Source organism: Brevundimonas phoenicis (assembly GCF_047237745.1).
In the GTDB taxonomy this organism is placed as follows: Bacteria; Pseudomonadota; Alphaproteobacteria; order Caulobacterales; family Caulobacteraceae; genus Brevundimonas.
Window position 1 is genome coordinate 520,001 of sequence record NZ_JBDFLN010000001.1, and the last position, 55,481, is coordinate 575,481.

The window sequence follows — 55,481 nt, forward strand, 5'->3', positions numbered from 1 at the left end:
GGCGGGACACGTGAAATCCTGTCTGAACATGGGGGGACCACCCTCCAAGCCTAAGTACTCCTCTACGACCGATAGTGAACAAGTACCGTGAGGGAAAGGTGAAAAGCACCCCGACAAGGGGAGTGAAACAGATCCTGAAATCGGAAGCCTACAAGCAGTCGGAGCCGCCAAGCGCGGTGACGGCGTACCTTTTGTATAATGGGTCAGCGACTTCATGTGTCGAGCAAGCTTAAGCCGTTAGGTGTAGGCGCAGCGAAAGCGAGTCTGAATAGGGCGCTAAGTTCGACGTATGACGACCCGAAACCAGGTGATCTATCCATGAGCAGGATGAAGGTAAGGTAACACTTACTGGAGGTCCGAACCCGTGAATGTTGAAAAATTCTGGGATGACTTGTGGATAGGGGTGAAAGGCCAATCAAACCTGGACATAGCTGGTTCTCCGCGAAATCTATTTAGGTAGAGCGTCCGACGAATACCCTGGGGGGTAGAGCACTGGATGGTTGCGGGCTGCGCGAGCGGTACCAATACTAACCAAACTCCGAATACCCAGGAGTACTATCGGGCAGACACACGGCGGGTGCTAACGTCCGTCGTGAAAAGGGAAACAACCCTAACCATCATCTAAGGCCCCCAAGTCATGGCTAAGTGGGAAACGATGTGGGATTGCTTTGACAATCAGGAGGTTGGCTTAGAAGCAGCCATCCTTTAAAGAAAGCGTAACAGCTCACTGATCAAGCGATCCTGCGCGGAAAATGTAACGGGGCTAAAGCCATGCGCCGAAGATATGGGTTTGCAGTTTACTGCAAGCGGTAGCGGAGCGTTCCGTAAGCCTGTGAAGGTCAACTGTGAGGTTGGCTGGAGGTATCGGAAGTGAGAATGCTGACATGAGTAACGATAAACAGTGTGAGAAACACTGTCGCCGAAAGACCAAGGGTTCCTGCGTAAAGCTAATCTGCGCAGGGTTAGTCGGCCCCTAAGGCGAGGCTGAAAAGCGTAGTCGATGGGAAGCAGGTAAATATTCCTGCACCAGCTAGAAGTGACGGATGGCATAAGTCGTCGGGGCTTATTGGATTGTTCCCGGCGGTGGCGTTGTCCCTGGAAATAACTCTAGCAGAGACCGTACCCGAAACCGACACAGGTGGTCAGGTAGAGCATACCAAGGCGCTTGAGAGAACTGTGCTGAAGGAACTCGGCAAATTGCACGCGTAACTTCGGAATAAGCGTGACTCACCCTGGGCAACCAGGACTGAGTGGCACAAGCCAGGGGGTAGCGACTGTTTAGCAAAAACATAGGGCTCTGCGAAGCATCAATGCGACGTATAGGGTCTGACGCCTGCCCGGTGCCTGAAGGTTAAAGGGAGGAGTGAAAGCTCCGAACTGAAGCCCAGGTAAACGGCGGCCGTAACTATAACGGTCCTAAGGTAGCGAAATTCCTTGTCGGGTAAGTTCCGACCTGCACGAATGGCGTAACGACTTCCCCACTGTCTCCAGCACAGGCTCAGTGAAATTGAATTCCCCGTGAAGATGCGGGGTTCCCGCGGTCAGACGGAAAGACCCTATGAACCTTTACTATAGCTTCGCCTTGGCGTTAGCGACCGTATGTGTAGGATAGGTGGGAGGCTATGAAGCCGGGGCGCCAGCTCTGGTGGAGCCATCCTTGAAATACCACCCTTACTGTCGTTGACGTCTAACCGAGGGCCGTTATCCGGTCCCGGGACATGGCGTGGTGGGTAGTTTGACTGGGGCGGTCGCCTCCCAAAGTGTAACGGAGGCGCGCGATGGTTAGCTCAGACCGGTCGGAAATCGGTCGTCGAGTGCAATGGCATAAGCTAGCCTGACTGCGAGACTGACAAGTCGAGCAGAGACGAAAGTCGGCCATAGTGATCCGGTGGTCCCGCGTGGAAGGGCCATCGCTCAACGGATAAAAGGTACTCTAGGGATAACAGGCTGATTTTGCCCAAGAGTCCATATCGACGGCAAAGTTTGGCACCTCGATGTCGGCTCATCACATCCTGGGGCTGGAGCAGGTCCCAAGGGTATGGCTGTTCGCCATTTAAAGTGGTACGTGAGCTGGGTTCAGAACGTCGTGAGACAGTTTGGTCCCTATCTGCCGTGGGTGTTCGAAGCTTGAGAGGATCTGTCCCTAGTACGAGAGGACCGGGATGGACATACCTCTGGTGGACCTGTCATGGCGCCAGCCGTGCAGCAGGGTAGCTAAGTATGGAATAGATAACCGCTGAAAGCATCTAAGCGGGAAACTAACCTCAAAACAAGGCTTCGCTGAGGATCGTGGAAGACTACCACGTTGATAGGCCAGGTGTGGAAGCGCGGTGACGTGTGAAGCTTACTGGTACTAATAATCCGATCGGCTTGATCGTTTCTCAGCAAAACTCATTCGATCTTACTTGTCGAAATCATAGACAATATCTTCTCATTCATGTGTGTCGGGTTGACCTGGTGGCTCTGTCGGAGGTTCCCCACCCGATCCCATTCCGAACTCGGTCGTTAAGACCTCCAGAGCCGATGGTACTTCGTCTTAAGGCGCGGGAGAGTAGGTCGCCGCCGGGTCTACCCGACACACATGAATGACTTCTCGATCCTTCTTCCTTTACTCACCGCCTTGCCGCGGGATGGAGCAGCCCGGTAGCTCGTCAGGCTCATAACCTGAAGGTCGTAGGTTCAAATCCTACTCCCGCACCCAAGCTTACAAAGCCCCGATGGCATACGCCACGGGGCTTTCTGCTGTCTGGGACACTGCGGGCCTTGCTCTGGAAAGAGGACTGGCTGCTCGAGCCGCAGACGTAGATCGTCTATCAGCATGTTTCGGTGGAATGAGCGCAGGACCAGTGCTCGAGAATAGGAAGTCGTCGCCGTGTTGATGGGTCTGGTCGGCTCAGGCGGGAAGATCCGCCAGACTCGACAACTCATCGTAGATCGCATCGCCTGTCCGGCTTTCGGCATTTCGCCAACTGGTTGCTGTCGTGGGGTTCACCAGAACTCCGTCGTTCGTAAGCACCAGGACGTTCGGCAGGCCGGGTAACTCCGGCAGCCCGAAACGACGCGCGATGCGCAGATTGTGGCCGTCACCGCTACGCGGCATCCCGATGTTCACAAAGACCAGTTCGTATTTGCGTTCGATGAGATTGGCGAAACGGCTGGTCTCCAGCCAACCGGCAAGCGCGCGGCTATCGCTGCACCAGTTGGCGCCCATCACCAGTAGAACCCGCTTTCCTGATTGCCTGGCGCGCGCCAGCGCGAGATCCACGTCGGCCGATGCATCGTCGCTCACATGATAGGAGCGGGCCTCCGGCTTCGTCGCCGCCACGAGCACAGGCGCGGGCGGGGGTGCAGAAGCGCAGGCCGTCACGGCGAGCGCCGCAGAGACGATCAGCATAAATTGTTTCACTAGGCGATCTCCCATGGACGGCGCGACCAGCGATGATCATCCATGCGATGTCCCCGGCGCCGAACCACGCTTCGCCACGAATTCGGCGCCCGGTCAAGCTGACAGCGCCTGCTGGCGCCGCCTGTCTTAGGCGGCAACGGCCAGATGTTGGAACCCGCCGCGGGGCTGGTTTTTGGCTTGTATGGCTTCCGGCGCCTCGTTTGGCCCTGTACCTGCAAAAACGTCCATTTATGCGTGGGCATAAGGACTATTCGCAGAGTGCCACGCCGTGGATGCGGCGCGTCCTGCCGGGCGTCTGAAGCATATCTTCGTCGCTGCGCCGGCGAAGCTTCAGGCAGCCTCTCTCCAGGGCGCAGCGGGCGGGCCAGGCTGTCGGCCTCCATCTCGCGCAATTGCTGGATCAGTATTTTCTCGCTGATGTCGGGAATGAGTCGCTTCAATGCGCCCAAGACGGCTCCTGACGGACCGAGGCGTGAACGCGCTGTGCGCCTGGCGGCGCGAGCTTATGGATGAGCCAGGCCCGCCGTCGCGTGCAAGGCGGCGCCGACAAGGAAGGCTATGGTCAACACGATGGACACGCGGTTCCTGGCGGAAAACAGGACGGGTTGCAGGACGGCCCTGAGCAACCAGAAGCCCGCGCCCGCCAAGGCCAGCACGCCCATGTTCTCGTCTGCTCTCAACCAGAACAGAGCGGCGCCATAGGCGAAGAAGCAATAGGTCAGCATCACATTGAGCGTTTGAGTGACGGCGATGTTGATCGTGCCGGATGACGCAAGCGTCGAGGGCCAGCCGAACAGCCGCCAGAACATCAAGTGAAAGAGACCGAAACCGATATCAAAAATCGACGCCACGACGGCATATGTCAAAATCGGCTCTCCGATTTTCGAGTGAGCGAGCGCCGGTCGATGACTATCTGATCCGTTGAGCGGAGGAAATGCGCAACGTCAGCGCAGGCGTCAGGTGCGGGGACATGATCGCGCTGTTGAACGATGCGCTTAGCGAGGGGGCTATACGACGCGGCGTCGAGGTCGATCAGGTTGCTTTCGATCTCATCGCCCCCATTCTTTGAGCGACAGGCCCGAGCCATGCCGCCGGGACGATCCGTTCTGAAGCTTCCCGACGTCGGATGACCTGACGAGGCCTGACGCCGCGTGTGGAGCCAACAGGTGAGCAGGCCTCCATTTACGATCAGTTGGCGGGGCTTCATCTTTGAGGGCTTCAAAGGAGGTGGCGCATGAGATTACGATCTCAGCTCAAAGGGCTGTTTGGGGTAGCGGAAGCTGAGAGGGGCTGAAAATGAAGACCTTCTATTTGCTGATGGCGCTGATCGGGACGATCATTCCCTGGGCGCTGTTTGGATCTTTCTTTGCGTTGAACGGAATTGATGTTCCGCTCTTTCTGCGCTCGTTGTTTGTGAATGGAGCGGCAGGCGGCTTTTCGGCCGATGTGCTGATTTCCATCCTGGTGTTCTTGACGTGGTCATGGCGAGACGCCGCCAAGCAAGGGGTGGCGCGATGGTGGCTGGTGCTTCCCGCTAGCGCCTTCGTGGGGCTGTCGCTGGCGCTGCCGCTCTACCTCTATTTGCGAGAGCGAGACTGAAAGCCGCGCTTGGTTCTGTACGGATGGGTTGGGCCGCTTACCTGGAGAGTCAGCCGAGCGCAGGCTCTTTCATCCATTTCCAATCACGCCGCGCGGACTGGTGATGCTGTTGCGGGAACCGAGTGTTGCGGGCTCAGCGCGGTCGCAGGCCCGGACAGGTCTGTGAGTTCGATCCTAAGGAGTTCGGCGGCCATGGGCGGGTCGCGGTTCGCGAGCACGGCCCCGACCACGACCACGACGGCGTCATACCGAGGGAAGGCGACCGCTTCGGAATTGACCCCGAGCGTGCCGCCGCTGTGGCCAAACCAGGGATGCTCCTCGAAGCTGCCGGTACTGAAGCAGAAGCCGTAACCCAGGTCTGGAAGGTTTCCGCGGGCGGGGCCCGACACGATCTATTTCTGCTGAAGCAGGCGGGCTGTTTCCGGTTTGACGAGACGGCCGGACTGAAGCGCGGAGAAGAACCGTTCCAGATATTCAACCGTGCTGAAGGCGCCGCGACGCAGGCGCGCGAGGCTTCGGTCTGTGCGCTGTGGTCTTGTGCTTGCGCTGCGACCGGCGACAGGAGCAGCAAGGCGGTGCAGAAAGCCGTCAGGGTTCGACGAGGCGATATTCTTTTGTTCTTGTTGGGGCGGTCAGGCGGCGTGCCCGGTTGTGTTGATAATGTGACAGCGCTAATATATTGAGTCGAACATGGCTAACAGCATCACTCTCGGCGCCCAATTGCGGCGTCTCCTCGAATTGCTCGACGGCGACGTCGAGACGGCCTACCGCCGGGCCGGCCTGAACTTTCGTCCGCGATACACGCCGATATTCCGGGCGCTCCTCAGGGAGGGCGCTTTGAGCATCAAGGATGTTGCGAACCTGGCCTGCGTCACTCACTCCGCAGCGAGCCAGACGATCGCGCAGATGACCCGGGAGGATCTGGTTCAAATCGAAATGGGGGGCGATCGTCGTGAACGCCTGGTCGGCCTGACGCCGCGCGCCCTGGCTATGACGCCGGACCTTGAGCGCTGCTGGGCGGCGACAGCGCGCGCCGCCGCGTCGCTGGACGAGGATCTGTCCTTTGAGCTGGAGCCCGTCCTACGCGAGGCTGTCGCCGCCCTGACGGCTAAGCCGTTTCTGGATCGAATGGTCGGTCCGCAGGACGCTTACAAGAAGGATTGAAGCGGCCTTGCGTGGGCCTTTGGTTCCGGCCGGGGCGGCGTCGTTGCTTCTGCATCCGGCGCCCTTGATGATCGCGGGTGGCTTCTGGGCCGCTCGTCCCGATGTCGTCCATATCCCGCGATCCGGTCTTCGAGGTCGAACTGGTCGAGGAAGGCTTCGACCTGGCCATCCGGGTTAACCCCGCCCCGGACGACAGTCTGATCGGACGGTGTTTCGCCCACGACGACATGCTGCTCGTAGCGTGCCCGACTGTGTTCGACAGGGTGGAGAATGAGGCCCCGAACAGCCGCTATGCCAAAGGCGGCTCTCCAGTGATCGAGCGATAGATCATGTGGCTCGCACGGGTGGCGGCGTCCTGCGTCAGATTCCTGTTTCGATCACCAGGCGTCGGGTTCGCGGACCATGTGCACGATGTTGGCGGGGTTCATGATCCAGCCGCCGCGAAACGCTTCGCCCAGCGGTTCGATCGGGTCGCAGCGTACGGCGCCGCCGTCCTCCAGCCGTCGCAGGGCGGCGCGGTGGTCCGGAGCGAACAGTTCGAGCCAGACCTCGGCCTGGGTCAGGGTCTGCGACTCGTCGATCCAGAGCTGGTTCGGGCCGAGCTTGAAGCCGACCGCCGGCGCCTTTTCGGGGATGCTCTCCAGCCCGACGACGTCGCGATAGAAGGCGACGACGGCCTGATGCTGGTGGCTCGGCGCCTTCATGGCGATGTTGACGCCGCCCTCGATCTTGATGGTCATGCGTGGTCCTCACTTGCGGTTGTTGCTGGTGGGCAGGACGCCGCGCATCTCTGAGGGATAGAAGCCCTCGCGCAGGTTGATCCCGTGTTCGAGCCAGGCCTTCATCGCCGACAGCATGGCTGTCCAGCCTTCGCAGTTGGCGAAGGAGGCCTTCTTCCCCGCCGCGTCGTCGGCCCATCCAGACTCCGCGATGGTGACGAAGGTCGAGCCGTCGTCCAGAGGCTCGAAATCCATCACGATACGGGTCTTGAAGGCGGGCTGTCCGTCAGCCGTTTCCGCATCCCAGCGCAGCACGATGCGCTGGTCGGGCGTGATCTCCTCGACGTCTACGGCAACGGAGCCCCACCAGATGACGACGGCTCCTGGCGTCAACGGCGCGCCGGCGCCGCCCAGAGTGGTGAAATAGCCGCTCAGCTTGGTCGGGTTGACCACTGCGTCGAACACCTCGTGAGGCGGCTTGGCGATGCGCCCCGAAACCGTGAAACCCAAGGACATGTCCGAACCCTTCGTGCTTGCAGGAGGTCAGTTTATGTTATAAAAAAATAACATGTCAAACGAGATGGAAGATGATCGTGTTTTCAAGGCGTTGGCTCACTCTCGTCGTCGACAGATGCTGGACTGCCTGAAGGATGGTCCCGTCACGACCGGCGGGCTGTGCGAGCGTTTCGACGACATGGACCGCTGCACGGTGATGCAGCATCTGAAGGTGCTCGAAGGCGCCGGTCTGGTGGTGGCGCGAAGGGAAGGGCGCGAGCGCTGGAACCATCTCGACGCCCTGCCGATCAAGCGCATCCATGACCGCTGGATCAGCGAATACGCCGGACACGCCCTGTCTCTGATTGACCGACTGAAAGGCGATCTGGAGGGGCGGGCCTGAAAGGATCGGGCTGATCCTGCAGTTCCGCCCGCGCGACGCCCAGCGCCGCCGTCCACCATGCGAGTTCGTCGAACAGGGCCGTCGCTGAGGTGTTCAGGTGGTCGAAATCCTCGAACCCTCGTCGGCCCGCGGCGATGTCCAGATAAGCCTCCATGCCGACATGGACGGCTGAGCGCAGGGGCGCGAGCTGCAGCTCGATGCAGATCAGTCTCAGGTGCTCGATGGCGCGTGCGGCGCCCACGCCGCCATAGCCGAGGAAGGCGGCGGGCTTGCGGTTGAACTGAACATAGGCGTGGTCGAGCGCGTTCTTCAGCGCGGCGGGAATGCTGCGATTGTACTCGGCCGTGAGGAAGATGAAGGCGTCCATCTCGCCGACCCTGTCCGCCCAACGTCGCGCATGGACGCATTGCGGCGGCGAATAGGCGGGGGCGGCGGCTTCATCGAAGAGAGACATGGGATAGTCCCTCAGATCGATCGTTTCGGCTGCGAATTCGGGGCGATCTGCCAGACGACGCAGAAGCCATTGCGTCGGCTTGTCGGCGAAACGGCCGGTGCGCGTGGTGCTGATGATGAGGCCGAGGCGAAACGGTTTCATGGCGAGGCGTCCTTCCGGGGTTCTGATCATCGGCGCGGGCGAGCGGATGAGATGAACAGGCTTGAGGCGACGACGGCGAGGCAGGTCGCGGCGGCCGCCAGCGACACGCCGACGAATATGTTTCCCGCCAGATGTTCGGCGGCTTCGGCGCTGAGCGGAGAAATGAACTGGCCTAGGAAGAGGCTGGCGGCGGCGACACCTGTGAAGCGTCCGCGCCTGTGCGCCCGGGGCCGAGGCGAGCACGAGGCCGCTGACCGTGGGCAGAAGGAGGCCGGCCGAACAGCCGGCGATCGCCATGCCCAGCAGAACCAGCTGATAGTCGCCGAAAGCCGCGCACATCTGGCCCGCAGCGATCGCCGCAAAGGCCGCCGCGATGATGGCGGACGGCGCGTGGCGACTGCGGATCCTGCTGTAGAACGCCGCGGTTACGCCGCCGGAAAAGGTGCACAGGGACAGGGCGTATCCCGCCAGCCGGGGATCGACCGCGCCGTTCGACGCCAGGTGGAAGGGCAACTGCACCGGGATGACGTAGAACAACGCCATGCCCAGGAAGGCTGAGGCATAGGCGAGAATCAGCGGCCGCCATCGGGTCGTCTCGGCTTGTTCGCCTGAGAGCGACGCGGCGACGGGCGACGACGAGCGGGGCAGATGCCGCAGCGCTATGGGGATCAGCGCCAGGGCCAACAGATAGACGGCGAACGGCAGCCGCCATCCCCAGGCGGCGAGCAGGCCGCCCAGAAGCAGGAAGAGCATGCCTCCGAAAGACGCGGCCGAGCCTTGCAGGCCGATGACGCGCTGTCGTTGCTCATTGGCGTAGAGCGCGCCGACCAGGGTGAGGCTGGCGGTGCTCATGCCGGCGATGGCCGCTCCGAGCGCCGCACGGGAGACGAGGAGCGTAGCGAGGTCGGGCGCGTAGAGGCCGACGGAGCCAGAGATGGCGAAGGTCAGGGCGGAAACGACCAGGATCCCGCCGGCGCCGAGTCGGTCGACCAGCGCCCCGATGAAAGGCGCCAGCAACGCGATGATCAGCGCCGGAAGCGTCAGCGCGATCTTGACCAGAAACGCCCCGTTGGGCGTGTCGGCGAAGGCTTCCGCCATGCCGGGCAGGGCGGGCGTGATCGCCGTCGCCGCCATGGCGGTGAGGCAGCTGGCGCCGACCAGGGCGGTCAGGGCGCCGTTGCGCGCCGGGGCGGAGGCGTTCCGACGTCTCTGTCTGAAAACGATGGAGAGAGGGGGCATGCAACGTCGCTTTCTCGTTTTTGCGCGTGCATCAGGAATGATTGCCAGGCCAATATCGCGGTAGTCTCTGGAATATGGACTGATTGTCTATAAATATGGACAGTGAGGAAACGTGAAGCTGAACGACCTCTTCTTCTTTGTTCATGTGGTGGAAAGCCGGGGATTTGCGGCGGCGTCCAGATCTTTGGGCGTCCCAAAATCGACGCTCAGCAAGCGCGTGGCTGAACTTGAGATTGATCTAGGGGCGCGACTGCTTCACCGCACCACGCGACAGGTCGCCCTGACGGACGTCGGCGAGAGCTTCTTTCGCCATGCGAAAGCCGCCTTGCTGGAAGCCGAGGCCGCCGGCGACGCCGTACGGCGTCGGCTGTCGGAACCGCAGGGCCTGGTTCGCATCTCGGCGTCGTCCACGACGGTTCAGACGAATCTCGCCGATCTGTTGCCGGAGCTGGCGCGCCGCTATCCGAAAATTCAGGTCGGGGTCGTCGTCACCAGCCGATATGTCGATCTTGTTCAGGAAGGGATCGATGTCGCGATCCGCGTTCATCGGGGCGTGCTTCCGAACTCGGATCTGGTCCAGCGCCGGCTCGGCTATGCTCCCAACTACCTCGTGGCGTCGCCGTCCTATCTGGCCGAGCATGGAAATCCGGCGCGGCCCGAGGCGCTGGCCGCGCACGCCTGCGTCGCGCCGGAGACGTCGGCCGCCCCATTCACCTGGACCTTGCTGGGGCCGGAAGGCGCGGTTGTGAGCGTTCAGCCCGCTGTGAAGCTTTTTGCGGACGACCCAGTCCTGATCGTGAAGGCGGCGCTGGCGGGCATGACCGTGGCAAGCCTGCCTCATCGCCTGGTCCGTCCCCACATTGAAAGCGGCGGCTTGGTGCGTCTTTTGCCGCTGTGGGAAATGAAGGGGGCGACGACGACGCTTCTCATGCCTCATCGCAGGGGGCAGCTGCCTTCCGTTCGCGCGGTCGTCGACTTCCTCGCGGAGCAAATGGCGGCGTGACGCGCCGTCTTGACCCTGACGTGGCGTGAGGGCGCAAACCGCCAATTGCGGAGGCATGGCGAGATGAAGGCCTATACGGTCAATGCGGTGGCGAGAATGGCGGGCGTGTCGGTGCGCGCCCTGCACCACTATGACGCGATCGGTCTGCTGAAACCCGCCTTCATCGGGGCGAACGGCTATCGCTACTACAGCGAAGACGAGCTTCTGCGATTGCAGCAGATCCTCATTCATCGCGAGCTGGGAATCCCGTTGGCTGAGGTAGGGGCCATTCTGGATGCATCTGGTTTTGATCGTCTGGAAGCTTTGCGGAAGCAGAGAGGCAGGCTGCAAGAACAGGCCGCGCGCTATGCCGAAATGGTGAGAACGATCGACCGCACGATCTCTCGACTCAAAGGAGAACGCGCCATGAAGGACGCGAACCTGTATGCGGGATTTGTTTCGCCCGAAAAGCAGGCTGAGTATGAGGCTTGGCTGACGGACAAATACGGGCCCGAAACCGAGGCGCTGATCGCCCATAGCCGCAAGCGGGCCAAGGACATGACCCGCGACGAGCGCGAAGCCCATATGCGGGAACTGGCCGCAATCGAAGAAGGCTTGGCGGACGCCCTGCGACGCGGCGCGTCGCCCCAGGCTCCGTCGCTGGATTCCCCGAAGGCGCCACCATGCTTGGGTCGCTTCAAGTTGGGGGCGAGCGCTTTCGCCCGGCATGTACGCCGCGCTGGCCGACAACTATGAGCACCCGGACTTCAAGCTGAGATACGAAGCCGTAGAGCCAGGCTTTGCGGATTATATATGCACTGCGATGCGAAGCTGGGCTGAACGCGAGCATATCTTGGCGCGTCGCGGCTATCGGGCGCGGCGACGACCTCATCCAGGTCATGGATGAACTGGCCGACGGCTATGGCGGGCTCGAGCCGTGACCTGCTTTCCTGATCGCTGGCGATATGGCGGTGTTCCGCTGTGGCGTCTCAGAAGTCGGAGCGTCAGGTGGGGGTTAGTCGTCGCGGAGGGCGTTCACCGGTCGAGCCACGGACAATCGCCAGATTTCGGTGACCGCTGCAAGGACTGAGGCAAGGCTCAGGACGGCCGTCGCCGCCAGAATCGATGGCGGCGCGAAACTGACTTTGTCGGGATAGGCGGACAGCCACCATTGCGTACCGATGACGCCTGCAGCCGCTCCAAGGATAAACCCTGCGCCGACGGGCATGAGGATGCGGCGCGCGAGTAACCGGCCAATGTCCGAGGTCTGAGCGCCGAATGCGCGCCGCACAGCCGCTTCCTTGCGCATCTGCCTCGCCCGATCGAGGGTCATGGCCAGCACGCCTACCGCCGCTGTCGCGGTGAGCACGGCGGCGAAGGCTAGGATCAGCCCCCGGAGTCGAATGAGATCGGCGAAGGCGATATTGACCTGATCGCGTAGGGAGATGCGGTCCACGGGGGCGCTTGGGAAGGCTGTGGAGATGATGGGGTCCAAGACTTGAACAGCCTCCGCCGGCGCGATCAGAAAACCTGCAGGCCCCCCGTCGTGCACAAAGGCGACCGCGGCGTTTCCGCCTCGAATGCGCCCCATGGGCAGGTCGGCCACAACCGCCGACACGCTCCAGGTGACGCCAGGGCGGTCGGTGGACAAAAGGGCGCCGATCGCATCTGAGGGCGCCTGGAAACCGAGGCGTCGCGCCGTGGTTTCGCTGATGGCCGCAGATTGGTTGCGTGCGTCCCGGCCGGCTTGGGCGTCTTCCAGGTTTTTCGGGGGGGCGCCGGCGATCAGCGAGGCTCCCAGCATTTCCAGAGAATTGGGAAGCCAACTGGCGGTGGCGATTTCGACCGACCGGCCATCCATAATGACGATCCGCTGCGATACTGCTCCTTCCGTCGGCAGAACGCCGGCGAAGGCTACGTGTGATGCGCCCAAGACGGCGCGGGACTGAGCGAGCAGAGAGTTTCGACGAGGGTCTTCGGCTGCAAGCGTTTCGGGAAGCCGATAGGCGCTGAGACCGTCGGGAGTGAAACCGAGTGTGGCGCTTGCAAGATGAGCCAGTTGCAAGCTGACGGCGACCGCGAAGATCAGCGTGGCCGCGCTACCGGCGATCTGGGTCGCGACGAGAGAGGAGCGGATCCATTTCATTCCGGGCAGACTGACGTCGCGTGCGCCTAGAACTTCGCGAGGCCGCATGCGTGTCGTGATCCAGGCGGCGTATCCGCCTGCGATCAGCCCGGATCCGCAGCCCGCCGCCAGCACCGCCGCCAGCGTTGTCAGGTCGGGCCAGCGCGGCAAAGGACGATTGATCAGGGTTCCGAAGGCGTCGGAAAGCAGAAAGGCGGCCGCCAGACCGATCAGGCCTGCGGCCAAACCCGAGATCACGGCCTGTCCGATGACGCCCCTGGCGATGTGGGACCGACCCGCTCCGAATGCGCGGCGTACGGCGATGGCCGGGGCGCCAACCAGGGTTTGCGACAGGTTGAGGCTGGCTGCATTGAGGCTGGCGACCAGTACGATCACCAGGGCGACGGCGACCAGCAGGAAGAGTGATCCTTGGTCCAGCCGCGAGCCGTCGGGATTGGCGCCCAGGGCGACCGCCTGTTCAAGATCCCGAAGGGGTACAAGGTGATGCGACACCTGCAGGCCGACGCCGCCGGCGCCAGGGTTGGCGGCGACGAAGCGGCCGATGGCGGCCGTGGCGTGGCGATTGGCGATGGCGGCGATCCGTGGAATCTGATCGGGGTCGCTCGCCCGGACGAAAGTCGTCGCCCCGCCGATCGAAAAGGTCAGGCCGGCAGTGACGGCGTCGGACAACCGCAGGGAGCTGGCCGCTCCCCTGCTCGAGATGAAAGCGCGATCACTCGAGAAGCTGGAGTTGCGGTCGAGATCGTCAATGACGGCGACGACCGAATAGCCCTGGCTGCCGATCATCACTGTCTGGCCTGGGTGATCGGCGCCAAACAGCTCTCTCGCGAGGCTGCGGGTTATGATCAGCCCATCCGGGCGGGCGAGGGCGCGCTGGAACGCAGAGGCGTCTTCGCCCAGATTAAAGACATCGACGATGCTCGGATCTGCTTCGGTGATGGCGACCCAGTAGGTCTTCCCGTCGATTTCGATCGGACGCGGGTCGTTGTCGCGAGCAACCCGAGCGACCACCAGGCGCTGTTCGCTCGCGGTCAGGGCAGGGGCCAGGTCTGAAAGCCCGGAGGCCATGGCGACGGCGTCCTGACCGCTCCGACCGACACGGGTGTAAATCTGATACACTTCGTTCGCGGGGTCGAAACTTGCGTTGTATCGACGCTCGTGCTGGACGGCGGCGGCCACAAGGCTGAAGGCGGTGAAGGCTACGGCCAGGGCCGCGAGTGTAAGCAGGCGAAGCGGCGAGGGGCTTCTCATTTCTAGGGACGCCTATCCAGGCCGATGACCTGACCGTCTTTCATGCTGATGCGCCGCTGAGCCCGCTCGGCCAGCTCTGGGGCGTGAGTGACGATCACTACGCCGGCCCCGGTGTCGGTCAGTTGCTCGAGCAACTCCATGATGGCGAGGCTGTTCTGACTGTCGAGATTGCCGGTCGGCTCATCTGCCACAATCAGTTTCGGTTTGGCCGCGAGGGCGCGGGCGATAGCGACGCGCTGCTGTTGGCCGCCCGATAGCTGAGAGGGGTGGTGAGACAAGCGACCGCCGAGGCCGACTTGCTCGAGCAGATCTGTCGCGCGTGAGCGTCGGTCGCCCGCTGATCGATCCACATAGTGGAGCGGCATTTCGACGTTCTGGAGAATGGTGAGGTCTTCGATTAGGTTGAAGGCTTGGAATATGAAGCCGATGTTGCCGCGTCGCAGTCGAGTCAACTGGGCTTCGTCATGATGGGTGAAGGTCGAGCCGAACGCCGTGACCGTGCCGCTGTCTGGGAAGTCCAGCAGTCCCAGCAGGTTCATGAGGGTCGATTTTCCACAGCCGGAAGGGCCAGACACGGAAACGAACTCGCCAGCCGAAATGCTGAAGTCGACATCGCGAAGCGCATGGGTGCGAATGTCGGTAGATGTATAGGCCTTCGAGACCTTTTCGAAACGGATCAATTCGCTCATGGCGTTTCTCCCGTCAGGTCAATGACCTTGGCGTCGCCGAAGTCGCGGTAGCTAGATATGATGACCCGCTCGCCGGTCTTCAGGCCGGAGATGACGGCCACGCGGTCGGGCGCGCGGATGCCTGTGCGAATGTCGCGACGTCGGGCGGTGCGCCCATCGGCGTCGATGACAAATATCCATGAACCCGACGTCTGCTCGAGGAAGGGCCCGGCCGGTATGCTGGGAAAGGCGCCGGACGCCGCGAGATCAATGCGTCCTTGCAGGGATTGGCCAGGGTTCAGCTGGACGTTCTCGCGTAGCGCCAGTTCGACACGAAAGCCGCCGTCTCGAATGTCCGGCGAGACATGGGCCACCTCAAGAGGCACGACCCGACCGCTGATCTCGATCGATCCTGGTTGACCTTTGCGAACTCGTGAAACGTAGAAGGCGTCGAGCTGGGCTACGATGAGAACTCCCTTGCCCGGATCGACCTGGGCGAGCGGATCGCCCGCCGAGACGGCTTCGCCAGTCTGGAGGTCCAGGCCGAGCACGCGTCCGGCGACGGGCGCGCGCACAACGAAGCCGTCCAGTTGCCCAAGGGTCGCCGCCTGATTTTCCCGTAGCTGGGCGAGATAGGCGCTGGCGGCCGATTCCTGGCTGCGTCGCGAGGGGCCGTTGCGCTCCATTACCACGCGCAGCTCCTCGGCTACCCGTGTGCGGAATTGCAATTGCTCTCGTTGGGGCGCGACGTAGGCCTCGTTGACCAGATCACGCTCCAGCAGGACTTCCTGACGTCTCAGCCGCTCCGCAGCCTCGTCACGCAGGTGGGCGGCTTCGAGATAGGCGCGCCGATCCTGGTTCCCGGCATCTGACAGGCCGGTCTGCGCCGTGGAGGTCGTGAACATCTCCGCCTGTATCCGCGCCAATCGGTCGCTGATGGCCAGTTCACGTTCCGGATTGGACAGGGTAACGATCGGGGCTCCCGCTTGGACCGTATCGCCGGATCGGAGGTGGATTGTGGCGATGCGACCGGTCTCTGGGGCTGTGAGTTGAACCAAATCCATGGGTACGACGCGGCCGACGAAAGCGGCCGCCTCGGTGATCTGGCGGGTTTCAACCTCGGCTGTGCGCACGCTGGCGGCGGAAACGGAGAGATCGCCGGCGCGCTGGAGGGACAGATAGACAAGCGCCGCTAGCAGGACCGCGCTGGGAACGGCGAAGATGGATAAACGCCGCCAGCGTCGCCAACGCTTCTCACGCCCTGAGAGGGGCTCATCCATTCCGGAGACTGGTGAGGTGGGAAAGGGTAGACTCATAATGGGCTGCTTCGGCAATCATTCGGGGAGGGAGCGTCGTCGGCGTCGCTGGACCACGCCTCGAAGCGTCTGTCCCAGTCCTCCGAGGTCGCCATGCCGACATCGGCGCCCAGTCGAGCGATCCACCCGAGGGGGGCGCCGCTTTGTTGGATGTCTCTGGCGATCAAGCCCAGAGCGTCGGGTTTTTCCAGGCTGTCCAGGAAATCGATAACGGCGCTCGTCTGTGCGTAGAAATCGTCAGCCGACGTCGATGTGAGGCCAAGCTCAGCCAGAGTGAACTCCAGCACGATCGGTTGATCAGGAGATGCGGCTCGGGCGCTCGCCACCTCGGCCTGCAGTCGCTGGCTGGCGAACACGGGGTGGGCTTGCGAAACGAAGGTGCTGAACGGGGTCAACCGCCCGTCGTCGACGAGCGCGGCGAAGCGTCGACGGCGATCTGCGCGAGACGAAGGGGATTCCAGAGCGACGCCGGCGGCTTCATCCAACCAATCGGGCGCGTCGCCGCCGTACTGAGGCTTGTTCACGTTTGGAAGCAGAGCGTGCAGTAGGAACAGATGGCCCAACTCATGTTGGATCGAAGATGCGGCTTCGGCTTTGGACTGCTCATGACTCCTGGCCTCGCGCGACGCCCCGGATCGATCGAAATTCCAGGGCAGCACCCAGCCGCGCCGATCTTCAGGGAGGGCTTCGAACAGCCCTACCGCGCCGGTGGTCATGACCGCGCCGGGCGGAGCCGCCGCATTGAAGCGCCGGCTGAAACAATGGCGCGCAGTGATCATGGCTTGCGCGATCTCATCAGCATCGATCGCAGTTGGGGTGACAAGATAATCTTCCCCCGTCGAGAACCAGACGGCGTCGTCGAGATCAATCGACACGGGAGAGGGAATGGGAGCGAGCCTGCTTGTCGGCTCGGCCGGCGTCGCGGGGTCGCTCACCAGTATTGCGGCCGCAAGAGACACCATGCCGAGGCTTCGATTCATGCTTAGCGGACGCGCTGGACAGAAAAGCGATTGCTTGATCCGCCGATGCGCACGGTTCCGGTTAGACGTGCGCCGTTGATCGTGCCCCGAAATTCGTGAACCGGGTTTGATGGCAAGGTGAAGGTCACGATATCGCCGCGGCGCGTCACGCTCTGGATCGGATTTCGGTCCGAGGTGAGACCGATGATTTGAAAACGGCCTGCGCGTTCGTCAGGGTCGAACCATAGATTGATGGGATGCTCAGTGTCGCCCAGCCCCATGACGCCCGTCCAGCGGCCGGCAAGAGGCGCTTGCTCATGCTTGGCTGAGATGTCCCGCGATGCATCCTGGAAGTTGGGCGGTGTTGCGAGAGCAAGAGCGACGGAAGCGATGATCGAGGCGAACATGTCGCAAGGCTCCAGATTTGCGGATTGGGGTGATGTGGCACGCCGACATCGTCGGCGCGCCGTCTCATCAATAGACGGTGGTGCCGTCCGGATAGACGATGATCCGCACGACTTCTCCGTTACGGATTTCCGCCATGGAGGGGGCGGCGAAACTGAAGCAAGCGCCGGCTAGGACGGTGATGGCGGCGATGGTGCGAAGCGTTTTCATGGTGTTTTCCTCCCAGATGGCCGAACCAACTTCGGCGGGAGAAAGTTGTCGCAAGTGTGTATCTTGAGGTTGTCTGATCCGTGATGCCTTGCGGGTCGATGGACACAATCGCGATACATTCACGGGGGACAAGATAGGATGACGTTTAGTGACGCGAGAATCCTCGTCGTCGATGACGACGCCGGCATCCGCTCGGGGATATCCGATTATCTTTCCGGCTTCGGTTTCCGTGTCGGCGTCGCCGCTGACGGAGTGCAGATGGACCAACACCTGGCGTCCGAGCCGGTGAATCTGGTTGTCCTGGATGTGATGATGCCAGGCGAGGACGGGCTATCGATCTGCCGCCGTCTCAGTGATCGCGGCATCCCCATTCTCATGCTCAGCGCTCTGGGTGATTCCGCTGATCGGGTGGTGGGGCTGGAACTTGGGGCGCTGGACTATCTTCCCAAGCCGTTTGAACCCCGGGAATTGCTGGCGAGGGTTCGTGCTCTGCTGCGCCGTCCATCCTCAGATACGATCAGCGCGATGTCGCGGACACGCCTCTATCTCGGCTGGCGGTATGACGGGGATAGCCGTCGTCTGACGCGCCCCGATGACAGCAGCGTTGTTCTGTCGTCGGGACAGGGCGCGCTGTTGAAGGTGTTTCTGGATCGCCCCGGCCGCTTGTTAAGCCGCGACCAATTGATCACATTGACGCGGGGAGGCGAGGCTGATGTCTTTGATCGCTCTATTGATCTTGCTGTCAGCCGGTTAAGGCGGTTGCTCGGCGATCATGGCGTGACGCCGCTAATCGAGACCATTCGAGGTGAAGGCTACCGCCTGAAGCCTGAACGGGAAGGCTTGTGATCGTCTGGCTGCGTTCGATTACGGGTCAGGTTTTCGGGTTGGCGCTTGTCTGCGTGCTGACAACCCTGGGCGTCGGACTGTTCGTAACAGTCATCATGCCCCCGCCTCCACAGGCCTCCATGCGGGTGCGGGATGTCGCCCAGGCGGTGAAGACCGGACAGGGGGGCGCAGAGTTGGCGATCCGGACGATGTCCATGCCTGCGGTCGCGCCGCAGACCACTGCGCAGCCCGCGCCGATCATCGCTGAGGGTCTGGCCCATGCCCTTGATCTGGACCTTGCCGATGTGCGGGTGACGATGAAGTCCGACGAAAGCCGAGGCTCCGGCACAAATCTCACTATCCTCAATCTTCCGCCAGGAACCCTGATGGCCGGCGCCCCTCCGCCCTCGGTCGCCGAACTTGTTGCGACAAGCGACATTACATTCCCGCCGTTCCAGGCGGCCGTGAGGCGTGGTTCAGAGTGGGTCGTCGTTGCGCCGACGTCGTCCTATCTTTCAGTCTGGCATATGAAGCTCGGTCTGGCCTTCCTGGCGGCGGCGACCATCCTGGCGATCCCCACGCTCTGGTTGGCGCGTATCTTCACCCGCCCTCTGCGCAAACTCGCCGCAGCGGCTGAGGCGATCGATTCCGGACCCAATGCGCCGTCCTTGCCTATCGGGGGCCCGACCGAAATCCGGACCGCTGCAACGGCCCTGCGCGCCATGCAGGAGCGTCTGAACGCCAATCTTGAGCAGCGGACCCAGATGCTCTTCGCCATTGCCCATGACCTGCGGACGCCGTTGACCAGTTTGAAGTTGAGACTGGAGGGCGCCGGTCCTGGCCTGAAGCGGGTGATGGGGCCGGAGATTCTTAGGATGCAGGCGATGATCGACCAGTTGCTGCAGTTCGCAGCGCGGCCGGCCTCAAAGAGCTTCGAGACGCTGGATCTGGCGGGGCTTGTGCGGCAAGCGGCCGATCGTCAGCCGAACTGTACGATTGTCGTGCACTCGCCCGAGGTTCTGATCTTTTCAGGAGATCCCCTCGATCTCTCTCGCCTGCTGGACAATGTGTTTTCCAACGCAGCAAAATTTGGCGGGCCTGGTCCCGTTCATGTCCATCTTGATCAGACCGGCACGCAAGCGCGCCTCGTCGTCCGGGATGCAGGGCCGGGGATGCCGGACGATCAACTCACTGATGTGCTGGAGCCCTTTGTTCGGATCGAGCGATCAAGGAGCGCCGAGACAGGCGGCGTCGGGCTGGGGTTAGCCTTGGCCAAAGCGGTGGTGGAGCGGCACGGCGGGTGGATTTCCTTATCAAATGCGAAGCCGCATGGTCTCATTGTCTCGATCCATCTGCCTCTTGGCCGCGGATGAAGCGCTTCGATATAGGCAATAGCGGTTGTGACCTGCGGCATTGAAGGAACGGCAGGTCGGTTGCGAATGCCATATCGGCAATCGGCGTCGGGACGAGGGCGCATCGGTCGTTTGAGGGTTTCATGCGAATTGCGTCATTGGCCTCGTCGCGCGTGTGAAGGTTACGCGCGGGCGTCACGTCACCCTCGTGCCGACATGAAGGCGTAACGCGGACCGCCTTGTTTGGCAGGGCCGTAACGATCTTAGCTCGAAGATGATGTCGTCGTGCGCGGCCGGGCGACCTTGTGCGGTTCGGCGGGATCAACGCTCGGGGCAATGACAGGCTGTCTGGTTTGGGCGCATTTTCTTTTGGGAAGTCGAGCGCTGTGCATGTTTTTGCTTCCGGCGTACTTGAATGAGAGTTGGTGGCGTGAATTGGATTTCAGATACTTGTTGATTTCGAGAACATGTGTTTGCTTGCGTGTTATAACTTATCGTTTTGGTGATTTTTGATGTATTGTTACTCCGTAACGTTGTAATTGGGTTGGCGGATGCTAGATGGGCTGAATGGCTCGTCGGTTCGCCCGATCTCGATGGTTTCTCGCGTTCGTCGCGATGCTCCTGTCCCTGTGCGTCTTGGCGCCGGTGGCGGATGCGGCGACGTGCGCAGTCGAGTTTGATCCGTCTCATGTCGTCGCGGTTGTGGAGACGGGCGATACGCATCAGGACGACGCTGGCGCTGCGCACGGAGCCTGCAGTCACGGCCATTGCCATCATGGCGTGAAGGCGCCGACGGACGTTTCTGTCGAGACGGCGGCCGATTTCGGCGGTCTGCGTCGTTTGCTCGAGCCTGACCAGACGTTGGCGTCCGTCTCGCTCGATGGCCTGAAGCGCCCGCCCAGAACCTGACGGGATCCCGCGCGCCCTGTCGCGCGTCTCGTGTCAGATTTTCTGGGAAAGTAAACCATGCATCCCCCATTTCGCCTGCCGCCGCGCTCTGCGGCCGGCTGGGCGCTGGCCGCGCTTGCGGCCCTCCTCGCCGGCCCCGTCTGGGCTGATCCGGCGCCGTCCTACGCCGTTCTGCTGAAGCAACTCGGCCAGACGCCGGCTGCCGTCGAAGCGGACGCCCTGAGCGACGCCGCCGAGGCGCGAGTCCGTCAGGCCCGCGTTCGGCCCAATCCCAACCTGTCCATCGACCTCGAGAACGTGATCGGGTCCGGTCCCTATTCCGGTCTCAGCGCGGGCGATCTCAGCCTGGCGTTCAGCCAGAATCTGGAGTTGTGGGGCCGCCGCCCCGCAAGGGTGAACGCCGCCCGCGCCGATGCCGGTGCGGCGGCGTTGCGCCGCGACCTGACCGTGGTCGACACGGCCGGGCGATTGGCCCTGATCTACGCCGAGGCCGAGGCGGCCCAGCGCCGCGCCGCCCTGGCCGAGGAAGCGCTGACCCTGGCCGTGGCGGACGCCCGCGCGGCCCTGGCCCTGGTCGAGGAAGGGCGCGAACCCCTGCTGCGCGGCATCCAGGCCGAAAGCGAGGCCGCCGCCGCCCGCGCGAGCCTCGATGAAGCCAAGGCCGAGCGCGACGCCGCCTTCACCCGCCTGAGCGCCGTCGCCATGCTGCCGACGCCCGCCACCTCGATCGAGGCCGGGCTGCTGGATGCGCCGACAACGCCGTCCGCGCGGTCCGAACGCGACGCGCCGACGGTGCGGGTGGCCGAGGCCGAGGCCACGGCGGCCGAGCGCCGCATCGACGTCGAGCGCATCAACGGCCGCCCTGACGTCACCGCCAGCGTCGGCGTGACCCGCTTCGGCGAGAACGATCAGACGGCCATGACCTTCGGCCTCAGCCTGCCCTTGCCGCTGTTCGACCGGAACCGGGGAAACATCGACGCCGCGCGCGCCGAGCACCGGGCCGCCGAAGCGCGCGTCATGCAGGCGCGTCAGGACGCCGGAGCCGACCGGGCCGCCGCGGGCGCGCGTCTGGCGTCTTCGGCCAGCCGGGTGTCGGCCGCCGATGCGGGCGTGACCTCGGCCGAGGAGGCCTATCGCCTGTCGCGCATCGGCGCCGAGGCCGGGCGCATCTCGCAACTGGAGCTGCGCACCGGACGCGCGGCCCTGATCAACGCCCGATCCGCCGCCGTCGACGCCCGCATGGCGCGCGTCCGCGCCGAAATCGATCTGGCGCGCCTGGAAGGCCGCGCCCCCTTTGAAGGAAGCCGCTGATGCGTAAGCCGTCATCGAACAAGAAAGTCCTGATCGCGGGCGCCGCCGCCGTCGTCCTGCTCGGCGGCGGGATGCTGGCCCTGACGCTTAGCCGATCCGATCCGCCCGTCGCCGAGAAGGCGGAGACCGAGGCGGAAGGCGAAGCCGCCGAAGCGCCCGAGGGCGTGGTCGAACTGACCGCCGAACAGCTTCAGGCGGCGGGCATCTCGGTCGTCGCCGTCTCGCGCGGCGGGGGCGGCGAGACGCGCCTGTCCGGCCGGGTCGAGGCCATGGTCGACGCGCGCGCCGCTGTCGGCGCCGTGGTCGGCGGCACGGTCGAGCGGGTGCTGGTCGCGCCGGGTCAAGCGGTCCGCGCGGGCCAGCCGCTGGTCAGCCTGGTCAGCGGCGACGGCGCCGCCCTCAGGGCCGAGATCGATGCGGCCTCGGCCGCCGCGACCGCCGCGCGTCAGGCGCATCAGCGCAACCGCAACCTGGCCGATCAAGGCGTCGTCGCCCGTCAGGAAGTCGAGGCCTCGCAGGCCCAGGCCGCCAGCGCCGAGGCTATGGCCCGCGCCGCGCGGGCGCGGGCGACGGCGGCGGGTTCGCCCAACGCCTCGGGCCGGATGAGCGTCGTCAGCCCCATCTCCGGCGTCGTGACCAACGTCCAGGTCGGACCCGGCGGCTTCGTCGCCCAGGGCGCGGTGGTGGCCGAGGTGACCAATCCGGCGCGGGTCGAACTGGTCTTCAACGCCCCGCCGCCACTGGCGGCCGAGGTGCGCCTCGGCTCGCACGTCCGCGTTACCGGTCCGCAGGGCGAGTTCAACGCCCTGGTCACGGGCGTCGCCGCCGACGCCGGGTTGCAGGACAGCGGCGCGACCGTGATCCGCGCCCGGCCCGAGGGCGGCCGCCTGCCGCCCGCCGGATCGCCCGTCACCGGCGCCGTCGTCACCGAAGGCCAGTCCGGCGGCGCCCTGACCGTGCCGTCCGAGGCGGTGCAGACCGTCGACGGCGCCACGGTGGTCTTCGTCCAGGCGGACGGCGGCTTCCGCGCCCAGCCGGTGCTGGCGGGGCGTCAGGCCGGAGGCTCCACCGAGATCCTGCGCGGCCTGACCGGAAACGAGAAAGTCGCCTCGGCCAACGCCTTCCTGCTCAAGGCCGAACTGGCCAAGGGCGAAGCCGAGCACGGCCACTAAGGGAGGGCGATCATGTTCAAAGCGATCATCGAAGCGTCCGTCCGCTTCCGCTGGTTCATCGTTCTGGCCACGACCCTGGTCGCGGCCTGGGGCCTGTTCCAGCTGACCAAGCTGCCGATCGACGCCGTGCCGGACATCACCAACCGCCAGGTGCAGATCAACACCGTGGCCCCGGCCTTGGCCCCCGAACAGATGGAGCGTCAGGTCACCTACCCGCTGGAAACGGCGATGGCGGGCATTCCGGGCATCCAAAGCACCCGCTCCCTGACCCGCAACGGCTTCAGCCAGGTGACGGTCATCTTCAGCGACGCCACCGACATCTACTTCGCCCGCCAGCAGGTGGCCGAGCGGATGGCCCAGGCGCGCGAGAACCTGCCCGAGGGCGTCGAACCGGCCCTGTCGCCCATCACCACCGGCCTGGGCGAAGTCCTGATGTGGACGGTCGATCTCAAGCCTTTCGACGCCAAGACAGCGCGCGCAGGCCGACCCGGCTGGCAACCCGACGGCGCCTATCTGACGCCCGAGGGCGAGCGGCTGGACACGCCCCAGGCGCGCGCCACCTATCTGCGCACCGTTCAGGACTGGATCATCGCCCCCCGGATGCGGACCGCCCCCGGTCTGGCGGGCGTCGACGTCAACGGCGGCTATGTGAAGGAATACGCCGTTCGCCCCGATCCGGCGCGACTGGCGAGTTACGGCCTCAGCCTGAATGATCTGATCCAGGCGCTGGACCGCGCCAACACCCAAGCCGGCGCGGGCTATATCCAGCGCGCGGGCGAAGCCCTGACCGTGCGCACCGACGCCCTGGCTCAGACCGTCGAGGATCTGGCCCAGGCGCCCGTGGTCAACCGCAACGGTCTGGTCGTGCGGGTCGCCGATGTAGCGACGGTCGAGATCGGCCAGGCGCCGCGTCTGGGCGGGGCCAGCCGCGACGGCCATGAGGCGGTCATCGGCACGGCCCTGATGCTGGCGGGCGAGAACAGCCGCACCGTGGCCCAGGCCTCCGCCGAACGACTGGAGCAGATCAGCGCCAGCCTGCCGCCCGACATCGTGGCCGAGCCGGTGCTGAACCGCAGCGCCCTGGTCAACTCCACGATCAAGACCGTGGCCAAGAACCTGACCGAAGGGGCGCTGCTGGTCATCGTCGTGCTGTTCCTGCTGCTGGGGAACATCCGCGCGGCGACGATCACGGCCCTAATGATCCCGATCAGCTTCCTGTTCGCGGTCATCGGCATGAACCGCTTCGGCATCAGCGGAAACCTGATGAGCCTCGGCGCCCTGGACTTCGGTCTTCTGGTCGACGGCGCCGTGGTGGTGGTCGAGAACACCCTGCTGCGGCTGGGCCAGAAGCGCGCCGATCTGGGCCGCGCCCTGACCCGCCACGAGCGGCTGGGCGTCGCCGCCGACGCCGCGCGTCAGATGGTCAAGCCCGCCGCCTTCGGCCAGCTGATCATCCTGCTGGTCTTCACCCCCCTGCTGATGCTGGAAGGGGTCGAGGGCAAGACCTTCATCCCCATGGGCGCCACGGTCATGCTGGCCCTGGTCGGCGCATTCATCTTCTCCTTCACCTTCGTCCCGGCCATGACGGCCCTGCTGGTCAAGGAGCCCAAGACTGTCCACGTCGATGAGAACGGCGAGGCGGAGGAGCACGAGACCTTCCTGCTGCGCCACGCGCGCCGCTGGATCGAACCGGCCATCCGCGCCGCCGTTGCGCATCCCAAGACGGTGCTGGCCTCGGCGTTCGGGGCCCTGCTGGTCGGCGCCCTGGCCTTCACCCTGCTGGGGCGCGAGTTCATCCCGACGCTGGACGAAGGCGACATCGCCATGCAGGCGCTGCGCGTGCCCTCGGCCTCGCTGGAGCAGTCCCTCGCCATGCAGATGGCGCTGGAGCGGGCCATTAAGGCCCAGCCCGAGGTGAAGACCGTCTTTTCGCGCACCGGCACGGCCGAGGCGGCGGTGGACCCCATGCCGCCGAACATCTCAGACGCCGTCATCGTGCTGAAAAAACGCAAGGAATGGCCCGATCCGCGCCTGCCGAAGGAAGAGCTGATCGCCCGTATCGAGAAGGCCGCTTCGACCCAGTTGGGCAACGCCTTCGAGTTCAGCCAGCCGATCGAACTGCGCTTCAACGAACTGATCTCGGGGGTCCGCACCGATCTGGCGGTCATGGTCTATGGCGACGACTTCGCCAAGCTCCAGGCGACGGCGGATCAGGTGGCCAACGCCCTGCGCGACACGCCCGGCTCGGCCGACGTGCGGGTAGAACAGGCGTCCGGCCTGCCGACCCTGACGGTCAGCGTCGACCGCTTCGCCGCCGCCAACTACGGCCTGTCGGCGGCCGACGTGTCCGAAGCCGTCTCGGCCGCCATCGGCGGCGCCGAGGCGGGTCAGATCTTCGAGGGCGACCGCCGCTTCGACGTGGTGGTCCGCCTGTCGGACGCGGAGCGTAACGATCCCGCCGCCCTGAACGCCCTGCCCGTCACCACGGCGAGCGGCGTGACCATCCCCCTGTCTTCGGTCGCCCGCATTCAGGTGAAGGAGGGCCAGAACCAGATCAGCCGCAACGACGGCAGCCGCCGCATGGTGGTTCAGGCCAACGTGCGCGGCCGCGATCTGGGCGGCTTCGTCGCCGACGCCCAGAAGCAGGTGGATCAGCAGGTCAGCTTGCCCGCAGGCTATTCGCTCAAATGGGGCGGACAGTTCGAGAACCTGAAGCGGGCCGAGCAGCGGCTGGGCCTGGTCATCCCCGTGGTCTTCGTCCTGATCGGCATCCTGCTGTTCATGGCGCTGGGCTCCTTCGCGGAGGCGGGACTGGTGTTCGCCTGCGTGCCGTTGGCCCTGGTCGGCGGGGCGCTGTCGCTGTTGCTGAGGGGGATGCCCTTCTCGGTCTCGGCGGCGGTCGGCTTCATCGCCGTGTCCGGCGTCGCGACCCTGAACGGTCTGGTGCTGATGCAGGCCATCCGCGAGCGGTTGCAGGCGGGGCAGACGCCGCGTGACGCGGCCCTGCTCGGCGCCTTCAGTCGTCTGAGGGCGGTGCTGACCACCGCCCTGGTCGCCATCGTCGGCTTCATCCCCATGGCCATCGCCACCGGGGCGGGCGCCGAGGTTCAGAAGCCGTTGGCCACCGTGGTCATCGGCGGCCTTCTGACGGCGACCGCCCTGACGCTGCTGGTGCTGCCGACCTTCGCGGCCAAGGCCGTCAAACACCGTAAGGCGGAAGGCGTGGAAGAATGAGCGGATCGCATCATGGAGAGGGGCTTCAGCGCCGCACCCTGCTGATCGTGCTGGTGCTGAACGCCCTGCTGTTCGTCATGCTCGGACTCGGCGGCCTGTTCGCCGAGTCCAGCGCCCTGCTGGCCAACGCCGCCGACAACGGCTCGGACGCGATCGTCTATCTGATCAGCTTCCTGGCGGTCGGACGGGCGATGGCGTGGAAGCGCGGCGCCGCCCGGCTGTCGGGGATCATGCTGCTGATCTTCGCGGCCGGGGTGCTGGTCGACGTCGGGCGGCGCTGGATCGTCGGGACCGAGCCGGTCGGCTGGACCATGATGGGCCTGGCCGTCATCGCGGCGGTGGTGAACCTGATCTGCCTGATGCTGATCCGGCGTCAGGGCAGCGACGACGTCAACATGCGCGCGGCCGAGACCTTCAGCTTCAACGACTTCGCTTCGAACGGCGGCATCCTGGTCGCCGGGGGTCTGGTCATGGTGCTGAACCAAGCGTGGCCGGACCTGGTGGTCGGGCTGATCGTGGCCGCCATTGCGGTGAAGGGCGGCGTCGACATCCTGCGTGACGCCGCCGCCGAGGACGTGTCCGAACCGCTGGAAGATACGCCGTAGGGCGAGTGAATTTCGCGTATCCGCCGTCGCAGCTTCATTGGGCCGTGACGGCGGCGTCGCGCCCGCGACATTCAGCGTCTTTAGGTCTGCCCTGCTTTCTCAGGGGGTAAGACCATGAAGCCGATCAGCCTCAAGCGTGGATTTCTGGCGGGCGCCGCCGTCGCGGGCCTGATGGCGGCGGGCGCCGCCCATGCCCAGAGCGTTTCGTCGGGCGAGACGACGACTGCGGTGGACGACATCGTGGTGACGGCCCAGCTGCGCGCCCAGGATCCGATCGAGGTGCCCTTCGCCCTGACGGCCTACAGCGGCGACTTCCTGGAAAATCTGGGGGTGCAGGAGTTCGATCAGCTGTCGGCCTTCGTGCCGGGCTTCCTGGTGCAGAACCAGTCGCCGAACAATCCGGGCTTCGTGATGCGCGGGATCACCTCGGACTCGGGCGCCGCCACCGCCGAACCGCGCGTGTCGGTGTTCCAGGACGGGGTGTCGATCTCCAAGTCGCGCGGCTCCTATGTCGAACTGTTCGATATGGAGCGGGTCGAGGTGGCCAAGGGGCCGCAGTCGACCCTCTATGGCCGCGGCGCCCTGATTGGCGCGGTCAACCTGGTGCAGAACCGCGCCCGTCCGGGCCAGTTCGACACCGGCGCCCGCATCGAGGCGGGCGATCTGGACTATCGCGCGGTCGAGGGTTTCGTGAACGCGCCCGTCGGCGAGACCGGCGCCCTGCGCCTGGCGGCGCGGATGAAGACGCGCGGCGGCACGGTCGAGAACCTGCTGGGCGGCGAGGACTATAATTCGATCGAGACCAAGGCCCTGCGCCTGTCGGGCGCCTGGGCGCCGACCGACAATCTGCGCGCCGATCTGATCGCCAACTATCAGACGGATTCGGCCAGCGGCACCTCGTTCAAGTCGATCGCCTATGATCCGTTCGATCCGAGGACGGGCGCCTCCCTGGGCGGGCGCGCGCCGTGGGACGGGGCGGCCCTGACGCCGGGCGCTGATTTCGACGGCGGCGTCAGCCTGGGTCTGGACCGCGAGGTCTGGGGCGTGACGGGCCTGGTGAAGTGGGATCTGTCGCCGTCGCTGACGCTGAACTCGACCACGGCCTATCGCCAGTTCGACTCGACCGAGGTGTTCGATCCGGACGGCACGTCGCTGCCGCTGCTGACGGCGGCCGAGCACGCCTATGGCGAGCAGTGGAGCCAGGAGTTCCGTCTGAACTTTGACAACGGCGGCCGTTTCTCGGGCTTCGTCGGCGCGGGCTATTTCAACGAGGAAGGCTTCCAGCGGATGCCGACCCAGTTCGATGAGCGTCTGGCCCTGCTGCAACTGGCGACGCCGCTGGGCGATCAGCGGCTGAAGATGGTCTACGCTGCGCCGACGCCGTTGCTGATGGGCGGCATCCTGCAGTCCATGCTGCCCGCCGCAGCGCATCCGCTGATCCCCGGCATCGTCGGCAATCTGAAGCCCGCTCACATCGAGACGGCGACGAACCGGGCCGACCTGACCTCCTATGACCTGTTCGGCGACCTGACCTTCAAGGCGACCGACCGTCTGGAGTTCTCGGGCGGGGTGCGCTGGACGCGCGACGACAAGACGACGGGCTATTCGGCGGCGGTGCTGAACGGCCGCTCCATCGCCGGCGGCCTGGTGGCGGTGCAGACGCTCGGCGCTCAGGCGCAACGCCTGGCCCAGGCCGGCGATCTGGCCGGCGCCCAGCGGCTGCAACAGCAAATCACGGCCATCCTGACGGGCCTGGCGACGCCGGGCGCGGCCAATCTGCCCGTGGCCTCGGGTCTGCCGCTGTTCGCCTTGACCGCCCAGCCGACCGCCAATAACGGCGACCTGATCCAGGCGGATCACGAGGACGACGGCTTCACCTGGCGTCTGACGGCGCGCTACGCCCTGTCGGACGACGCCAGCCTGTACGCCAACTATGCGCGCGGCCGTCGCCCCGAGGTGCTGGAGGTGCGCGGCCCGTCCGTTCCGCTGGGCGCCCCGACCTTCGAGGTGATCCCCGCCGAAACCGTCGACAGCTTCGAGGTCGGCTACAAAACGGCGCTGATGGATCGCCGCCTGCGTCTGGACGGGGCGGTGTTCCACTACGCCTACGACAACTTCCAGACGACCGAGCAGGACGGCACTCGCTTCGTCACCGTCAATGCGGGCAAGGCCAACGCCTATGGGTTTGAGGGCCAGGTCGCCTTCGCGGCGACGCCGACCTTCGATCTGTTCGGCACCTACGGCTACAACCACTCACGCTTCGACGGGGGCGCGCGCGACGGCAACCGCTTCCGCCTGTCGCCGGACCACATGGCCTCCATCGGCGCGACCTGGCGCCTGCCGGTCGAGACCGGGACCATCGAGGTCCAGCCGACCTACACCTGGCAGTCCAAGGTCTTCTTCGATGACGACAACGACCGCCCGGAGCTGCAGATCGGCAACTTCGTCGCCGACACGGTGCAGGACGAATATCAGGACGGCTACGGCCTGCTGAACCTGCGGGTGCGCTACGCCCCGTCGTCGGGGAACTGGGGCGTCGAGGCCTTCGGCGACAACATCCTGGACGAGGAATACATCAAGGACGCGGGCAATACGGGCGATGCGCTGGGCCTGCCGACCTTCATCGCCGGACGGGGCGCCAGCTACGGCGTCGCCTTCACCCTGCGCTACTGAGGAACAGAGCCATGACCATGAACCGTCGCGGCCTTCTGGGCCTGTTCGGCGCGGGCGCGGCGGCGAGCTGCGCCACGGTCCCGTCAGGCGAAGGCGTCGCTGTCGCCTTCGCCCACGGCGTGGCCTCGGGCGATCCGGCGACCGACCGGGTGATCCTGTGGACGCGCGTCACCCCGGCGGACGGCCATGTCGGGCCGGTCTCGGTCGCCTGGCGCGTGCTGGACGGGCAGGGCGACCGGGTCGTCGCCTCGGGCCGGTTCGAGACGGGGCCTGAGCGCGACTATACGGTCAAGGTCGACGCGGCGGGCCTGCGTCCCGGCCGCGACTATCGCTACGATTTCGCCGTAGGCGAGACGCGCTCGCCCATGGGCCGCACCCGCACCCTGGCGGCGGAGGGCGCGGCGCCGGTCAATCTGGCGGTGGTGTCGTGCCAGCTGCACCCCGGCGGCCTGTTCAACGCCTATGAGGCGATCGCCGCCCTGCCGACCCTCGACGCCGTGGTCCATCTGGGCGACTACATCTACGAATACGGGGCGGATTCCGACGCCTACGGCATGGCGACGGGACCGAAGCTGGGCCGCGTGCCCGAGCCGGCGCACGAGATCGTCTCCCTGGCCGACTATCGGCTGCGCCACGCCCAGTACAAGCGCGACGCCGACCTTCAGGCCGCCCACGCCCGCGCGCCCTTCATCTGCGTCTGGGATGACCACGAAACGGCCAACGACGCCTGGCTGCACGGCGCCGAGAACCATCAGCCCGAGACCGAAGGCGACTTCGCACAGCGCAAGGCGGCGGCGCTGAAGGCCTATTACGAGTGGATGCCGATCCGCGAGGCCGCGCCCGGGGCGCTGAAGGAGGCGATCCATCGCAGCTTCCACTTCGGCGATCTGGCCAGCCTGATGATGGTCGAGACCCGCCTGACCGGCCGCACCGAACCGCTGGCCTATGACAAGGATCTGGCCGCCAAGGACGGGCCGGACGGCGAGCCGGTGCTGGACCTGGACGCCTTCCGCACCAAGTTGAACGATCCGTCCCGCGATCTGATGGGCGCCGAGCAGCGCTATTGGCTGAAGCGCGAACTGGCCGCCTCCAAGGCCAAGGGCCGTCCGTGGCAGGTGCTGGGCAATCAGGTCGTCATGGCGCGCGTTGCCGGTCCCGACGTGTCGCGCACCCTGACCGAGGCCCAGGTTCAGGGCCTGATGGCCCAGATCCCCGAAGCCTATCGCGACCAGTTCGAACAGGCCTTGTTCCTGTTCAAGATGGGCCTGCCGTTCAACCTCGACGCCTGGGACGGTTATCCGGCCGGGCGCGAGCGGCTCTACGCCGCCTTCGCCGAGGCGGGGGTGCAGCCCATCGTCCTGGCGGGCGACAGCCACGCCTTCTGGGTCAATGAGCTGAAGGACGCCGGCGGCGCGCGCCGGGCGGTCGAGTTCGGGACCAGCGCAGTCTCCAGCCCCTCGATCGGCGACGCCATCGGCGGCTTTCCCCTGGGCGCGGCGTTGATGCAGGCCAATGACGAGGTGCGCTTCTGCGACCAGTCGGCCAAGGGCTTCATCCTGCTGACCCTGACCGAGGACCGGGCCGAGGCGGCCTTGATGCAGGTCTCGACCATCTTCGCCAAGCCGTTCGAGGTCACGACGTTGAAGCGGGTCGGCGTGAACCGCGCCGATGGGGCGATCACGGGCGTCTGATCGCCAGCTTCCTTTCTGGCCTGTCTCAGGTCCGCCCCGCCGTGCGGCGCGGACCGGATCACAGCCTCAGGCGGCGAGGATTTCGTCGGCCGGGCCGAAGAATTCATAGTGGATGCGGTCGGCCGGAACGCCGGCGTCGCGCAGGTCCGACACCAGGGCGCGCAGGAAGGGGCGCGGGCCGCACAGATAGTAGTCGGCTTCCTGGATCGGCGTCTGCTGGCTCAGCCAGGCGCCGGAGATGCGTCCCGCGTGGTCATGGCCGTCGCCGTCATTGGCGGGCGCCTCATAGAAGACGGTGCTGCGCGCGCGGGGGTGGGCCGCCGTCAGGGCGCGGATGTGCGGCCCCATGGCGTGCGCCCCGGCGTCATAGGCGCCGTGGACATAGTGGACCTCGGTGTCCGCCTTCTCCGCGACCAGGGCCTCCAGCATCGACACCATCGGCGTCAGGCCGACCCCGCCGGACAGTAGGACGACCGGGCGCGGCGGCGTCTCGGGCAGGAAGAAGTCGCCCGCCGGAGCCCCGACCTTCAGCACCATGCCGACGCGGGCGTTGTCGTGCAGCCACCCCGAGGCCAGACCCCTGTCCTCGCGCTTGACCGAGATGCGATAGGTCTCGTCGTTCGGCGCGCAGGAGATTGAGTAGTTGCGCTTGATCGGCGCATGGCCGGGGACATCGAACCAGAAGGTCAGATACTGGCCGGGCCGGTGGCGCAGCACCGAGCCGCCGTCCTTGGGCTTGAGCACGAAGGAGGTGATGACCGAGCTTTCGGGCCGCACCTCGACCACTTCGAAGGCGCGCCAGCCGTTCCAGCCGCCGTGGGCCGCCGCCAGGTCTTCATAGATGGCCGCCTCGCGGGTGATCAGGATGTTGGCCAGGAACCAGTAGGCCTCGCCCCAGGCGGTCATGATCTCTTCGGTCGCGGCCTCGCCCAGCACATGGGCGATGGCGCCCAGCAGGGCGTTTCCGACGTGGGGATAGTGTTCGGGCAGGATCTGCAGGCCGACGTGCTTCTGGGCGATGCGCTCGACCGCGGCCGCCAGGGCGCCCAGGTTATCGATGTTGGCGGCGTAGGCCAGGATGGCGCTGGTCAGGGCGCGCGGTTGCGATCCGGCGTCGCCGTGGTGCGACTGGTTGAACAGGTCGCGGATCTCGGGGTTCTGGAACATCCGCGAGTACATCTCGCGGACAATGTCGAGGCCGTGGGCCTCGAGCGCGGGAACAGTAGCTTTGACAAGCGCGATCGTGCGCTCGCTGAGGGCTTGAGCCATCAGGAAACTCCTAGGCGTTGCGATGTGGAAGGGAAGGAAAGGGGAGGTCCGCGCCCTAGCCGTCGGGCGGCCGGTCAAAGAAGTCGACGCGCATCTTCATCGGCCCCAGCGGTTCGACGAAATGAACCTGCTGCGGTCCGATGCGACCCGGCGTTCCGGGCTTCAGGACGGTGGACATGTGCGGGTCGCTATAGGTCAGGCGAACCTCGCCCTCCAGCACCTGGATCAGGCCCCAGGTTCCGGCCTTGAGGCTGTGATCGGCTCGCAGGGCGGGGGGCAGGGTGGCGGCGTCGAACACCGGGGTGGAGCGATAGGGCGCGGGCGGCGAGGCGCCCGTCGGCTGTGATTTCTGACTGTGCGAGCGGCCGTTCATCGCCTTCGCTCCATTGATGCATTGATAATGCATCTATAGCTCGCGTTTGAAACATGCAACGAGGATGCATATAATTTTCTGCGGCGCGATGACGCGCTGATCGCCGAGGCTTCTGAGAGGTTGAATGCGCCTGACGCGCTACACCGACTACGCCATGCGGGTGCTGCTCTATCTGGGCGCGCGCCAGGATCGGCTGTGCTCGATCGCCGAGATCGCCCAGGCCTACGGCATCTCGCAGAACCATCTGATGAAGGTGGTCAGCGACCTGGTGAACGCGGGTTATCTGGTCAGCGTGCGCGGTCGGTTCGGCGGGGTGCGGCTGGCGCGCCCGCCGGATCAGATCAACGTCGGGGCCGTGGTGCGCCATACCGAGGACGGCTTTGATCTGGTGGATTGCGGCAGTTGCATCATCGCCCCCGCCTGCGGCCTGACGGGCGCCCTGCACCAGGCCCTGGCCGCCTTCATGAAGGTGCTGGACGGCTACACCCTGGAGAATCTGCTCAGCCGCCGGGTCGACATGGCGGGCCTGTTCGCCGCCGCGCCTGCGGCTCAGGAAGCGGCGGACGCCGGCTGACGTTCCAGCAGCAAGGCCATGATCTCGGCGCCCAGCTGCATGTCCGAGACCGGACCGAAGCGGCGGGTGCGCATCCTCCCCTGCCGATCGACCAGCACCAGACTGGGCGTGCCCTGTAGGTTATAGGCGGTCATGGTTCGCGGCGCGGTCGTCGTTTCGGACGGCGCATCGACGGCGACGGGAAAGCGGCAGCCGTTGTCCGCCAGCCATCGAGCCAGGCCCGCACGGTCCGACTGTTGCTCGTGATGTTCGAACACGCTGTGCACGCCCAGCACCACGACCTCGCCCGAGGTGAATGTCTCGGCGACGCGGCGAGCCTGGGGCAGGGCGTAGTGCGAACAGCCGGGGCACAGGCGCTGCAGGAAGACGATGCAGACCACCTTGCCGGCCAGATCCGTCAGGCGCACCGGCTCCGGGGCGTTCAGCCATTCGGCGGCTTCGATTGGCGGTGCGGGACGAGGCATGGGCGGTCTCTTTGTCGACATCAGCGCGCCGATGGAGGCCGGACCTGGAATCGAACCAGGCTGGACGGATATGCACTCCGTCGCGTAACCGCTCCGCCATCCGGCCTTCGGCGCGTCGAGCTTCGATAGCAGGCGACGACCGACTTGGCCTCGGCCGGTTTGCACGTCTTCAAGGGGCCGGTTTCGTCGCGGCCAGCCGCTTTACCGCGCGTCGCAATTCATCGTCATCCAGGCTGGCGAAGCCCAGGCGGAAGGCGTTCAGCCTTTGCGCCAGGTCCAATTGCAACTGGCCGCCGTAGGTGAGCATCAGGCCCGCCTTTTCCGCGGCCGCGGCCCAGGCGGCGGCGTCGAAGGAAGCGTTCACCTTCAGCCACAGGGCCAGGCCTCCGGCGGGGCGTTCGAACGTCGCGACGTCGCCCAGGGCCTGGGCGATTTCGGTCGCGAGCAGGTTGCGGCGCTGTTCATAGATGCGGCGCGCCTTGCGCGCGTGACGGCCCAGGTCGCCTTCGTCGATCAGCTTGGCCAGGGCGTGTTCCAGCGGCACGTCGCCCTGCCTGTCCACGGCTTCGCGCAGCCGCGCCATGCGTGCCAGGATCGGCCGGGGCCCGGTCGCATAGCCGATGCGCAGGGCCGGAGCCAGCAGCTTGGAGACCGAGCCGATGTGCACCACCCGGTTCTCCGCCTGGGCGCGGGAGGCCAGCGGCAGCACGGGGCGGCCCTCGAAGCGGTATTCGTGGTCGTAGTCGTCCTCGATCAACGTCAGGCCATGGCGGCGGGCCAGATCCAGCAGCCGCAGCCGCCGCCCGGCCCCCAGCGTCACCGTGGTCGGATACTGATGGTGCGGCGTGACATAGACGGCGCGGATTTCCGGGTCGCGCGCCAGCAGGGCCTCCAGCCGGTCGACGTCCAGACCCTGGCCGTCGACGGGGGCGCCGATTACGCGGGCGCCCGCCGCGCGGAAGGCCTGCCAGGCCAGCGGATAGCCGGGATCCTCGACCGCGATCGCCTGACCTGGCTCCAGCACGGCGCCCGCCGCCAGGAACAGGGCCATCTGGCTGCCTCGCGTCACCAGCACGTCGTCGGCGCCCGCCGTCAGGCCGCGCTCGGCCGTCAGATAGCGGGCCAGGGAGGCGCGCAGCGGCGGCGCGCCGCGCGGATCGCCATAGCCGGTCAGCATGCGCAGGCCCGCCGCCGACACCGCCCGGCGAAAGGCGCGCGCCAGTTCCGCGCCGGGCATCAGTCGGGCGTCCGGCGCGCCGTCCGAAAAGCGCAGGGGCGCAGGCGTCGCGCTCGACCGCAACGGCGAAATCGGCGCCGCCTCGCTTTCGTTCCAGCCGCGGACGCCCAGGTCAGGCAGATCGCGAGCGACATAGGTGCCGCGCGACGCCTCGGCCGCCAGCCAGCCCTGCAGGATCAGCTCCTGATAGGCAGCATCGATCGTGTTCCGGTGCAGGCTTAGCGTCGCCGCCAGGGCGCGCGTGCCCGGCAGGCGGTCGCCCGGCTTCAGCCGCCCGCGCTCGATCTCGCGGATGATGGAGGCGGCCAGGTTGATGAAGATCGGCTGGGCCGGGTTGTCGATCAACTCGATGACGATGGCGCTTCGCCCCATAAACCGGCCTATCCATTTTGAATAAAGCGGCTCTTAGCGGCAGGCCGTCAGATGGGTATCCCACGCTCGATCCCGCACAGCAACACCGCTGTCGGACAGAGCGAAGGGATAGGCGTCATGGCCCGCAAAGCTGTTTTCTATCATGCCGGATGCACCGTCTGCGTCGATGCGGAGCAGCGTTTCGCCGGGGCGCTGAACCCGGCTGACTACGCCGTCGAGGTCGTCCATCTGGGCGAGGCGCCGGGCCGCCTGGATGAGGCTGAGGCCGCGGGCGTCAAGTCGGTGCCCGCCTTCGTCATCGACGGCGCCGTCTATCACATCAACCACGGCGCGGACCTGTCCGCCCTGCGTTGATCGACGTTCGGCCCTCGCCCTCTCCCCCGAGGCGAAGGCCGCTTGGCGGGTCGGCGTCCCTCCTCCTCAGATCGGCCCGACCCGCCCCTTTTTTATCTGACTGACGGAGATGGCATGACTTCCGAACTGGCGACGCGGGCTCTGGACCCGCAACTGGCCCAAGCCCTGATGCTGGAGCGCCAGCGCCAGCAGGACAGCATTGAGCTGATCGCGTCCGAGAACATCGTCAGCGCCGCCGTGCGTCAGGCGCAGGGCTCCGTCCTGACCAACAAATACGCCGAGGGTTATCCGGGGCGCCGCTACTACGGCGGCTGCGAGGCGGTCGACATCGCCGAGAAGCTTGCCATCGAACGCGCCTGCACCCTGTTCGACACGGCCTACGCCAACGTCCAGCCGCACTCGGGCGTCAACGCCAACCTGGCCGTGCTGTTCGCCCTGATCAAGCCGGGCGACCGCATCATGGGGCTGGACCTGGCCTGCGGCGGCCACCTGACGCACGGCTCGCCGGTCAGCCTGTCGGGCCAGTGGTTCGAGGTCAGCGCCTATCGGGTGCGCGAAGATGACGACCTGATCGACTATGACGACATGGAGCGGCGCGTTCTTCAGGATCGGCCGCGCCTGATCTATGCGGGCGGCTCGGCCTATCCGCGCCGCATCGACTTTGCCCGGATGCGCCAGATCGCGGATCAGGTCGGCGCCTATCTGGTGGCCGACGTGGCCCACTACGCCGGGCTGATCGCGGCGGGCCTCTATCCCAATCCGACGCCGCACGCCCATGTCACCACCTCGACCACGCACAAGACCCTGCGCGGACCGCGCGGCGGCCTGATCCTGTGCAACGATCCGGAATTGGCGCGGCGCATCGACAAGGCGGTCTTCCCCGGCACCCAGGGCGGGCCGCTGATGCACGTCATCGCGGGCAAGGCGGCGGCCTTCCATGAGGCGTTGCAGCCGGACTTCGTCGAATATTCAAAGGCGGTGATCGAGAACGCCCGCGTACTGGGCCAGACGCTGGCGGACGGGGGCCTGCGCCTCGTCTCGGGCGGGACGGACTGTCATCTGGTGCTGGTCGATCTGCGCCCCTTCGGCCTGACCGGCAAGGCGGCGGTCGAGGCGCTTGAGGATCACGGCCTGATCGCCAACAAGAACGCGGTCCCCTATGACGCGGCCTCGCCGATGGTGACGTCGGGGCTGCGGCTGGGCTCGCCGTCCTCGACCTCGCGCGGGTTCGACGTCGAGGCGTTCCGCACGGTCGGCGGCATGATCCTGACCATCCTCAAGGGTCTGCGCGACGGCGATCTCGACAGCGCGGCGGTGAAGGCGCAGGGAAGAGAACTGACGCGGGCCTATCCGATCGCCGGACCGGCGCTGACGCCCGCTTAAGGAGGTTCCGAACGCGCGTGCGGGTCATCTCGATTCAAAGCCAGGTCGTCTACGGCCACGTCGGCAACAGCGCGGCGGTCCAGCCGATGCAGGCCATGGGGCTGGAGGTGGCGGCGGTGCCGACCACCCTTTTGTCCAATCACCCGCACTATCCCACCATGCGCGGCCGGATTCTGGAGACGGAACTGGTCGCCGACCTGCTGTTGGGGGTCGAGGAGCGCGACCTGCCGATGACATCCGGGGCGGTGGTCACGGGCTATATGGGCTCGGCCTCCAATGCGGCGGCGACGGCGGGTTTCCTGCGTCGCTGGAAGGCGAAGAACCCCGCCCTGCTGCACATCTGCGACCCGGTGATCGGCGACGATGATCTGGGCGTCTTCGTCGCCGATGGCCTGATCGAACAGTTCCGCGACTTCCTGACGCCGATGGCCGACATCATCACCCCCAACCAGTTCGAGCTGGGCCGACTGGTCGGCGAACGGCCCGATACGGTCGAGGGGGTGATCGAGGCGACGCGCATCCTGAACGCGCGGGGAACCGGGCGGACGGTGGTGACAGGCTGCGTCCTGACCGACACCGCGCCCGGCGAGGTCGAGACCGTGGCGGTCGACGGCGGCGTCGCCCATCGCACCTCCATTCCCCGCATTCCGATCCGGCCCAGCGGCACCGGCGACCTGTTCACCGCCTATCTGACCGGCCGGTTGATGCGCGGCGAGGGGCTGGCCGAGGCCGCCGCCCGCGCCACCGCCGAGGTCCAGACCGTTCTGCTGCGGACCCAGGCGGCGGGCGCCTTCGAGATGCGCCTGACCGAGAGCTGAAAGCCCTCAGCCGAAGCTGGCGACGGCGGCGATCACCCGGTCCTGTACCGCCTCGTCCAGATAGGCGCTCATCGGCAGGCTGATGACGCGTTCCGCCCTGGCCTCGGTCACGGCCAGACCGCCGGGGCCGATCGGGTGCTGGCGATAGGCGGGCTGGCGGTGCAGGGGGATCGGATAATAGACGGCGGTCGGCACGCCCTGCGTCTTCAGATGGGCGGCCAGGGCGTCGCGGTCGTCGTGCTCGACGGTGAACTGGGCCCAGACCGAACGGCCGCCGGCAATGACCACCGGCGTCGCCGCCACATGACCGGCCAACCCCTGCACATAGCGGTCGGCGATGCGGTTGCGGCGTTCGATCTCGTCCGGGAAGATCTTCAGCTTCTCCAGCAGGACGGCGGCCTGCAACGTGTCCAGACGCCCGTTCATGCCCAGACGCGGGTTCAGATATTTGGGGTCATGCGCAAAGCCTTGCGCCGCTGCATCCGCCGCCGTCGCCTGACCGTGGACGCGTAAGGAGACGAGGTGATCCATCAGCGTCGCCTCCTTCAACAGCACAGCGCCGCCGTCGCCATAGGCGCCCAGAGGCTTGGCCGGGAAAAAGCTCAGTGTCGTGGCGTCGGCCCAGTGGATCGGGTGCCGGCCGTTCAGGGTGCAGCCGAACCCTTGCGCCGAATCCGCGATCAGCTTCAGCCCGTGCTTCTGCGTGATCGCCGACAGGGTGGGATAGTCGGCAGGCTGGCCGAACAGGTCCACGGCGATGACGGCGCGGGGCGTCAGCACGCCCTCGCGCTCGACCGCCTCGATGGCGGCGCGAAGATGGTCGGGGGCGATCGTCCAGGTGTCGGGTCGGATGTCGACGAAGACGGGCGTGGCGCCCGCCAGCGCGACCACCTCGGCCGTGGCGGCGAAGGTGAAGGCGGGGCAGAAGACGGCGTCTCCCGGCCCCACGCCCCACGCCATCATCAGCAGCACCAGCGCATCCGTCCCGTTGGAGCAGGACAGGGCGTGGGGCGCCTGGCCGAAGTCGCACAGGGCCTGTTCAAAGGCGCCGACCGCCGGACCCATGATGTATTGGCCGCTGGCCGCGACCTCCATCAGGGCGGCGTCGATGGTCGCGCCGATGCGGCGGCGCTGGCTGAGAAGATCGATGAAGGGAATGGACACGCGGTTACTCCGGGGAGGGGAGGAAAATTAGGCCAGACCGGGCCAGTAGTGGGCGTTCGGCGTCGGGCGCGGGCCGAAGATGGCCTGTCCGACGCGCACCACGGTCGCGCCTTCGCGCACGGCCAGTTCGTAGTCGCCGGTCATGCCCATCGACAGGCCGGTGATGCGCGCATCGATGCGCTCGGCCTTGTCGCGCAGGGACCGCAACAGGGTGAAGCAGGGCCGCACCCGGTCGGGATCGTCGCTGAACACCGCCAGTGTCATCAGCCCCTGCGGCTTCAGCCGGGGGAAGGCCTCCAGCCGTTCGATGAAGTCCAATGCGTCGTCGGGATGCAGGCCGAACTTGCTCTCTTCGCCCGAGGTGTTGACCTGGACATAGACCTTCATGTCGCGGCCGTTGGCCTCCAGCCGCTTGTCCAGCACCTCAGCCAGCTTGAGGCTGTCCAGCGCATGAAACTCGTCCGCCAGACGGGTCAGGTATTTGACCTTGTTCGATTGAAGATGGCCGACGACGTGCCAGCGCATGGACAGGTCGGCCATGGCCTCGGCCTTGTCGCGGGCCTCCTGCAGCTTGTTCTCGCCGAAGTCGGTGACGCCCGCCGCCCAGGCCAGACGCAGGATTTCGGCCGGAACCGTCTTGGTGATCGGCAACAGGCGCACGCTGTCGATCGGCCGCCCCACCTGTTCGCAGGCGGCGGCGATGCGGCGATGGACCAGCGCCAGATTGGCGGCGAACCGCTCGCGCGGATCGGGACCGAAGCGTTCGAGGTTTTCAGGTGAAAGGGTCACGAAACATACTCCCGACACAGGCGGCGGCCCAGCCGCGCGATGACTTCATAGTCGATGGTCGCGCCGTCCAGCGCCAGTTGTTCCGGCGTCCGGTTCGGCCCCATAAGTTCCACCTGATCGCCCGCCTTCAGCGTATCGGGCGGCAGGGCGCTGATATCCACGACCAGACTGTCCATCGAGATGCGCCCGACGAAGGGCAGTAACCGCCCCTCGAACGCGGCAGCGCCGGTGGCCGACAACTGACGCGGCCAGCCGTCGGCATAGCCCACGCCGATGGTGGCCAGACGCATTCCCTTGGCCGCCGTGACGGCCCAGCCGTAGCCGACGCCCGCGCCCGCAGGCACGGCGCGGGTCTGGATGACGCGGCCTGTCACCTCGACCACCGGTTGCATGGTCTTGGCCGAGGGCGAGGCGTCCAGCCCGAACAGGGCCGCCCCGACCCGGCACAGGTCGTAGTGATAATCTGCTCCCAGCCAGCACCCGGCCGAGTTGGCCAGCGAGCGCGCAACGCCCGGCGGCGCATGGGCCAGAATGCGCTCGAAGGCCTGATGCTGGCGCGCATTGCCCGCGTGGCCGGGCGTGTCGGCGACGGCCAGGTGGCTGAGGATCAGGCGCGGTTCGATCCAGCGGATCGGGCCTTCCGGGTCGAAGGTCCATGCGGCGTCCTCTAGCGGCAGGCCCAGCCGCGACATGCCGGTGTCGAACTGGATCGCCGCCGCCAGCGGCTGCCCGACGGCCCGGCCCAGACGCGCCCAGCCCTCCATCTGCTCGCGGCTGTTCAGCACCGGGATCGCTCCGGCGGCGAGGGCCGCATATTCGGCGCCCGGCGCCAGACCGTTCAGCACGAACAGCTCGGCGTCGGCGGGCAGGACGCGGCGCAGCTCCACCGCCTCGAACAGATGGGCGACGAAGAAGACGCGGCATCCGGCGTCATAGAGGGCGGGCGCGATGCGGGCCGCGCCCAGACCATAGGCGTCGGCCTTGACCACGGCGGCGCAGGCGGCGGGCGCGACCTGATCGCACATGGCGCGATAGTTGGCGGCGGCGGCGCCTAGGGACACGCGAATTCGGCCGCCGCCGTGGTCGGATCGGCGGCCCGGCTGGTCGGTCGGGAACAGGGCGAGGGCAGGCAAGGGACGGTAGCTTTCACGGCGTCGGCTGACCGCCGACCTCCGCACCCTAGGCGGCGCCGTCCCGGCCATTCCCCGCCACGTCGGCGCAGATCGTCAGACCGCTTTGTAAGCGTCGATCACGCGGGGAACAGCTTCGCCAGCCGATCCACGGCGGCGTCGATCTCGGCCGGGGTCGACGCGGCGAAGCCCATCAGCCAGCCGGGACGGCCCGCGCCCGCGTCGTGCAGGGGCGTCAGGCCGGTCAGGTGGACGCCGACGCGCCGGGCCGCGCGCACCGTCTCGGCCTCGTCGAAGCCGTCCTTCAGGAAGCAGGGCATCTGGAGGCCCCCGGCGGGCCGGTCGGGCGTGACGACGTGAGGCAGGCGCGCCGTCACCGCCGCCTCCAGCGCGTCCAGCCGTTCCGCATAGACGCCGCGCATGGCGCGGACATAGGCGCCGAACCGACCGTCCTCGATGAAGCGCGCCAGCGTCAGCTGCGCCACCGAGGCGGTGAAGCCGTCCATCAGGCTGCGCGCCGCCACCATCGGCTCGACCAGCGGGCGCGGCAGGATCAGATAGGCCAGCCTCAGCCCCGGAAACAGCGACTTGGTGAAGGTGCCCAGATACAGGGTCCGGTCATGCGGGTCCAAGCCCTGAACGCAGGCGGTGGGCCGCCCGGCGTAGTGGAACTCGCTGTCGTAATCGTCTTCCAGAATCCAGGCGTCATGCTCGGCCGCCCACTGGATCAGGGCCAGCCGCCGGTCCAGCGACAAGGTGCGGCCGGTCGGAAACTGGTGCGAGGGAGTGACGAAGACCGCCCGCCCATCCTCACGTCGCGCCAGCAGGTCGTCGGTCCGCAGCCCCTGTGCGTCGACCGCCACGGGCAACCGCTTCAGCCCCGCCGCATCCAGCGCCTTGGCGGCGCCCTGATAGGCCGGGTCTTCGATGAAGACCCCGTCGCCGGGATCGGCCAGCACCCGCGCGCACAGCGACAGGGCCTGCTGCGAACTGGTCAGGATCAGGATCTGGTCGGGATCGGCGCGCGCCCCGCGTTCCAGGTTCACATAGCCGGCGATGGCGCGGCGCAGGCGCGGATGGCCCTGCGGGTCGCCGTGGTGCAGGGCGGCGGCGCCCTCCTCGCGCAGGGTCAGGCGGTGCAGCCGGTCCCACTGGGCGAAGGGAAACAGCCGCGTCTCCGGCACGCCGGGCGAAAAGGCCAGCGGGGCGTAGGGGTCGCGCAGACCTCCGCTGTCGGCCATCGCCTGCCCGCGTTTACTCAGGGTCGGCGCCGTCGCCGGTTGCAGGGCGGGGCGGCGGCCTGCCGGGCGCAGCACCCCTCGCTTCAGGCCCAGTTCGGTCAGCTCGCAGACGAAGCTTCCGCTGCCGACGCGCCGCTCGATGAAGCCCTCGGCGTGAAGCTGGGCATAGGCCGTCTCGACCGTGTCGCGCGACACGCCCAACGACCGGGCGAGCGTCCGCGACGAGGGCAGAGGCCGCCCCGCCGTCAGCGACCGCTCGACGATCAACTGGCGCACGGCGCGCTGGATGCGGGCGTGCAGGGGCAGGCCGGACTGGGCCGGGTGGTCCATGAAGGCCTGAACGGATTCCAGTTGGGCGCGCTTCAGCAATGGTCTGCGGCTTCTTTCCAAAGTGGCCGGAATGATCCGCCCAATGCGACGTTAGGTGTCACGCCCCCGGCGGGATGGCAATGTCGTCGCCCGTCCTGTGATGGGATGTGATGTCATGGGCGCTTTCGATTTCGTCGACTTCTTCAGCCGCGATCTGGACGATCTGAAGCAGGAGGGCCGCTATCGCGTCTTCGCCGATCTGGAGCGGCTGTCGAAAGGCGCGCCCTACGCCTGGGATCACCGGCGCGAGCGGACCATCACCATCTGGTGCTCGAACGACTATCTGTCGATGGGCGTCCACCCCGAGGTGGTCGAGGCGGCGCAAGCCGCGATCCGGACCTATGGCACAGGCGCGGGCGGCACGCGCAACATCTCGGGCACCAGCCACGAGCACGTTCTGCTGGAGCGCGATCTGGCCGATCTGCACGGCAAGGAGGCGGCGCTGCTGTTCACCTCGGGCTATGCGGCCAATGACGCGGCCCTGTCGACGCTGGCGTCGCGCCTGCCGGGGGCGGTGATCTTTTCCGACGCCCTGAACCACGCCTCCATGATCGAGGGCGTGCGGCGCTCGGGCGTGGAGAAGCACATCTTCGCCCACAACGACTGGCGCGATCTGGATCGGCTGATGAGCGGGGTCTGCCGCTATCGGCCCAAGCTGGTCTGTTTCGAGAGCTGCTATTCGATGGACGGCGACTTCGCCCCCATCGCCGCCCTCTGCGACGTGGCCGAAAAGCACGGCGCCTTCACCTATCTGGACGAGGTTCACGCCGTGGGCCTGTACGGCGCGCGCGGCGCGGGCGTGGCCGTGCGCGACGGCCAGTCGCATCGCATCAGCATGATCCAGGGCACCCTCAGCAAGGGGTTCGGCGCCATGGGCGGCTATGTGGCGGGCGATGCGGCGGCGGTCGATTTCGTGCGCAGCCACGCGCCGGGCTTCATCTTCAGCACGGCCCTGCCGCCCTCGGTCGTGGCCGGGGTGCGGGCGGCCCTGCGTCATCTGAAGGCCGACGGCGCGCCGCGCCGGGCGCTCGCCGCGCGCGCCGCCTCGATCAAGGCGGGGATGCAGCGGCTAGGTCTGCCGGTCCTGCCCAGCCCCAGCCATATCCTGCCGGTGATGATCGGCGACGCGGCCACGGCGCGGGCGGTGACGGACGCCCTGATGGATGAGCACGGCGTCTATATCCAGCCGGTCAACTTTCCCACCGTGCCGCGCGGAACCGAGCGGCTGCGCGTCACGCCGACGCCGCTGCACAGCGACGACGACGAGGATCATCTGCTGGAGGCTCTGGCCGCCGTCTGGGCCGATAACCCCGACTGGCGCCGGTTCTCGCGACGGGCGGGTGCGAGTATGGCGCACGCCTGACGTGGTAACGACGCCCCTCGTCGCGTGCAGGCGGCGAGGGGCGAGACGATCAGCGCCGGGTCGCCCGGTTGATCAGGGCGCGGGCTTGCTCGATGGCGGCCGGGGTGGTCAGTTCGCCGGCGTGAATCTTATCGGCCATCTCCATCAGCGAGGCGCTGGTGGCGGCGCCTGTGTCGGCGACCTCCTGGACATGAACGCCGTTGTCGCGAGCTATGACGGCGTCCCAGGCGGTGCGAACCTCGCCCCAATAGTCTTGAGTAGCGGCCCAGTAGTCGTCGCCTAGCTTGGGGTCGAAGGCGGTCGAGGCGTCATAGGTGTTGACCACGTCTTCCTGAACCACGACCAGTGGCTCGCCGCCATTGCGGCCGGTCATCTTGACGTTGTCCTGAATGTGAACCCAGCCGCCGGGCCGTATGACGTGCCGGTTAGTTCCGAGGTAGCGGTCATAGACCGGGTTGCGCACGGCGTCGCGCCGGGCCAGCGGACGCCAGGTCGGACCGGACGTCCAGACGGTCATGCCGTTGTCGTAGGTCCAGCGGCCGACACCGCCGTAACGCGGCGAGTCGTCCGTCTGCCACACTGTCTGGGACCAGGCGCCGCGACGCGCTTCAGCCGACACGGGGGTCAGGGTCCACTGGTTCGGGCCGGCGTAGGTCAGCACGGTTTCGGGTTGATAGACCCAGTCCTGACGCCAGTGCTTGACCAGGACGGTCTGGCCCTCGTGGTGCATGACGAGGATGTGCTGCAGGCTGATGCGGTCGCCTTGGTCATAGACGACGCGCACGATCTCGGTGCCGCCGGACCGCTTGGGTTCCAACGGCTGATAGTCCGCCTGCAGGCTGACGGTCTCGCGCATGTCGAAACGCACGCGATAGTCGCCGACCTGAGCCAGGATGGCCTGACGATCGCGTTCAAAGGCGCTGGCGGGGGCTTGGGTCTGAGTTTGGGCCGCGAGGGCGGCGGGCATGGCCTGGGCGGCGGGCGCGCCGGTCAGCAGGGCGGCGGCGATCAGGATGGCGCGCATGGGGGCTCCATTTGCTTGCGGGGTGCGGGGCTTAAGCTTGCGCTTCTGGGTCATGGTCGGGTTCACAGGCGGACGCTCAGGGAGACGCCGACGTTGCGGCCCGGCTGGGTGAAGGCGTCCAGCGTTGCGGGACTGGCGCCGACGGCGGGGCGGCTCAGGCCGCGTACGTCGCTCCACCAGGCGTATTTCTCGTCGAAGACGTTGAAGACGCCGGCGCGCAGGGTGGCCCGCTCAGCCACGTTCCAATAGGCGGTGACGTCCAGCAGGGTGAAGGAGTCGCCCGGCCAGCACAGGCCGCCGCCGCACTCATGGTTCGACTTCTTGTCCGACCAGGTGACGGTGGCGCTCCCGCCCCAGACGCCCGAGGGCGCGGCGTAGTTCAGGCCGCCGACCAGCTTGATCGGATCGACGCTGGTCAGGGCGCCGCGCTCGTCCTCCGTCTCCTGTTCGCCGTCGGCGAAGGAGGCGGCGACGATGGTCGAGAAGCCGTTGTCCCAATGGATGTCGCCGCGCGCTTCCAGACCCCAGATCTTCACCGTGGTCAGGTTGACGTACTGATAGATTAGCGGGTCGACGCCGGGACGACCCGTGCCGCGCACCACCACCTGGTTGATGAAGTCGTCGTATTCCGTGCGGAAGGCCGTCGTCTGCAGCGACAGGTTCCCGCCGAAGAGGTCCAGGTTGCGGAAGCGGAAGCCGCCCTCGATGCTCTCGCTGGTCTCGGGCTTCAGGTCCGGGTTGGGGATGGACTCATAGCCGAACACCGGGTTGGCGAAGAAGTTGTTCACCTGCATCGGCGAGGGCGCCTTGAAGCCCTGGGCGTAGTTGGCGAAGACGCCGAAGTGGTCGTCGGCCCAGTAGATGACGCCGATCTTGGGCGACAGATGGCTGTCGCTCTGCTTCTCGGCGGCGGCGGGGAAGAGGGCGTCCTTCTTGGGCGTCAGCTCATACCAGTCGTAGCGCAGGGCCGGGATGATGCTGAGGCGGCCGCCCAACAGGTCGATCTCGTCCTGAATGAACAGGCCCGCCAGATCGAACTCGGTCTTGGGGAAGGGGCGGGTCGGGAAGGTTTCGCCGGTCGGCGGCGCGGTGCCGTCGCGGACGCCTTCCTGGGTCGTGCGCGACCAGTCGGCGCCGAAGGTGACGCGGTGGCGGACGGCCTCGCCGACGAAGCTCTTGGACCCCTGCGCCGCCAGGCCCCAGACGGCGTTGTCGAAGGTCACGTCGCGGGTGCGGTCGCCCGAGACGGTGGCCGGCGGGGCGGCGCCGACGATGGTGGTGATGTCGCGGTCTTCAAAGGTGAACTGGCGGGTCGTCGCCTCCTGCCAGAAGCCGGCGACCGAACCCTTGTCCAGGCCCAGGAAGTCGCTGAAGCGCCAGTCCAGGCTGACGCGGTCGCGCTGGGTCTCGTCCTCGGCGAGAACCTGATTGACGGTGGTGATGGTGGTGCGGCCGGGCATGGCCATGGTGCTGGAGCCGCGGGTGCTCAGGGCGTCGCCGCTCATGTCCTGGTCGAAGTGATCGTAGGTCAGGCGCACGACGTGGTCCGGGTTCACGTCCCAGACCAGCTTGGCCAGCACCGCGTTGGAGGCGAAATCCTGCGGGTTGGGCTGGGTGCGGGCCGCGCCGACGCCGCCCGTCTCGGCCATGTTTTCGGTCTCTTGAGCGTCACGACGGGTGTAGGCCAGCAGGCCCGAGACGGCGCCGCTGCGCCCGGCCAGGGCCAGGCCCTCGGTCCAGCCTTCATCGGCCGAGTTGTAGCCGACGCGCGCGCGGGCGCCGAAGTTGCGGCCCGCCTCGATGAAGTCGGCCGGGTCTTTCGAGGTGAAGCTGACGGCGCCGGCGATGCCGTCCGAACCATAGAGGGCCGAGGCCGGACCGCGCAGGATCTCGACCGACTTGACCAGATCCAGGTCGTTATAGCCGCCGCGACCGACCGACTGGGCGCCGAAGGCGAAGCCGTCCGGCACGCGCACCCCGTCCTGCACGATCAGCACGCGGTTGCCGCCCATGCCGCGAATGGTGAAGCCGGAATTGCCGTCGCGCCCGGCGCCCGACAGGGCGGCCGAAAAGCGGGCGGGGCTGGTCGGGACGCTGACGCCCGGTTCGAACCGGATCAGATCCTTCATGTCGGTGACGAGGTTGGTCTCGATATCCTTGGCGGTGATGACGCTGATGCTGGCGGGCACTTCATCGACGCGGCGCTCGGTGCGGGTGCCGACGACGGTGACCGGGGCTACGCGCACGGGCTCGTTCAGGTCGATCGCATTGTCTTCGGCGGCGGGCGCGGCGATGGCGGGAACAGTGGCGGTGAGGGCGGTCAGCCCGACGGAAATCATGAGTAGCGAGCGCATCGGCGAGACCCCGGTTGAAACTGAGGTCGCTTTAATGCGAACGATTATCAGAATCAATCTTAGTCTTTTGGCGCTTCAATCGTTCCCGCTACGGTCACAATCGCGCCAACTCGTCGCTTTGACGCAAGCGCGTCATTTCCCTTAGGAAAAACTCTGGCAGAACGAGGAGGCGCGATCCGCAGCCTTTCGGACGCCGTCCCAAAATTTTCGGAGATGATCGACACGCCCGTGCCCGCCAGCTTTCTTCTGCTCGTCATTCTCGTCCTGCCCTTCATCGGGGCCATGATCGCCTCGGGGCTGCCGCGCCATGCGCGCACCGCTGCGGCCATCCTGTCGTGGATCATCGCCCTGATCAGCGTCGGCTGTCTGGCGGTGCTCTGGCCCAGGTTCCAGGACGGCGAGGTGCTGAAGCTGACCCTGGCCTGGCTGCCGTCTCTGGGGGTCAATCTGACCATTCGCCTGGACGGCCTGTCCTGGCTGTTCAGCGCCCTGATCCTGGGGATCGGCGCGCTCGTGGTGCTGTATGCGCGCTACTACATGTCGCCGAAGGATCCGGTGCCGCGTTTCTTCTCCTTCCTGCTGGCCTTCATGGGCGCCATGCAGGGCGTGGTGCTGTCGGGCAATCTGATCCAGCTGGTCGTCTTCTGGGAGCTGACCAGCCTCTTCTCCTTCCTGCTGATCGGCTACTGGCACCAGAACGCCTCGGCGCGCGAGGGCGCGCGCATGGCCCTGTCGATCACGGCGACGGGCGGGGTGGCCCTGCTGGTCGGCATGATCCTGATCGGGCGCATCGTCGGCAGCTATGAGCTGGACGCCGTCATCGGCGCGCGCGACGTCATCCTGGCCAGCCCGCTGTACCCGGTCGCCCTGGGGCTGATCCTGATCGGCGCCCTGACCAAGAGCGCCCAGTTCCCGTTCCACATCTGGCTGCCGCGCGCCATGGCGGCCCCGACGCCGGTCAGCGCCTATCTGCACTCGGCCACCATGGTGAAGGCGGGCGTCTTCCTGCTGATGCGGTTCTGGCCCGTCTTCGGCGAGACCGAGATGTGGTATTTCGTGGTCGGGGGCCTGGGCCTGACGACCCTGCTGGTCGGCGCCTGGTGCGCCATCTTCCAGCACGACCTGAAGGGCCTGCTGGCCTATTCGACCATCAGCCACCTAGGCCTGATCTGTCTGCTGCTGGGCCTGGGATCGGACCTCGGCGCCATCGCCGCCATCTTCCACACCATCAACCACGCCACCTTCAAGGCCTCCCTGTTCATGGCGGCGGGCATCATCGACCACGAAGCCGGCTCGCGCGACATGCGCAAGCTCAGCGGCCTGATCCGCTTCATGCCGATCACCGCCACCCTGGCCATGGTCGCCGCCGCCGCCATGGCGGGCGTGCCGCTGCTGAACGGCTTCCTGTCCAAGGAGATGTTCCTGGCCGAGGCCCTGGCCAGCACCCAGACCTCGGCGCTGAACCAGGCCCTGCCGGTGCTGGCGACCCTGGCGAGCGCCTTCAGCGTCCTCTATTCGCTGCGTTTCATTCACAGCACCTTCTTCGGCCCGCCGCCGACCGAGCTGGACCGCGTCCCGCATGAGCCGCCGGCCTGGATGCGGCGCCCGGTCGAGGTGCTGGTGGCCCTGTGTCTACTGGTCGGGATCTTTCCGGCCATCACCGTCGGCCCCTTCCTGCGCAGCGCCGCCGTGACCATGCTGGGCTTCGACCTGCCCTATTACAGCCTGGCCCTGTGGCACGGCTTCAACCTGCCGCTGCTGCTCAGCGTCATCGCCATGGCGGGCGGGATCGGCCTCTATGTCGTGTTCGGCAAGGCGCTGAACGCCAATCCGCGCGGCGGCCCCTGGGGCATGAAGCGGCTGAACGGCGGCTATCTGTTCGAGCGGTCCCAGGTCATTCTGATGGATCTGTCGCAGTGGATCGTGCGCCATCTGGGCGCGCAGCGCCTGCAGCCGCAGCTGCGCCTGATCCTGCTGACGGCCCTGCTGTCGGCGGCTGTGGCGGCGGCGGGCGGCTTCGTCCTGACCTGGCCCGAGTTCCGCGTTCCCCAGGCGCACAACCTGGCCTTCGCCGCCCTGTGGCTGGCGGGCGGGGCCTGCGCCCTGGCCGCCGCCTGGCAGGCCAAATATCACCGCCTGGCCGCCGTCATCCTGATGGGCGGGGCGGGCCTGGCCAGCTGCCTGACCTTCGTCTGGCTGTCGGCGCCCGATCTGGCCCTGACCCAGCTGGTGGTCGAGGTGGTGACGACGGTGTTGCTGCTGCTGGGCCTGCGCTGGCTGCCCAAGCGGCTGGCCGAGATCCATGTGCCCGAGTCCGAGCAGCGCCGCGCCCGCTGGCGCCGTCGTCTGGACCGAGGGATCGCCGTCTGCGCCGGGGCGGGCGTGGCCCTGATCGCCTGGGCCGTCATGGTGCGCCCGCCGGTCGAGGGCGTGTCGCGTTTCTTCGTCGAGAAGGCCTATGAGGAGGCGGGCGGCCGCAACGTCGTCAACGTCATCCTGGTCGACTTCCGCGCCTTCGACACCTTCGGCGAGATCACCGTCCTGGGTGTCGTCGGCCTGACGGTGTTGGCCCTGCTGCGTCGCTTCCGCCCGGCCAGCGACAGCCTGTCCCAGCCGATGCAGAAGCGGGTGCAGGACGCTTCGGACCGCGCCCGCGAAGGCCGCACCGAGGGCGACACCCTCAGCGACACCATGATGATCCCCGGCGTGGTGATGCGCTGGCTGTTCCCCTTCATCATCCTGCTGGCCGTACACCTCTTCCTACGCGGGCATGACCTGCCCGGCGGCGGCTTCGCGGCGGGTGTGGCGCTGTCGATCGCCTTCATCCTGCAATATATGTCGTCCGGCGCCCGCTGGGTGGAGGAGCGGCTGGAGATCCGCCCGATCATCTGGATCGGCGTCGGCCTGCTGCTGGCCGCGCTCAGCGGGGCGGTGGGCTGGATCTTCGATCAGCCCTTCCTGACCACCTATTTCCAGTACGCCGATCTGCCGCTGCTGGGCCGCGTGCCGCTGGCCAGCGCCGTCCTGTTCGACCTGGGCGTGGTGGTGCTGGTGGTGGGCGCCACGGTGCTGGTGCTGGTCGCCCTGGCCCACCAGTCGCTGCGCCGCGCGCGCATCGAGGAAGCCGAGGCCGAAGCGGAAGCCGAGGCCGAGCAGAAGGGAGGGGCGCAATGACCCAGATTGTCCTGGCCCTGGCCATCGGCGTCCTGACCGGTTCGGGCGTGTGGCTGATGCTGCGCCCGCGCACCTTCCAGGTCATCATCGGCCTGTCGCTGGTCTCCTATGCGGTCAACCTGTTCATCTTCTCCATGGGACGGCTGCGCTCGGCCGCGCCGCCGATCACCAGCAAGGGCGCGGAAGATCCGGCCCTCTACGCCGACCCGACGCCCCAGGCCCTGGTGCTGACGGCCATCGTCATCAGCTTCGCCCTGACGGCTCTGTTCCTGGTGGTGCTGCTGGCCTCGCGCGGCGAGACCGGCAGCGACCATGTCGACGGCCAGGAGGCGCCCGAATGACCGACTGGCAGGAACATCTGATCATCGGGCCGATCGTTCTGCCCATGGTCATCGCTGCGGCCATGCTGCTGTTCGACGAGCGCCGCCGCCTGCTGAAGGGCGGCCTCAGCCTGTTCGCCATGGCGGCCATCCTGGCCATGGCCCTGGCCCTGCTGCACGAGAGCGCGACCGGGGCGACGGGCGGGGGCGACACGGCTCGCGTTTATCAACTGGGCGACTGGCCGGCGCCGTTCGGCATCGTCCTGGTGGCGGACCGTCTGTCGACCCTGATGGTGGCCCTGACCAGCGTCCTGGGCGCCTGCTCCATGATCTTCGCTCTGGCGCGATGGGACCGGGCGGGGCCGCGTTTCCACGCGCTGTTCCTGTTGCTGGTCATGGGGGTCAACGGGGCCTTCCTGACGGGCGACCTGTTCAACCTCTTCGTCTTCTTCGAGATCATGCTGGCGGCCTCCTACGGCCTGGCGCTGCATGGGTCGGGTGAGGCGCGCATCCGGGCGGGTCTGGCCTATATCGCCGTCAACCTGACGGCCTCCATGCTGTTCCTGATCGGGGTCAGCCTGATCTACGGCGTGACCGGCACCCTCAACATGGCCGATCTGGCCGTGCGCATCCCCCAGATCGCCGAGGCGGACCGGGGCCTGTTCCACGTCGGCGCGGCCGTCCTGGGCGTGGCCTTCCTGACCAAATGCGCCATGTGGCCGCTGGGCTTCTGGCTGACCACCACCTATTCGGCGGCCAGCGCCCCGGCCGCCGCCGTCTTCGCCATCCTGTCCAAGGTCGGCGCCTATGTGATCATCCGCCTCAGCTTCCTGTTGTTCGCGCCGGACAGCGGCGCCTCGGCCGGGTTCGGCCAGTTGTGGATCCTGCTGGGCGGCCTGGCGACCATCGGCTTCGGCACGGCCGGCATCATCGCCGCGCGCGACCTGTCGATCGCCGCCGCCTACGCCGTCATCGTCTCGTCGGGCACGGTGCTGGCGGCCGTCGGCATCGGCAACGCCGACGTCCTAGGCGGAGCGGTCTTCTACCTGGTCGGCTCGACCCTGGCCTGCGGCGCCCTGTTCATGCTGGCCGAGGTGCTGAACCGGGGGCAAGATCCCGGCGCGCGCTCAGGCCGCGCCGTCTTCGAGGACGAGTACATCGATCCCTTTGACGACGAGGAGCGCAACGAGCCCGGTCTGGTTATTCCGGCGGCGGTGGCGGCCTTGGGCGGCGCCTTCCTGATCTCGACCCTGATGATCGCGGGCCTGCCGCCGCTGGCGGGCTTCATCGGCAAGCTGGCCATGATGGACGCCCTGTCGGGCGTCGGCGGCTGGGCGGGCTATGGCGTGATCGCGGCCCTGTCCCTGGCGTCGCTGGGCGCCCTGATCGGGCTGACGCGCCTGGGCATGGCGGCCCTGTGGGCGCGGGACGACGACGCCGAGCCGGCGGTCGTGGTCGGCGCCGCCGAGGGCGTGGCCATCGCGGGCCTGCTGGCGGCCTGCATCTTCCTGGCGATCTTCGGCGAGGCGGGCTTCGCCTATGCCGACCACACGGCCGACTGGCTGGTGCGGCCCGACGCCTATGTCCGCGCGGTGCTGGGAGGCGGCTCATGATCCGGGCGGTCCTGCCTCACCCCATCCTGTCGCTGGCCCTGTTCGGGGCCTCGGTGCTGCTCAGCGGATCGGCCGCGCCGCCGGCTCTGGCTCTGGCCCTGCTGATGGCCCTGGCCGCGCCCCACATCATGCGCGCTCTGGAGGTCGAGCCGGTTCGCGTCAGAAAGCCGCTGACCCTGCTGAGTTTCGGCCTGGTGGTCGCGCGCGACATCATCCGGTCGAACTGGGAGGTGGCTCTGGTCGTCCTGGGGCTGAACGCCTCGCGCGACAGCCGCGTCTCGGGCTTCGTCCATATTCCGCTGGAGATGCGCGACCGCTACGGCCTGGCCGTTCTGGCGGTGATCATCACCAGCACGCCGGGCACCATCTGGGTCGAGTATGAGGACGCTACGGGCGTCCTGCTGCTGCACATCCTGGACCTTCGTGATGAGGACGACTGGGATGACCGCATCAAGAACCGCTATGAGCGCCGCCTGATGGAGATCTTCGAATGAGCGGCGCCGTCTTCTACTGGGCGCTGGTTCTGGCGCAGCTGTTCCTGGCGGGGGCGGCCCTGATCGGGGTCTGGCGCATCGCCAAGGGGCCGCGCGCCCAGGACCGCATCCTGGGGCTGGACACCGTCTATCAGGCCGGGATGCTGCTGGTCGTCGCCTTCGGGGTGCGGACGGGCAGCCACCTGTATTTCTATGCGGCGGTGACCATCGGCATGCTGGGCTTCACCTCCTCGGTCGCCCTGGCCAAATTCCTGATGCGCGGCGAGGTGATCGAATGAGCGGCTTTCCCGCAAACGTTCCGGCTTGGGCGGCGCTGCTGGCGGCGGGGCTGGTGCTGATGGGTTCCGGCCTGACCTTCATCGGCGCATTAGGCCTGGTGCGGCTCAAGACCTTTTATGAGCGGGTTCACGCCCCGACGCTGGGGGCGACGCTGGGCATGTTCCTGATCCTGGGCGGGTCGGTGGTCTATTTCACCGCGGCCGAGGGGCGGTTCATGCCGGTCGAGCTGCTGGTGGCGGTCTTCTTCACGGTGACGACGCCGGTGACGCTGATCATCCTGGCGCGCGCGGCCCTGTTCCGCGACCGGACCGATCGCTCCGGCGACGGGGTGCGGGTGCCGCTGGAGGGCGAGTGCGACGGGGTGGTCCGCACGCCGCCGGACCTGACGGCTATTGATCCTCGTCGAAGCGACGCGCCACAAGGTCGGTAAGGGCGGCGACGGCCTCGGCGGCGTCCGGCCCCTCGGCCTTGACCTCGACGCCGCAGCCGATCCCGGCGCCCAGCATCAGCAGGCCCATGATCGAGCGGGCGTCCACGGTCACGCCGTCGCGCGTCACCTGGATCTCGGATTCGAACTCGGAGGCCAGCTTGACGAACTTGGCCGAGGCGCGGGCGTGCAGGCCGCGCTGGTTGCAGATGTTCAGCACCGCCTGGGCGGAAGGGGCGACGTCGCTCATTTCTCGCCCGCCAGCACCCACGACGCCACCGAGATATACTTGCGGCCCGCATCCTGGGCGTGGGCCACGCAGGCCTCCAGCGTCTCGCGGCCGCGCACGCTGGCCAGCTTGATCAGCATGGGCAGGTTCAGCCCGGCGATGACCTCGGCGCCGGTCTGCTCCATCACCGAAATGGCCAGGTTGGACGGCGTGCCGCCGAACATGTCGGTCAACAGGATGACGCCTTCGCCTTCATCGACAGCGGCGGCGGCGTCGACGATGTCGCGGCGGCGCCGCTCCATGTCGTCTTCAGGGCCGATGCAGATGGCGGCGACGCCGCGCTGCGGCCCCACCACGTGCTCCATCGCCGACAGGAATTCGGAGGCCAGGCCCCCGTGGGTGACGATCACCAGCCCGATCATATAGGCTTCACCAAAGACATCCCCAGCTCGCCTCGACGAGCGACAAGCCTCGTTTCATAGGGCAATCGCGGCGCGGATCAAAGGGCGCCGTCGTCGCGCCGTCACGGAAGCGTTGCGACGACGTTCATCGCCGCTGCGACGACCAGGGGCGCCGAGGCGGGGCGAGGGTCCAGAACCAGGCGTGGGATCGCGATTCCGTCGATCACGTCCTGGGCCTTTTCGGGCATCCGCTCGACCGGCTCATGGGTCAGGTGCAGCGACAGGGCGATCCGCGCGAAAGGCAGGAAAGGCCGGTCGACCAGGCCCAGGCCGCGCACCTCCATCCGCCCGGCGATGGTCGCGGGCGCGGCGGCGTAGAGGGCGCCCTCGCAGGCGAAGACATCCACCCAATCGTCGCCGACCAGACGCCAGCCGTGCTGCATCAGCCGTAGGGCCAGGTCGCTCTTGCCGGCGCCGGATCGTCCCTGGATCGATACGCCGCGCCAGGCGCCGCCGAGCCGGAGCGCGGCGACGGTGGCGTGCAGGGGCTGGCGGGGCGCGGTCATGAGCGTCAGATCACGGGCGCTTGCCCGTCGCCGGCAACCGCACCTCGAAGCGGGCGCCGACCACGGCGCCGTCGGGGCCGGTGCGGTTCTCGGCGTGGACGCGCCCGCCGTGGGCGTCGATGATTTGGCGCACGATGGCCAGGCCCAGGCCCGAGTTGGCGCCGAAGGCCGTGCCCTTGGGCCGCGAGGTGTAGAAGCGCTCGAACACCGTCTCAAGGTTTTCAGCCGGAATGCCGGGGCCGTCGTCTTCGACGCGGACGCGCAGGGGTAGGTCGGGCTGGCTGTCGTCGCGCTCCAGGCTCACCCGCACTTCGCCGTCGGGCGGGCTGAAGGAGCGGGCGTTGTCGATCAGGTTGCGGAACACCTGGCCC

Annotated in this window: 54 protein-coding genes, 2 tRNA genes, 2 rRNA genes and 1 pseudogene (2 of these 59 running past the window's edge); 32 read left to right on the top strand and 27 right to left on the bottom strand. The window is 66.7% G+C overall.

What is annotated here, in order from left to right:
* The 3 genes from ABC419_RS02500 to ABC419_RS02510 all read left to right on the top strand — a co-directional run.
* Positions 1-2,378: ribosomal RNA gene (locus ABC419_RS02500) — 23S ribosomal RNA — on the top strand (it extends 403 nt beyond the left edge of the window).
* Positions 2,379-2,453: 75 nt separating this feature from the next.
* Positions 2,454-2,568: ribosomal RNA gene (gene rrf, locus ABC419_RS02505) — 5S ribosomal RNA — on the top strand.
* A 56-nt stretch (positions 2,569-2,624) separates the two neighbouring features.
* Positions 2,625-2,701: transfer RNA gene (locus ABC419_RS02510), tRNA-Met, on the top strand.
* 192 nt (positions 2,702-2,893) lie between these two features.
* Here ABC419_RS02510 and ABC419_RS02515 read toward each other — a convergent pair.
* The 3 genes from ABC419_RS02515 to ABC419_RS02525 are packed head-to-tail and all read right to left on the bottom strand — an operon-like array spanning position 2,894 to position 4,272.
* Complete coding sequence (locus ABC419_RS02515) at positions 2,894-3,394, bottom strand: thioredoxin family protein (RefSeq protein WP_412876467.1); 501 nt, start codon at positions 3,392-3,394, stop codon at positions 2,894-2,896.
* 11 nt (positions 3,395-3,405) lie between these two features.
* The gene (locus ABC419_RS02520) at positions 3,406-3,855 is read right to left on the bottom strand and encodes an HxlR-like winged helix-turn-helix transcriptional regulator (protein ID WP_200167846.1); all 450 of its coding nucleotides are present in this window, start codon (positions 3,853-3,855) and stop codon (positions 3,406-3,408) included.
* Between the two features lie 54 nt (positions 3,856-3,909).
* Entirely contained in the window at positions 3,910-4,272 is a 363-nt protein-coding gene (locus ABC419_RS02525; protein WP_412876466.1) for a hypothetical protein, read from the bottom strand.
* Positions 4,273-4,702: 430 nt separating this feature from the next.
* Between ABC419_RS02525 and ABC419_RS02530 the strand changes: the two genes are divergently transcribed.
* The 4 genes from ABC419_RS02530 (at position 4,703) to ABC419_RS02545 (ending at position 6,495) form a co-directional block, all read left to right on the top strand.
* Entirely contained in the window at positions 4,703-5,005 is a 303-nt protein-coding gene (locus tag ABC419_RS02530; protein WP_200167843.1) for a DUF2834 domain-containing protein, read from the top strand.
* Positions 5,006-5,130: 125 nt separating this feature from the next.
* Positions 5,131-5,688, top strand: a complete 558-nt coding sequence (locus ABC419_RS02535; RefSeq protein ID WP_412876465.1) for a hypothetical protein — start codon at positions 5,131-5,133, stop codon at positions 5,686-5,688.
* Between the two features lie 55 nt (positions 5,689-5,743).
* A complete protein-coding gene (locus ABC419_RS02540; RefSeq protein WP_412876464.1) occupies positions 5,744-6,169 on the top strand; it encodes a winged helix DNA-binding protein in 426 nt (141 codons plus the stop codon).
* Between the two features lie 101 nt (positions 6,170-6,270).
* Positions 6,271-6,495 carry a hypothetical protein gene (locus ABC419_RS02545; protein WP_412876463.1) on the top strand — a complete coding sequence of 75 codons (225 nt, stop codon included), beginning with the start codon at positions 6,271-6,273 and terminating at the stop codon, positions 6,493-6,495.
* Positions 6,496-6,546: 51 nt separating this feature from the next.
* On the opposite strand, the gene ABC419_RS02550 is transcribed toward ABC419_RS02545, so the two are convergent.
* A complete protein-coding gene (locus ABC419_RS02550; protein WP_412876462.1) occupies positions 6,547-6,909 on the bottom strand; it encodes a hypothetical protein in 363 nt (120 codons plus the stop codon).
* 9 nt (positions 6,910-6,918) lie between these two features.
* Positions 6,919-7,404 carry an SRPBCC domain-containing protein gene (locus ABC419_RS02555; protein ID WP_412876461.1) on the bottom strand — a complete coding sequence of 162 codons (486 nt, stop codon included), beginning with the start codon at positions 7,402-7,404 and terminating at the stop codon, positions 6,919-6,921.
* Between the two features lie 52 nt (positions 7,405-7,456).
* Between ABC419_RS02555 and ABC419_RS02560 the strand changes: the two genes are divergently transcribed.
* The gene (locus tag ABC419_RS02560; protein WP_412876460.1) at positions 7,457-7,786 is read left to right on the top strand and encodes an ArsR/SmtB family transcription factor; all 330 of its coding nucleotides are present in this window, start codon (positions 7,457-7,459) and stop codon (positions 7,784-7,786) included.
* On the opposite strand, the gene ABC419_RS02565 is transcribed toward ABC419_RS02560, so the two are convergent.
* On the bottom strand, positions 7,716-9,620 hold the full coding sequence (locus tag ABC419_RS02565) for an MFS transporter (RefSeq protein ID WP_412876459.1): 1,905 nt from the start codon (positions 9,618-9,620) through the stop codon (positions 7,716-7,718). The two genes, ABC419_RS02560 and ABC419_RS02565, sit on opposite strands and share 71 nt — an antisense overlap.
* A 112-nt stretch (positions 9,621-9,732) precedes the next feature.
* Here ABC419_RS02565 and ABC419_RS02570 point away from each other — a divergent pair.
* The 4 genes and pseudogenes from ABC419_RS02570 to ABC419_RS02585 all read left to right on the top strand — a co-directional run.
* Positions 9,733-9,906 (top strand): annotated as a pseudogene (locus tag ABC419_RS02570) (LysR family transcriptional regulator); the annotation flags it as partial.
* Between the two features lie 39 nt (positions 9,907-9,945).
* Positions 9,946-10,623, top strand: coding sequence for a substrate binding domain-containing protein (locus ABC419_RS02575; RefSeq protein WP_412877979.1), 678 nt, complete (start codon positions 9,946-9,948; stop codon positions 10,621-10,623).
* Positions 10,624-10,686: 63 nt separating this feature from the next.
* The gene (locus ABC419_RS02580) at positions 10,687-11,358 is read left to right on the top strand and encodes a MerR family transcriptional regulator (protein ID WP_412876458.1); all 672 of its coding nucleotides are present in this window, start codon (positions 10,687-10,689) and stop codon (positions 11,356-11,358) included.
* Positions 11,330-11,509 carry a hypothetical protein gene (locus tag ABC419_RS02585; protein ID WP_412876457.1) on the top strand — a complete coding sequence of 60 codons (180 nt, stop codon included), beginning with the start codon at positions 11,330-11,332 and terminating at the stop codon, positions 11,507-11,509. The genes ABC419_RS02580 and ABC419_RS02585 overlap by 29 nt, the downstream gene beginning before the upstream one ends.
* A 108-nt stretch (positions 11,510-11,617) precedes the next feature.
* On the opposite strand, the gene ABC419_RS02590 is transcribed toward ABC419_RS02585, so the two are convergent.
* From ABC419_RS02590 to ABC419_RS02615, 6 genes are all read right to left on the bottom strand, one after another.
* Positions 11,618-13,999: an ABC transporter permease gene (locus ABC419_RS02590; RefSeq protein WP_412876456.1), complete on the bottom strand. Its 2,382-nt coding sequence runs from the start codon at positions 13,997-13,999 to the stop codon at positions 11,618-11,620.
* Between the two features lie 2 nt (positions 14,000-14,001).
* Positions 14,002-14,688: an ABC transporter ATP-binding protein gene (locus tag ABC419_RS02595; RefSeq protein WP_412876455.1), complete on the bottom strand. Its 687-nt coding sequence runs from the start codon at positions 14,686-14,688 to the stop codon at positions 14,002-14,004.
* The gene (locus ABC419_RS02600) at positions 14,685-15,983 is read right to left on the bottom strand and encodes an efflux RND transporter periplasmic adaptor subunit (RefSeq protein WP_412876454.1); all 1,299 of its coding nucleotides are present in this window, start codon (positions 15,981-15,983) and stop codon (positions 14,685-14,687) included. The genes ABC419_RS02595 and ABC419_RS02600 overlap by 4 nt, the downstream gene beginning before the upstream one ends.
* Complete coding sequence (locus ABC419_RS02605; protein WP_412876453.1) at positions 15,980-16,945, bottom strand: hypothetical protein; 966 nt, start codon at positions 16,943-16,945, stop codon at positions 15,980-15,982. Before ABC419_RS02605 ends, ABC419_RS02600 begins: the two co-directional genes overlap by 4 nt.
* Positions 16,946-16,965: 20 nt before the next feature.
* Complete coding sequence (locus tag ABC419_RS02610) at positions 16,966-17,349, bottom strand: hypothetical protein (RefSeq protein ID WP_125901886.1); 384 nt, start codon at positions 17,347-17,349, stop codon at positions 16,966-16,968.
* A 67-nt stretch (positions 17,350-17,416) separates the two neighbouring features.
* Entirely contained in the window at positions 17,417-17,557 is a 141-nt protein-coding gene (locus ABC419_RS02615; protein WP_412876452.1) for a hypothetical protein, read from the bottom strand.
* A gap of 138 nt (positions 17,558-17,695) precedes the next feature.
* On the opposite strand from ABC419_RS02615, the gene ABC419_RS02620 reads away from it, so the two are divergent.
* The 9 genes from ABC419_RS02620 (at position 17,696) to ABC419_RS02660 (ending at position 31,329) form a co-directional block, all read left to right on the top strand.
* Positions 17,696-18,403: a response regulator gene (locus ABC419_RS02620; RefSeq protein WP_289648362.1), complete on the top strand. Its 708-nt coding sequence runs from the start codon at positions 17,696-17,698 to the stop codon at positions 18,401-18,403.
* A complete protein-coding gene (locus ABC419_RS02625; protein WP_412876451.1) occupies positions 18,400-19,755 on the top strand; it encodes a sensor histidine kinase in 1,356 nt (451 codons plus the stop codon). Before ABC419_RS02620 ends, ABC419_RS02625 begins: the two co-directional genes overlap by 4 nt.
* A 546-nt stretch (positions 19,756-20,301) precedes the next feature.
* Entirely contained in the window at positions 20,302-20,643 is a 342-nt protein-coding gene (locus ABC419_RS02630) for a hypothetical protein (RefSeq protein WP_125901889.1), read from the top strand.
* Between the two features lie 57 nt (positions 20,644-20,700).
* The gene (locus ABC419_RS02635; protein WP_412876450.1) at positions 20,701-21,954 is read left to right on the top strand and encodes a TolC family protein; all 1,254 of its coding nucleotides are present in this window, start codon (positions 20,701-20,703) and stop codon (positions 21,952-21,954) included.
* A complete protein-coding gene (locus ABC419_RS02640) occupies positions 21,954-23,126 on the top strand; it encodes an efflux RND transporter periplasmic adaptor subunit (RefSeq protein WP_412876449.1) in 1,173 nt (390 codons plus the stop codon). Before ABC419_RS02635 ends, ABC419_RS02640 begins: the two co-directional genes overlap by 1 nt.
* A gap of 12 nt (positions 23,127-23,138) precedes the next feature.
* Complete coding sequence (locus tag ABC419_RS02645) at positions 23,139-26,360, top strand: efflux RND transporter permease subunit (RefSeq protein ID WP_412876448.1); 3,222 nt, start codon at positions 23,139-23,141, stop codon at positions 26,358-26,360.
* Positions 26,357-26,965, top strand: coding sequence for a cation efflux transmembrane domain-containing protein (locus tag ABC419_RS02650; protein ID WP_412876447.1), 609 nt, complete (start codon positions 26,357-26,359; stop codon positions 26,963-26,965). Before ABC419_RS02645 ends, ABC419_RS02650 begins: the two co-directional genes overlap by 4 nt.
* A gap of 114 nt (positions 26,966-27,079) precedes the next feature.
* Positions 27,080-29,638 (top strand): TonB-dependent receptor, encoded by a 2,559-nt coding sequence (locus ABC419_RS02655; protein WP_412876446.1) that lies wholly within the window; start codon positions 27,080-27,082, stop codon positions 29,636-29,638.
* An 11-nt stretch (positions 29,639-29,649) separates the two neighbouring features.
* Positions 29,650-31,329 carry an alkaline phosphatase D family protein gene (locus ABC419_RS02660; protein ID WP_412876445.1) on the top strand — a complete coding sequence of 560 codons (1,680 nt, stop codon included), beginning with the start codon at positions 29,650-29,652 and terminating at the stop codon, positions 31,327-31,329.
* Positions 31,330-31,395: 66 nt separating this feature from the next.
* On the opposite strand, the gene hmpA is transcribed toward ABC419_RS02660, so the two are convergent.
* Positions 31,396-32,598 (bottom strand): NO-inducible flavohemoprotein, encoded by a 1,203-nt coding sequence (hmpA, locus tag ABC419_RS02665; RefSeq protein ID WP_412876444.1) that lies wholly within the window; start codon positions 32,596-32,598, stop codon positions 31,396-31,398.
* 55 nt (positions 32,599-32,653) lie between these two features.
* Positions 32,654-32,971, bottom strand: coding sequence for a TehB family protein (locus ABC419_RS02670; protein WP_412876443.1), 318 nt, complete (start codon positions 32,969-32,971; stop codon positions 32,654-32,656).
* Positions 32,972-33,095: 124 nt separating this feature from the next.
* Between ABC419_RS02670 and ABC419_RS02675 the strand changes: the two genes are divergently transcribed.
* Positions 33,096-33,545, top strand: coding sequence for an RrF2 family transcriptional regulator (locus ABC419_RS02675; protein WP_412876442.1), 450 nt, complete (start codon positions 33,096-33,098; stop codon positions 33,543-33,545).
* On the opposite strand, the gene ABC419_RS02680 is transcribed toward ABC419_RS02675, so the two are convergent.
* The 3 genes from ABC419_RS02680 to pdxR (ABC419_RS02690) form a co-directional block, all read right to left on the bottom strand.
* A complete protein-coding gene (locus ABC419_RS02680; protein ID WP_412876441.1) occupies positions 33,521-34,009 on the bottom strand; it encodes a peroxiredoxin family protein in 489 nt (162 codons plus the stop codon). The two genes, ABC419_RS02675 and ABC419_RS02680, sit on opposite strands and share 25 nt — an antisense overlap.
* A gap of 32 nt (positions 34,010-34,041) precedes the next feature.
* Positions 34,042-34,115 (bottom strand) — tRNA-Cys (locus tag ABC419_RS02685).
* 63 nt (positions 34,116-34,178) lie between these two features.
* Complete coding sequence (pdxR, locus tag ABC419_RS02690) at positions 34,179-35,618, bottom strand: MocR-like pyridoxine biosynthesis transcription factor PdxR (RefSeq protein WP_412876440.1); 1,440 nt, start codon at positions 35,616-35,618, stop codon at positions 34,179-34,181.
* 117 nt (positions 35,619-35,735) lie between these two features.
* On the opposite strand from pdxR (ABC419_RS02690), the gene ABC419_RS02695 reads away from it, so the two are divergent.
* From ABC419_RS02695 to pdxY, 3 genes are all read left to right on the top strand, one after another.
* On the top strand, positions 35,736-35,972 hold the full coding sequence (locus tag ABC419_RS02695) for a thioredoxin domain-containing protein (RefSeq protein ID WP_125901901.1): 237 nt from the start codon (positions 35,736-35,738) through the stop codon (positions 35,970-35,972).
* Positions 35,973-36,086: 114 nt separating this feature from the next.
* Positions 36,087-37,355: a serine hydroxymethyltransferase gene (gene glyA, locus ABC419_RS02700; RefSeq protein ID WP_412876439.1), complete on the top strand. Its 1,269-nt coding sequence runs from the start codon at positions 36,087-36,089 to the stop codon at positions 37,353-37,355.
* Between the two features lie 17 nt (positions 37,356-37,372).
* Complete coding sequence (gene pdxY, locus ABC419_RS02705; protein WP_412876438.1) at positions 37,373-38,173, top strand: pyridoxal kinase; 801 nt, start codon at positions 37,373-37,375, stop codon at positions 38,171-38,173.
* Positions 38,174-38,179: 6 nt separating this feature from the next.
* Here pdxY and ABC419_RS02710 read toward each other — a convergent pair whose 3' ends face one another.
* From ABC419_RS02710 to pdxR (ABC419_RS02725), 4 genes are all read right to left on the bottom strand, one after another.
* Positions 38,180-39,337 (bottom strand): DegT/DnrJ/EryC1/StrS family aminotransferase, encoded by a 1,158-nt coding sequence (locus ABC419_RS02710; RefSeq protein ID WP_412876437.1) that lies wholly within the window; start codon positions 39,335-39,337, stop codon positions 38,180-38,182.
* A gap of 27 nt (positions 39,338-39,364) precedes the next feature.
* The gene (locus ABC419_RS02715; protein ID WP_412876436.1) at positions 39,365-40,126 is read right to left on the bottom strand and encodes a YggS family pyridoxal phosphate-dependent enzyme; all 762 of its coding nucleotides are present in this window, start codon (positions 40,124-40,126) and stop codon (positions 39,365-39,367) included.
* The gene (alr, locus tag ABC419_RS02720; RefSeq protein ID WP_412876435.1) at positions 40,123-41,259 is read right to left on the bottom strand and encodes an alanine racemase; all 1,137 of its coding nucleotides are present in this window, start codon (positions 41,257-41,259) and stop codon (positions 40,123-40,125) included. Before alr ends, ABC419_RS02715 begins: the two co-directional genes overlap by 4 nt.
* 116 nt (positions 41,260-41,375) lie before the next feature.
* Positions 41,376-42,866: a MocR-like pyridoxine biosynthesis transcription factor PdxR gene (gene pdxR, locus ABC419_RS02725; RefSeq protein ID WP_412876434.1), complete on the bottom strand. Its 1,491-nt coding sequence runs from the start codon at positions 42,864-42,866 to the stop codon at positions 41,376-41,378.
* Positions 42,867-42,981: 115 nt separating this feature from the next.
* Between pdxR (ABC419_RS02725) and hemA the strand changes: the two genes are divergently transcribed.
* Positions 42,982-44,229, top strand: a complete 1,248-nt coding sequence (gene hemA / locus ABC419_RS02730; protein ID WP_412876433.1) for a 5-aminolevulinate synthase — start codon at positions 42,982-42,984, stop codon at positions 44,227-44,229.
* A gap of 49 nt (positions 44,230-44,278) precedes the next feature.
* Here hemA and ABC419_RS02735 read toward each other — a convergent pair whose 3' ends face one another.
* Together ABC419_RS02735 and ABC419_RS02740 are read right to left on the bottom strand one after the other, a co-directional pair.
* Entirely contained in the window at positions 44,279-45,253 is a 975-nt protein-coding gene (locus ABC419_RS02735) for a DUF6607 family protein (protein WP_200168323.1), read from the bottom strand.
* Between the two features lie 62 nt (positions 45,254-45,315).
* Positions 45,316-47,607, bottom strand: coding sequence for a TonB-dependent hemoglobin/transferrin/lactoferrin family receptor (locus tag ABC419_RS02740; RefSeq protein WP_412876431.1), 2,292 nt, complete (start codon positions 47,605-47,607; stop codon positions 45,316-45,318).
* 213 nt (positions 47,608-47,820) lie between these two features.
* Between ABC419_RS02740 and ABC419_RS02745 the strand changes: the two genes are divergently transcribed.
* From ABC419_RS02745 to mnhG, 6 genes are read left to right on the top strand one after another with little or no spacing between them, the layout of a single operon-like run.
* Positions 47,821-50,781: a monovalent cation/H+ antiporter subunit A gene (locus ABC419_RS02745; protein WP_412876430.1), complete on the top strand. Its 2,961-nt coding sequence runs from the start codon at positions 47,821-47,823 to the stop codon at positions 50,779-50,781.
* Positions 50,778-51,122, top strand: a complete 345-nt coding sequence (locus tag ABC419_RS02750; RefSeq protein ID WP_003164218.1) for a Na+/H+ antiporter subunit C — start codon at positions 50,778-50,780, stop codon at positions 51,120-51,122. The genes ABC419_RS02745 and ABC419_RS02750 overlap by 4 nt, the downstream gene beginning before the upstream one ends.
* Entirely contained in the window at positions 51,119-52,714 is a 1,596-nt protein-coding gene (locus ABC419_RS02755) for a monovalent cation/H+ antiporter subunit D (protein WP_292056405.1), read from the top strand. Before ABC419_RS02750 ends, ABC419_RS02755 begins: the two co-directional genes overlap by 4 nt.
* Positions 52,711-53,208, top strand: a complete 498-nt coding sequence (locus ABC419_RS02760; protein WP_200216127.1) for a Na+/H+ antiporter subunit E — start codon at positions 52,711-52,713, stop codon at positions 53,206-53,208. Before ABC419_RS02755 ends, ABC419_RS02760 begins: the two co-directional genes overlap by 4 nt.
* Entirely contained in the window at positions 53,205-53,486 is a 282-nt protein-coding gene (locus tag ABC419_RS02765; protein WP_412876429.1) for a K+/H+ antiporter subunit F, read from the top strand. The genes ABC419_RS02760 and ABC419_RS02765 overlap by 4 nt, the downstream gene beginning before the upstream one ends.
* The gene (gene mnhG / locus ABC419_RS02770; RefSeq protein ID WP_412876428.1) at positions 53,483-53,917 is read left to right on the top strand and encodes a monovalent cation/H(+) antiporter subunit G; all 435 of its coding nucleotides are present in this window, start codon (positions 53,483-53,485) and stop codon (positions 53,915-53,917) included. Before ABC419_RS02765 ends, mnhG begins: the two co-directional genes overlap by 4 nt.
* Here the strand turns inward: mnhG and ABC419_RS02775 are convergent.
* The 4 genes from ABC419_RS02775 to chvG all read right to left on the bottom strand — a co-directional run.
* Positions 53,877-54,164: an HPr family phosphocarrier protein gene (locus tag ABC419_RS02775; RefSeq protein ID WP_087139155.1), complete on the bottom strand. Its 288-nt coding sequence runs from the start codon at positions 54,162-54,164 to the stop codon at positions 53,877-53,879. The genes mnhG and ABC419_RS02775 overlap by 41 nt on opposite strands.
* Positions 54,161-54,565 carry a PTS sugar transporter subunit IIA gene (locus ABC419_RS02780; RefSeq protein WP_003164212.1) on the bottom strand — a complete coding sequence of 135 codons (405 nt, stop codon included), beginning with the start codon at positions 54,563-54,565 and terminating at the stop codon, positions 54,161-54,163. The genes ABC419_RS02775 and ABC419_RS02780 overlap by 4 nt, the downstream gene beginning before the upstream one ends.
* A 101-nt stretch (positions 54,566-54,666) precedes the next feature.
* Positions 54,667-55,110: an HPr kinase/phosphorylase gene (locus tag ABC419_RS02785; RefSeq protein ID WP_412876427.1), complete on the bottom strand. Its 444-nt coding sequence runs from the start codon at positions 55,108-55,110 to the stop codon at positions 54,667-54,669.
* A 10-nt stretch (positions 55,111-55,120) separates the two neighbouring features.
* Positions 55,121-55,481 carry the 3' portion of a two-component sensor histidine kinase ChvG gene (chvG, locus tag ABC419_RS02790; RefSeq protein WP_368923319.1) on the bottom strand. It continues 1,250 nt past the right edge of the window, so only the last 361 of its 1,611 coding nucleotides appear in the window; its start codon lies beyond the right edge, outside the window — the gene reads right to left on this strand; the stop codon is at positions 55,121-55,123.

Excerpts from the sequence above, each read along its gene's own strand:
- ABC419_RS02600 (WP_412876454.1), bottom strand. The coding sequence starts at position 15,983 with ATGAGTCTACCCTTTCCCACCTCACCAGTCTCCGGAATGGATGAGCCC.
- hmpA (WP_412876444.1), bottom strand. The coding sequence starts at position 32,598 with ATGGCTCAAGCCCTCAGCGAGCGCACGATCGCGCTTGTCAAAGCTACT.
- ABC419_RS02680 (WP_412876441.1), bottom strand. The coding sequence starts at position 34,009 with ATGCCTCGTCCCGCACCGCCAATCGAAGCCGCCGAATGGCTGAACGCC.
- ABC419_RS02545 (WP_412876463.1), top strand. The coding sequence starts at position 6,271 with ATGTCGTCCATATCCCGCGATCCGGTCTTCGAGGTCGAACTGGTCGAG.
- ABC419_RS02605 (WP_412876453.1), bottom strand. The coding sequence starts at position 16,945 with ATGGTGTCTCTTGCGGCCGCAATACTGGTGAGCGACCCCGCGACGCCG.
- ABC419_RS02565 (WP_412876459.1), bottom strand. The coding sequence starts at position 9,620 with ATGCCCCCTCTCTCCATCGTTTTCAGACAGAGACGTCGGAACGCCTCC.
- ABC419_RS02550 (WP_412876462.1), bottom strand. The coding sequence starts at position 6,909 with ATGACCATCAAGATCGAGGGCGGCGTCAACATCGCCATGAAGGCGCCG.
- ABC419_RS02620 (WP_289648362.1), top strand. The coding sequence starts at position 17,696 with ATGACGTTTAGTGACGCGAGAATCCTCGTCGTCGATGACGACGCCGGC.
- ABC419_RS02695 (WP_125901901.1), top strand. The coding sequence starts at position 35,736 with ATGGCCCGCAAAGCTGTTTTCTATCATGCCGGATGCACCGTCTGCGTC.
- mnhG (WP_412876428.1), top strand. The coding sequence starts at position 53,483 with ATGAGCGGCTTTCCCGCAAACGTTCCGGCTTGGGCGGCGCTGCTGGCG.
- ABC419_RS02775 (WP_087139155.1), bottom strand. The coding sequence starts at position 54,164 with ATGAGCGACGTCGCCCCTTCCGCCCAGGCGGTGCTGAACATCTGCAAC.
- ABC419_RS02640 (WP_412876449.1), top strand. The coding sequence starts at position 21,954 with ATGCGTAAGCCGTCATCGAACAAGAAAGTCCTGATCGCGGGCGCCGCC.
- ABC419_RS02660 (WP_412876445.1), top strand. The coding sequence starts at position 29,650 with ATGACCATGAACCGTCGCGGCCTTCTGGGCCTGTTCGGCGCGGGCGCG.
- ABC419_RS02590 (WP_412876456.1), bottom strand. The coding sequence starts at position 13,999 with ATGAGAAGCCCCTCGCCGCTTCGCCTGCTTACACTCGCGGCCCTGGCC.
- ABC419_RS02585 (WP_412876457.1), top strand. The coding sequence starts at position 11,330 with ATGTACGCCGCGCTGGCCGACAACTATGAGCACCCGGACTTCAAGCTG.
- ABC419_RS02675 (WP_412876442.1), top strand. The coding sequence starts at position 33,096 with ATGCGCCTGACGCGCTACACCGACTACGCCATGCGGGTGCTGCTCTAT.
- ABC419_RS02745 (WP_412876430.1), top strand. The coding sequence starts at position 47,821 with ATGATCGACACGCCCGTGCCCGCCAGCTTTCTTCTGCTCGTCATTCTC.
- ABC419_RS02635 (WP_412876450.1), top strand. The coding sequence starts at position 20,701 with ATGCATCCCCCATTTCGCCTGCCGCCGCGCTCTGCGGCCGGCTGGGCG.
- ABC419_RS02530 (WP_200167843.1), top strand. The coding sequence starts at position 4,703 with ATGAAGACCTTCTATTTGCTGATGGCGCTGATCGGGACGATCATTCCC.
- ABC419_RS02610 (WP_125901886.1), bottom strand. The coding sequence starts at position 17,349 with ATGTTCGCCTCGATCATCGCTTCCGTCGCTCTTGCTCTCGCAACACCG.
- ABC419_RS02555 (WP_412876461.1), bottom strand. The coding sequence starts at position 7,404 with ATGTCCTTGGGTTTCACGGTTTCGGGGCGCATCGCCAAGCCGCCTCAC.
- ABC419_RS02515 (WP_412876467.1), bottom strand. The coding sequence starts at position 3,394 with ATGCTGATCGTCTCTGCGGCGCTCGCCGTGACGGCCTGCGCTTCTGCA.
- ABC419_RS02560 (WP_412876460.1), top strand. The coding sequence starts at position 7,457 with ATGTCAAACGAGATGGAAGATGATCGTGTTTTCAAGGCGTTGGCTCAC.
- ABC419_RS02780 (WP_003164212.1), bottom strand. The coding sequence starts at position 54,565 with ATGATCGGGCTGGTGATCGTCACCCACGGGGGCCTGGCCTCCGAATTC.
- ABC419_RS02630 (WP_125901889.1), top strand. The coding sequence starts at position 20,302 with ATGGCTCGTCGGTTCGCCCGATCTCGATGGTTTCTCGCGTTCGTCGCG.
- ABC419_RS02645 (WP_412876448.1), top strand. The coding sequence starts at position 23,139 with ATGTTCAAAGCGATCATCGAAGCGTCCGTCCGCTTCCGCTGGTTCATC.
- ABC419_RS02760 (WP_200216127.1), top strand. The coding sequence starts at position 52,711 with ATGATCCGGGCGGTCCTGCCTCACCCCATCCTGTCGCTGGCCCTGTTC.
- ABC419_RS02735 (WP_200168323.1), bottom strand. The coding sequence starts at position 45,253 with ATGCGCGCCATCCTGATCGCCGCCGCCCTGCTGACCGGCGCGCCCGCC.
- hemA (WP_412876433.1), top strand. The coding sequence starts at position 42,982 with ATGGGCGCTTTCGATTTCGTCGACTTCTTCAGCCGCGATCTGGACGAT.
- ABC419_RS02750 (WP_003164218.1), top strand. The coding sequence starts at position 50,778 with ATGACCCAGATTGTCCTGGCCCTGGCCATCGGCGTCCTGACCGGTTCG.
- ABC419_RS02670 (WP_412876443.1), bottom strand. The coding sequence starts at position 32,971 with ATGAACGGCCGCTCGCACAGTCAGAAATCACAGCCGACGGGCGCCTCG.
- ABC419_RS02655 (WP_412876446.1), top strand. The coding sequence starts at position 27,080 with ATGAAGCCGATCAGCCTCAAGCGTGGATTTCTGGCGGGCGCCGCCGTC.
- ABC419_RS02615 (WP_412876452.1), bottom strand. The coding sequence starts at position 17,557 with ATGAAAACGCTTCGCACCATCGCCGCCATCACCGTCCTAGCCGGCGCT.
- ABC419_RS02785 (WP_412876427.1), bottom strand. The coding sequence starts at position 55,110 with ATGACCGCGCCCCGCCAGCCCCTGCACGCCACCGTCGCCGCGCTCCGG.
- ABC419_RS02755 (WP_292056405.1), top strand. The coding sequence starts at position 51,119 with ATGACCGACTGGCAGGAACATCTGATCATCGGGCCGATCGTTCTGCCC.
- ABC419_RS02580 (WP_412876458.1), top strand. The coding sequence starts at position 10,687 with ATGAAGGCCTATACGGTCAATGCGGTGGCGAGAATGGCGGGCGTGTCG.
- ABC419_RS02740 (WP_412876431.1), bottom strand. The coding sequence starts at position 47,607 with ATGCGCTCGCTACTCATGATTTCCGTCGGGCTGACCGCCCTCACCGCC.
- glyA (WP_412876439.1), top strand. The coding sequence starts at position 36,087 with ATGACTTCCGAACTGGCGACGCGGGCTCTGGACCCGCAACTGGCCCAA.
- ABC419_RS02595 (WP_412876455.1), bottom strand. The coding sequence starts at position 14,688 with ATGAGCGAATTGATCCGTTTCGAAAAGGTCTCGAAGGCCTATACATCT.
- ABC419_RS02650 (WP_412876447.1), top strand. The coding sequence starts at position 26,357 with ATGAGCGGATCGCATCATGGAGAGGGGCTTCAGCGCCGCACCCTGCTG.
- ABC419_RS02765 (WP_412876429.1), top strand. The coding sequence starts at position 53,205 with ATGAGCGGCGCCGTCTTCTACTGGGCGCTGGTTCTGGCGCAGCTGTTC.
- pdxR (WP_412876440.1), bottom strand. The coding sequence starts at position 35,618 with ATGGGGCGAAGCGCCATCGTCATCGAGTTGATCGACAACCCGGCCCAG.